Raw genomic sequence first — 56828 nt, 5'->3', positions numbered from 1 at the left:
TGTGCCGGGGGACAGCTGACAGCCCAGGGCTCGTCCGCGCAGAAGAACGCGATGGACGAGTGGATCAAGACCTACCAGGGTCAGTGCGCCGAGGCGAAGATCGGTTACGAGGGCACCGGTTCCGGCGCCGGCATCCAGGCGTTCATCGCCGGCACCGCCGACTTCGCCGGCTCGGACTCCGCCCTCAAGCCGGAGGAGCAGCCGCAGGCCGACGCCAAGTGCCCGGGTGGCCAGGCGCTCAACCTGCCGATGGTGACCGGCCCGATCGCGGTCGTCTACAACGTCGACGGCGTCGAGGGCCTCCAGCTGTCCGCCCCGACCATCGCCAAGATCTTCAGCAACAAGATCACCAAGTGGAACGACCCGGCCATCGCCGCCGAGAACAGCGGCGCCAAGCTGCCGGCCTCCACGATCCAGGCCGTGCACCGCTCGGACGAGTCGGGCACCACCGACAACTTCACCAAGTACCTGAGCAAGACCGCCGAGGCGGACTGGACGTTCGGCAACGCCAAGGCCTGGAAGGCCCCGGGCGGCACCGGCGCCAACAAGTCCGACGGCGTCGCGTCGCTGGTCAAGGGCACCGCGGGCACCATCTCCTACGTCGAGCTCTCCTACGCCGAGAACAGCGACCTGCAGCAGGCGAAGATCAAGAACGGCGCGGGCGAGTACGTCGAGCTGACCGGCGAGAGCGCGGGCAAGACCATCGCGGGCGCCAAGGTCGCGGGCACCGGTGACGACCTGAAGCTCGACATCGACTACGCCACCAAGGAGGCGGGCGCGTACCCGATCGTCCTGGTCACCTACGAGATCGCCTGCAGCAAGGGCAGCCCGAAGGCCGCGGCCATCAAGGGCTTCCTGAGCTACACCTCCAGCACCGGCGGCCAGTCGGCGCTCGGCGACCTGGGCTACGCCCCGCTGCCGGAGTCGGTCCGCAGCAAGGTCGAGGCCTCGGTCGCGAAGATCTCCTGAGCCACCGCACCACAGAGCACGAACCCCCCGACTAGACGACAGCGAGCGAGCGAATGGGTGACTATCCCTCCCGCTCGGCGAACCCCAGCGCCGGCGGACCAGGTGTGACAGCACGTCACGCCGGGTCCGCCGGCACCGGCGTATCGCCGATCCCTCCCGACGACCGCCCGCCGCTGGGCGGCGGGGGCGCACTGCCCAGGAAGGCCCGGTTCTCCATGGAGACCGGCTTCCGGGGCCTCAGCACGGCCGCCGGCGCGATGGTGCTCGTCATCATCATCGCCATCGCGATCTTCCTGGTCAGCAAGGCGGTGCCGGCGCTCGACGCGGACACCGAGAGCTTCCTGTTCTCCAAGGAGTGGTTCCCCAACGAGACGCCGCCCCGCTTCGGCATCGCCGCGTTGGCGTTCGGCACCCTGCTGACGTCCGTCATCGCGCTGCTCATCGCCGTACCGGTCGCACTGGGCATCGCGCTGTTCCTGTCGCACTACGCGCCGAAGCGGCTGGCGACGCCGCTCGGGTTCATCATCGACCTGCTCGCCGCCGTACCCAGCGTGGTCTTCGGCCTCTGGGGCCGCGACGTCTTCTCCCAGCCGGTCGCCGATTTTTCGGTCTGGCTGAACAAGTACTTCGGCTGGCTGCCGATCTTCGGCGGCGACGGCCCCTTCGGCCGCTCGATCCTGCTGGGCTCACTGGTACTGGCGATCATGGTTCTGCCGATCGTCACCTCCCTGTCGAGAGAGGTCTTCCAGCAGACGCCCGCCATGAACGAGGAAGCCGCGCTCGCCCTGGGCGCGACCAAGTGGGAGATGGTCCGCACGGCGGTGCTGCCGTACGGCAAGCCCGGAGTCATCGCTGCGGTGATGCTGGGGCTCGGCCGGGCGCTCGGCGAGACCATCGCCCTCGCGCTCGTCCTCAGCACGAGCTTCTCCATCTCGTTCAACCTGATCCAGAGCGGCGGCAACTCCATCGCCGCGAACATCGCCAACACCTTCGGCGAGGCGACGCCGACCGGCCGCGGCGCGCTGATCGCGTCCGGCCTGGTGCTCTTCGCCATCACCCTGGTGGTCAACATGGCCGCCCGGGCGATCATCTACCGCCGCCGCGAGTTCCGGGACAGTGCCGCATGAGCCTCCTCGAGCGTGAAACCTCCGGCGTCGTCATGACGCCGGACCACATCCGGTCGCGGAAGCTGCCGGTCGCCGCCGACCTCGGCATCGCGGCCGTCGCCCTGCTGCTCTCCGCGGCGGTCGTCCTCGGCCTCGGCATCGGCAACTGGGTGCTCGTCGTCGTCCTCGGCATCGTCCTCTACCTGCTCGGCCTCTACTTCGGGGCGAGCCGGGTCGAGGGCAAGCGCTCCGCGCGCAACCGCATGTGGCGCGCGGCCATCTACGTCGCCTGCGTGCTCGCGATCCTGCCGCTCGCCTCGGTGGTGTGGACGCTCGTCGCCAAGGGCGCCGCCCGGCTCGACGGCGACTTCTTCGGCACGTCGATGAACAACATCGGCGCGCGGGACCCGAACGGCGGCGCGTACCACGCGATCATCGGCACGCTGGAACAGGTCGGCATCGCCACCCTGATGGCCGTACCGCTCGGCGTGCTCGGCGCGATCTACCTGGTCGAGTACGGGCGCGGCAAGTTCGCCCTGACGGTCCGCTTCTTCGTCGACGTCATGACCGGCATCCCCTCGATCGTCGCCGGCCTGTTCGTGCTGGCGTTCTGGGTGCTCATCGTCAGCCCGTGGTTCAACGACGGCACGCCCCGCTTCTCCGGGTTCGCCGCCTCACTGGCGCTGACCGTACTGATGCTGCCCACGATCGTGCGGTCCACCGAGGAGATGCTGCGGCTCGTGCCCGGGCCGCTGCGCGAGGGTGCTTATGCGCTGGGCGTACCGCAGTGGAAGACGATTTTGAAGGTCGTCCTCCCCACCGCCCTGCCCGGCATCGTCACCGGCATCATGCTCGCCGTGGCCCGCGCCGCCGGCGAGACGGCACCGGTGCTCCTCGTCGCGGGCGGGGCCGCGGCGATCAACATGGACCCGTTCGGCGGCAACCAGTCGTCGCTGTCGCTCTTCGTCTACCAGCAGGCCAGCGATGCCTCGAAGTACGCACCGGCCCGCGCCTGGACGGCGGCACTGACGCTCGTCGCCCTGGTCCTGCTTCTGACCATCGCAGCGAAGCTGCTCGCCCGCCGCAACCGGCTGTCCTGAGGTAAAGGTGTCCCCCATGGCCAAGCGCATCGAGGCGAGCAACGTCTCGTCCTACTACGGCTCGTTCAAAGCGATCGACAACATCTCGATGACCGTCGAGCCCAAGACGATCACCGCCCTGATCGGCCCGTCCGGCTGCGGCAAGTCCACGTTCCTGCGGTCCATCAACCGCATGCACGAGGTGCTGCCGGGTGCCCGCATCGAGGGCCGGCTCACCATCGACGACCAGAACATCTACGACGCGGACGTCGACGTCACCGCCGTACGCCGGATGATCGGCATGGTCTTCCAGCGCCCCAACCCGTTCCCGACGATGTCCATCTACGAGAACGTGGTCGCCGGCCTCAAGCTCAACGGCCTCCGGAAGAAGTCGGCGCTGGACGAGGCGGCCGAGAAGTCGCTGCGGTCCGCGAACCTCTGGGACGAGGTCAAGGACCGGCTCAACCGCCCCGGCGCGGGCCTGTCCGGCGGTCAGCAGCAGCGGCTGTGCATCGCCCGTACCATCGCGGTCGAGCCGCAGGTCGTACTGATGGACGAGCCCTGCTCGGCGCTCGACCCGATCTCGACGCTGGCGATCGAGGACCTGATGTTCAAGCTGAAGGACCGCTTCACGATCATCATCGTCACGCACAACATGCAGCAGGCCGCCCGGGTCAGCGACAAGACCGGCTTCTTCTCGATCGACAAGACCGGCGAGCCGGGCCGCCTCATCGAGTACGCCGACACCCAGAAGATCTTCAGCAACCCGAGCGAGAAGAAGACCGAGGACTACATCACGGGCCGCTTCGGCTAGGCAGGCGCACAACCGCGCCGCCGTCGCCGGTCAGCTCCACCTCGGGGATGATCGGCACGGCGGCGTTCCGCTGCGCGCTCGCTGCCACGAGATCTTCCATCTTTCGGTACGGGGACAGCTCGTCCAGTGTCACCCGCGTAGGCGGCAGCATGGCCAGGCCGTCGGCGGCCGCCGGGCTGATCCAGGTGGTCGCGTCAGCCTCCCCGGACACGTCACGCGCCATCTGCCCGTCCGGCAGCAGCGCAACGAAGAACCAGGTGTCGAACCGCTTCGGCTCGAACACCGGCGTGATCCAGCGAGCCCACGGCAGCAGCAGGTCGTCGCGCAGGCGCAGCCCGCGCCGGGCCAGCAGGTCGGTCATGGTGAGCTCCCGACCGGCCACGGCCCGCCGGTCCGCCTCCCAGTCCTCACCGCTCACGTCGCCCACAGTGCGGTCCGGCTGGTCGACGGGACCGGCCAGCAGCACGCCCGCCTCCTCGAAGAGCTCGCGCGCTGCCGCGCCCACCACCGCTCGCGCCTGATCGTCCGGCACACCGAGCTTCTCGGCCCAGTCCTGCCGGATCGTCTCGGGGCGGTCGTCCGGGTCGACCCGGCCACCCGGGAAGGCATGCACCCCGCCGAAGACCATCGTCGTCGCGCGCCTGAGGACGTACACGTCAAGGGTTTCGGGGTCGAGAAGCACGACGGTGGCCGCGGCGCGCGGCGTCGCCGGGACGCCCCGGAACTCGCGGGCTTTCTGGACCATGGCGGGCGGCAACGGCATCACTCGGGTCACCACCCGATCCTCCCCCATCCCCATCCGACCACCCCACCCACCACCCATGACCGGGCTGAAGGCCGCTGTCCTTCCGGCGTTACGGTGGCGACCATGACGACCACGCGCTGGGGCATTCTGGGCACCGGCGGCATCGCCGCCACGTTCGCATCCGATCTCCCTCTCGTGCCCGGCGCCGAGCTGGCCGCGGTCGGCTCCCGCACCCCCGAGGCGGCCGCGGCCTTCGCGCAGCGGCACGGCGCCGCCCGCTCGCACGGCTCGTGGGCGGAGCTGGCGGCCGACCCCGACATCGACGTGATCTACGTGGCGACACCGCACGCCCACCACCACGCCGCGGCGATGGCGTGCCTCGCCGGCGGCAAGCCGGTGCTCTGCGAGAAGCCGCTGACCCTGGACCGGGCCGCGGCGGCCGAGCTCGTCCAGGAGGCGCAGAACCGCGGCCTGTTCCTCATGGAGGCCATGTGGATGCGCTGCAACCCCGCGATCCGCAAGATCCGGGAGCTGACCCGCGACGGCGTCATCGGTGACGTGGCCACGGTCCACGCCGACCTCGGACTCCAGGGCCCGTTCGAGCCGACCCACCGGCTCCGCGACCCCGCCCTCGGCGGCGGCGCCCTGCTCGACCTCGGCGTCTACCCGATCCACCTGGCCCACCTGCTCCTCGGCACCCCGGCCACCGTGCGGAGCTGGGCCCACCTCACCCCGGAAGGGGTCGACGAGACCACCGGCCTGCTGCTCGGCTACGAGTCCGGCGCGGTGGCCGCGCTGACGTGCAGCATCTCGGGGGCGTCGCGCAACGCGGCGTCGATCACCGGCACGCTGGGCCGGATCGACCTGCCGGAGGGCTTCTACGCGCCGCACTCGTTCGTCCTGCGCCGCAAGGACGGTGAGGCGGAGACCTTCGACTTCCCCTTCGAGGGCCACGGCTTCCACTTCGAGGCGGTCGAGGTGCAGCGCTGTCTGGCCGAAGGGTTGCGGGAAAGCCCGCTTGTTCCGCACGCGACGACGCTCGACATCATGGAACTGATGGACGCGATCCGGGCAGAGATCGGCGTTGCCTACGCGTAGCCCTTTCCCCGGCCGCACCGTCGGCCGGGCCGGCGATGCCAGGCGCCTGAGCTCGGCGGCGCCGATTCCTCCGCGTCAGGTCCGCCTCGCCACTCCGGATCGCCGCGTCGAAGATGATGGAATCGAGAGCCGCCTGGAGTATCTCGGCCTCACTGATCGTGAGTCGTGCGGCGCAATGACGGGAGCCAGAAGCCGTCACCAAATCGATCATCACCTGGCGGCCGCCGGCGATCGAATCGCGTGCCAGCGCCACCGTGACCGCGCCTCGCGCATTTTCGGCGCCATCTTCCGGCGAGGCATCGCCGACGGTTACTTGCACGGTCATTGTCTCCTCCGATGACTCTAGCGATGCCGTCGATCGTCACGCGCGGGCAGGCTCCGTGCAAGGTTCCAAAAGGCGATATCTCATGTTGACCATTGACGATGGAGCATTGCCCGCGTAGACCTACCAGAGCGCACTGTGGAGGACTCCAAGATGGAAGGTTTCGGCGGTCAGAACGGAAGGCGGTCGGAGTATGGTGGTCGAAGGCAGTGGCTCGACGGTGCCCCGCCGCACTCTCGGCATCGGCCTTCGTGCCGCCAGGGAGAAGGCGGGTGTCAAGCTCAAGGACGCGGCCGCTCTGCTCGGCGTGAGCGAGCAGACGATCTGGCGGATCGAGCAGGGCACCACCTCGACCAAGCCGCCGTACGTCCAAGCTCTCTGCGACGCATACGGGGTGCATGACGGGATGCGCGAGGTGTTCGTCGGACTCGCCCGCGAGACTCGATCGCGGGGGTGGTGGCACGCCTACGGGGACGTCCTCCCCACCTGGTTCGAGGCATACGTAGGACTGGAGCAGGCAGCCCAGCGCATACGGATCTTCGACCCGGCCATGATCCCGGGCCTTCTGCAGCACCGGGAGTACACCGGGGCCTTCATCAGGGTCGAGCGCCCCGGCTGGTCGGAAGGCGACATCGAAAAGACGATCGAGTTGAAGCAGTCCCGGCAACAGTTGCTGACTCGCTCCTTCCCGGCTCCACCCTCAGTCGACGTGATCATCGGCGAGACGGTGCTCATGGCCGAACCAAAGCCGGAGGGAATCATGCGCAGGCAGGTCTGGCACTTACTGAAGGCGACGGAACTGCCGAACGTGTCGATCCGCGTTCTCGACCGGCGGGTCGGGCCGCATCGAGCCTCCCTCGCCGGTGCATTCAGATTATTGAGCTTCCCGGAGCAGAACGGCAGCGCACCCCCACCCACGGTCTACAGCGAGAACCTGACCGGCGCCCTCTACCTGGACAAGACTTCCGAGATTGCAGAATATGCCGGAGCCTGGGAGGCGATCTCCGATGCCGCCCTACCGAAGCACGACACCATCGAGTTGTTGAAAGAGTGTTTGAAGGAGTTGAACGATCGTGAGCGTTGATCTCACCTCAGCGGTATTCAAGAAATCACGGCTGTCCGGTGACAACGGCTGCGTCGAGGTCGCCACGAATCTCGCCGAGATCGTCGCAGTGCGCGACAGTAAGGATCTGGCTGGACCGGTCCTGGTGTTCAGCCAGGCCGAATGGACCGCGTTCGTCGGCGGCGTGCAGGACGGCGAGTTCGACCTCTAGGCCGAGACATGACGAGCCCCGCCCTCCGGAGGGAGAACGGGGCCCGTGCAAGACCGGTCAGCCGAAAAGCGGCCGTACGCAGAAGTAGACGATGCAGGCGATGCCCGCCGCCGCTGGGAAGGTCGTCAGCCAGGCGATGACGATGTTGCCGGCCACGTTCCAGCGGACGGCGGACAGCCGCTTCGTCGAGCCCACGCCCATGATCGCAGAGGTGATCGTGTGGGTCGTGGAGATCGGGGCCTTCAGCACGAGGGCGTTGAAGAACAGCACCGAGCTGGCCACCATCTCGGCCGCGAAGCCCTCCGCCGGGCCGAGGTCGATGATCTTGCGGCCGAGGGTACGGATGATGCGCCAGCCACCGGCGTACGTGCCGGCCGCGAGCACCGACGCCGAGGTCCAGAACACCCACCACGGGATCTCCGTGGCGCTGTCCTGGAAGCCGCCGGTGTAGAGCGCGAGCACGATGATGCCCATCGTCTTGGCCGCGTCCTGCATGCCGTGCCCGACGGACATGAACGCCGCCGAGATGGTCTGGGCGGTCCGGAAGCCGCGGTTCAGCTTGCCCGGCTGGCCGCGCCGGAAGGACCACATGATCGCCACCATGACGAGGAAGCCCAGCAGGAAGCCGACGAACGGCGAGGCCACCATCGGGATGATGACCTTCTCGAGGATGGTGTCCCACTGGATGGTGCCGTCGTGAGCGAAGAGCGTCGCGCCCACCAGGCCGCCGAACAGCGCGTGCGACGAGGACGACGGCAGGCCGAAGTACCACGTGATCAGGTTCCAGGCGATCGCGCCGGCCACGCCGGCGAAAACCACGCCCAGGCTCGGGATGCCGACCGGGAGCTTGACCAGGCCGTCCCCGACCGTCTTGGCGACGCCGGCGCCGAAGTGGGTGCCGATGAAGTTGCCGACCGCGGCCATCGCCAGGGCCACGCGCGGGGTGAGGGCCCGGGTGCTGACGCTGGTGGCGATGGCGTTCGCCGCGTCGTGGAAGCCGTTGGTGTAGTCGAAGGCCATCGCGGCGATGATCACCGCGAGGACCGCTATCAGCTCAGCGGACAAGGCCTAGGACTCCTTGACCGTGATGGTCTCGACGGTGTTGGCCACGTGCTCGAAGGCGTCGCAGGCGGCCTCGAGCTCGTCGGCGACCTCCTTCATCTTCAGGACCGTCAGGGCGTCGTACTCGCCCGAGAAGAGCCGCACGAGCAGCATCCGGTACGCCCGGTCGCCGTCGTTCTCGAGCCGGTTGATCTCGATCCAGTACTCCTCGAGGCCCTTCATGCTCTTCAGCCTCGGCATCGAGTCGGCCGTGAGCTTGGCCTGCTGGTCGAGTACGTTGACCAGCTCGTGCATCTCGCGCGGCAGCGACGGCAGCTCGGTCAGGCCGTACAGGTAAAGCAGGTTGCCGACCGCCTCCAGGTGGTCCATGACGTCGTCGAGCTGCGAGCCGAGCGAGTAGATGTCCGCGCGGTCGAACGGCGTGATGAAGGTGGAGTTGATCTTCTTGTACAGATCGTGGGTGATCTGGTCGCTGTCGTGCTCGACGTCGGTCAGCCGGTCGCTGACGGACTGCACGTCGACGCCGGGCAGGGCCAGCTCGTTGAGCAGCTCCGTTCCCCGGACGAGGTTCTGAGCGGCTCGGGTGAACAGCTCGTAGAAGGCGCCCTCGGTGGGGCGGAAGGAGAACTTCACGGCGCGAACCTCGTTTGGCGGGTGGACGGGTCTGGCGGATTCCCGGGGAATGCTAAGTAACAGGTCTCCCGTTGCGGAGCCCGCCTACCCCTGCTCAGCAGCAGTTCAGGGTGCGTTCACTTGGCGTTAACCTTGAACGGTCGCTTATGGGATCTTTCAGACCGTCTGCGCCATGTCGGTCCGCCGCGGAGTGGGCGACGGCCGCCGCATGACGGGCGGCGGAAGAACCCGGCGTACCGGATTGCGCCGCAGGTGGCGGGCGAGCCCGGCCTGGTCGGCGTCGGCGATGACGTCCACGCCCGCCTCCCCCAGCTCGGTCCAGACCGCCTGCCGCGCCTTGCGCGTACCGGACGGGAGCCCGCAGATCCGCAGCGTCCGCCCGTCCTCGTGCGCGGAACGCACCAGCGCGTGCAGCAGGTGTCGCTCCTCGGCCGGGATGGGCTCGCAGCCGTCCCAGCCGAAGCGCCGGGTCCAGTGCTCGCTGATCATCGGCACCAGGTCCGGCGGGGCGGTCGCCGAGCCGATGTCGTCGAAGGAGCCGTCGGCGAACGCGTACCGCTCCTGCTGGGCCGCCAGCAGGTCGCGGGCGTCGACGATGCCGGCGATCGACACGGTGACCGCGCCGGCGTGCAGCGTGCCGTCGACGCAGCGGCTCAGCAGCGGCGCGTGGTCGCGCAACTGCTGGTCGAGCATCCGGTACGCCCGCAGCAGCGCCTCGGCGTCGCGTACCGGACCGGTGAACTCCACGACGAGCCGGAACGGCACCCGCTGGTCCCGGCACAACCGGCCGCCCCGGGCGTGGGCCCGGGAGAAGAGCGGGCCGAGCACGAGCCGGCGCAGCGTACGCCCGGGACGCGGCGCACCCGGTCCGAGATAGAGCTCGCCGTGCGGGCCGGGCCGGACCGGGACGGTCAGGCCGGCGAGCCCGCGCCGCAGCACGTCGGGCAGCGGGTCCAGGTCCTCCTCGCCGACCAGCGCATGCGCCGCCGGCAAGTACGGGCGCGGCCTGCGAGCCACCGCGATGCCGAGGGTCGTCACGCCGGTGACTCCGGCGAGCCCGGCCAGGCCACCAAGGAGCGTCGCCATGTCGTCCGCCACCGTCCTACCCCCCGTTTCCCCCCGCCGCGAATCGGGCGAAAAGCCCCTATAGCGTTCACCACTGTGTCACACGTGACACCGAGGACCGGGCAATGTCGCGCAGAATTCCTCCATGCCGTCTTTGGCCGTGGACGAGTTCGAGACCGAGCGCCCGCACCTGCTGTCAGTCGCCTACCGCATGCTCGGCAGCCACGCCGAGGCCGAGGACGCCGTGCAGGAGGCGTGGCTTCGCTACCACCGGGCCCGCGACGCGGGCGACGACATCCAGGACCTGCGCGGCTGGCTGACCACTGTCACCGGACGGATCTGCCTCGACGTGCTCAAGTCCGCCCGGGTACGCCGTGAGGCCTACCCCGGCCAGTGGTTGCCGGAGCCGGTGGTGTCGCGCCTGGACGACCCGGCCGAACGCGTCACGCAGCGCCAGGAGGTGAGCCTCGCCCTGCTGGTGGTGCTCGAGAAGCTGGCCCCCGAACAGCGCGTCGCCGTGGTCCTGCACGACGCCTTCGCGGTGCCGTTCGAGGAGATCGCGGAGGTCCTTCACACCAGCGTGGCGGCGGCCCGCCAGCACGCCTCGCGAGGCCGCAAGGCGATCGCCGACGGGCAGGCCCGCAACACCGCCGACCGCGCCGAACAGAGCCGGGTCCTGGAGGCGTTCCTCACCGCGGCGGCCGACGGGGACCTGCGGGCGCTGGCGGCGGTGCTCGCCCCCGACGTCGTGACCATCGGCGACGGCGGCGGCGTGGTCAGCGCGGGCCGCAACCCGGTCTTCGGCGCCGACAAGGTGGCACGCTTCTGGGTCGGCGTCTTCGGCCGCATCGAACGCGAGGTGGCCGCCATGTCGGTGGAGCCGGTCCTCGTCAACGGCGACGCCGGCGTCCTCGTCAGCGGACGCTACGCCGACGGGCGCGAGCTGCTGTCCGTGCTGTCGGTGGCGGTCGCCGACGGCCGCGTCACGGCCGTCTACAACCAGCTCAACCCGGCGAAGCTCGGCTCAGTCGCGGACCGTTGACAACCATTTCCGGTACGCGGAAGCGAACGGCTCGGTGCCGTCGCCGAGCGCGACCACGAGCCGGCGGGCCGCCGCGCGCGCCTCGCCCACCACGTCGTCCGGGTAGCCGAACGCCACCCGGTGCTCCTCGAACTCGTCCTCGTCCCGCAGCTCGACCAGCCCCGAGTCACGCCGGCGGGACACGTCCAGGTCGAGGTCGACGATGTGGACGGTGTCGCCGTCCCAGCGCGCCGGGGTGGTGATGTCGCAGTAGACCTCGCTCGTGCGCGGCGGAGGGTTGAACATGCCGGTCCACCACGCGTTGTGCGGGATGAGCAGCACGAACGGGATCTGCTCGACCGAGGGCTGGCCGTGGTATACGGACGCCGTGCCGCGCGTCACACCCACCCAGACGCCCAGGTCGTCCTCATTGAGACGGCGGGCGGGATAGTCGCGGTGAGCCGATCCGTCGTACTTGGTGTAGACCACCCGGACCATCTCACTCGGCATGACAAGACCCTAACGGTGCGCCGGTTTCGTCGGTGGTGGCGGGTACGGTCTTCGACGTGACTGCCCCCGCCAAGTCCCGCCGCACCACCGCCGCCGCCAAGGACCTGCTCGCCGCCGCGGTCGGCGCGGTTCCCGGAGGCGCCTCCCGCCCAGGTCAGGAGCAGATGGCGACGGCGATCGAACGGGCCGTACGGCAGAAGGAGCACCTGCTCGTCCAGGCCGGTACGGGCACCGGCAAGAGCCTCGCCTACCTGACGCCGGCCCTGCTGGTCGACGGCCCGGTGGTGGTCTCCACCGCGACGCTCGCCCTGCAGAACCAGCTCGTCGAGCACGACCTGCCGCGGCTGGCCGAGGCCGTCGAGCCGGTGCTGGGCCGCCGCCCCACCTACGCGGTTCTCAAGGGCCGGCACCACTACCTCTGCGTCGCCAAGCTCGAGCACGCCGACGAGGAGGAGCCCGCCGACACGCTCTTCGACGACGCACCGCCCCGGGCCACCCAGTGGCTGGGCGAGGCCGGGCGGCTCGGCAAGCAGATCCTCCGGGTCCAGGAGTGGGCGGAGAAGACGAAGACCGGCGACCGCGACGAGCTCGACCCCGGCGTCGACGACACGGCGTGGCGCCAGGTATCCATGCCGGCCCGCGACTGCGTCGGCGCGGCCCGCTGCCCGTACGGTGCGGAATGCTTCGCCGAGGCGTCCCGGGCCCGCGCCCGCGAGGCGGACATCGTGGTGACCAACCACAGCCTGCTCGCGGTCGACATGCTGGCCGAACGCAACATCGTGCCCCCGCACAAGCTCCTGATCGTCGACGAGGCCCACGAGCTGGCCGACCGGGTCTCCTCGGCCGCGCAGGCGGAGCTCACCCCGGATGCGGTGGAACGCGCTGCGAAACGCGCCCGCCCGCTCATCCCACCGGCCGTGGCGGATTCCCTCGCCGGGGCGGCCGACGCTCTCACGGTGGGCCTGGCCGACCTGCCCGCGGGCCGGCTGACCACCGGCCTGCCCCCGCTGCTGCACCAGGCCGTGCTCCTGACCGACGCGGCGACCCGCGCGGCCCTCGAGGCGATCGGCGACATCAAGGCGGACGACCCCGACCCGGTCCGCAAGCAACAGGCCAAGGCGACCCTCGACGACGTGTCCACGACCGCCCAGCGGCTCCTCGAGGAGTCGGACTTCGACGTGGCCTGGGTGGAGAAGAGCGACCTGGGCACCGGCCGCCGGGCCGTGGTGGTCGCGCCGCTGTCGGTGGCGGGCACGCTCGCCTCCAACCTGTACGACGAGCGCACAGTCGTAGCCACCTCGGCGACGCTGACGCTCGGCGGCCGCTTCGACACCGTGGCGCGGTCGCTCGGCCTGCCCGGCGCGTCCCCGGGCTCTGCTACTCCCGCCGCACCGGTGCCGGCCGCGCGTTCCGGTTCGGGCCTGAGCCCCGATGCGCCGCCGGTGTCCGGGGAGGGCTGGACCTCCCTCGACGTCGGCTCCCCCTTCGACTACCCCAAGCAGGGCATCCTGTACGTGGCAGCGCACCTCCCCCGCCCCGCCGCCTCGGGCCTGCCGGACGCCGCGGGCGAGGAGTTGCTGAAGCTGGTGGAGGCGCTCGGTGGCCGTACCCTCGGCCTGTTCTCGTCGCGCCGCGCGGCGACCCAGGCCGCGGAGCTGCTGCGCGCCAAGACCGACCTGCCGGTCCTGCTCCAGGGCGAGGAGACCCTGCCGATCCTGGTCCGCAAGTTCAAGGAGCAGAAGGAGAGCTGCCTCTTCGGCGTGATGTCCCTGTGGCAGGGCGTCGACGTCCCCGGCGAAGCCTGCCAGCTCGTGGTGATCGACCGCCTGCCCTTCCCCCGCCCCGACGAGCCCCTCGCCGCCGCCCGCGCCGCCGCGGTCGACGCGACGGGTGGTTCCGGTTTCGCCTCGGTCAGCGTGCCCATCGCGGCGATCCGCCTCGCCCAGGGCGTCGGCCGCCTGATCCGCTCCACCGGCGACAAGGGAGTCGTCGCGGTCCTGGATTCACGCCTGGAGACGGCCCGGGGCTACGGCGCCTTCCTCCGCAAGTCCCTGCCGCCGTTCTGGTACACGACCCGCCCGGACGTCGCGCTCGGCGCCCTGCAGCGCCTCGCCAAGCAGTAACGGACCTCCGGGGAGCGCTTACGTCGTCGCGCTGGCCGTGACCACCACCGCGTCCGGGGGGACTTCCGGGCGGCGGCGGGCAAGGCGGCGGATGCCCGTGTTCAGGACCGCGATCAGCGGAACCGCCACCAGCGCCCCGATGATGCCGGCCAGCACCACGCCCGAGGCGATGCCGATGATCACCACGAGCGGGTGGATGGCCACCGCCCGGCCCATGATCAGGGGCTGCAGGACGTGGCCCTCGATCTGCTGGATGAGGATCACCGCGCCCAGCAGGATCAGCGCGACGATCCAGCCCTGGTCGACCAGGGCCACCAGGACGGCCACCGCGCCGGAGACGCTGGCGCCGACGATCGGGATGAAGGCTCCCAGGAAGACCAGTGCGGCCAGCGGGAAAGGGAACGGGATGTGGAGGATCACCAGGGCCAGCCCGATGCCCGCGGCGTCGATGAAGGCCACCAGGACCGTGGCCCGCACGTACGAGCCGAGCGTCGCCCACGAGGCGTCACCGGCGTCGGAGAGGCTCCAGCGGGCGTTGACCGGGAACAGGCGTACCAGGAAACGCCAGATCTTGCGGCCGTCGCGCAGGAAGAAGAACGTCGCGAAGAGCACCAGGAGCAGGCCGGTCAGCACCTCGGCCAGGGTGGCGGCGGTGGCGAAGCCGGTCTCCGTGAGCTGGGAGGTGTTCAGGTTGATCCAGCTCTGTGCCGAGTCGATGGCCTGGTCGACCTGGTCCTGCTTGAGGTGCAGCGGGCCGGTCCGGGCCCAGTCCTGGATCTGGCGGATACCCGCGCTGGCCTTGTCGGTCAGTTGCGGCAGCCCGTCGACGAACTGGTTGACCACCAGGGTCAGCGTCCCGGCCACCGCGCCGATGCCGCAGATCAGCACCAGGAACGTGGCGAGCGACGGCGGCAGGCGCAGCTTCAGCAGCCAGCCGACCGCGGGCGCCAGCAGCGCGGACAGCAGCAGGGCGATCGCCAGCGGGATCACCACGATGCTGACGGTGCCGATGAAACGCAGCAGCACCCAGCCCACGACCCCCACGACGATGAGCCGCCACGACCACGCGGCGGCGATCCGCAGCGAGTGCGGCACCTCGGCGTCGTCCCGGCTGGCGATCGAGTGGTGCTCGAACGACGGTGAGAACTCCGGCGGCTCGAATTCGACCTCGGCGTCGTCGGCCGGGCGCTCGGTCTCGGCCCGAGCCGTCCGCACCGACTCGCGGCCTGACTCGTACGCCCGGCGCAGATTCGCCCGGACACGCTGCAAGCGGCTCAACCGCCAACCCCCTCGCCGTCGACACGCGGTCTTCACCGTAGTGCAGACCGGCACACGTGCACGTCAGGAGTGGGGCGTACCGTCCTAGCGTGAGCACCGACACCCAGACCGAGGCCGGGCTGCCCATCCGCATGCTGCACGACCGAGTCCTCGTCCGGCTCGACGGCGGCGAAGGGGAACGCCGATCGAGCGCCGGCATCGTCATCCCCGCCACCGCCTCGATGGGCCGCCGCCTCTCCTGGGCGAAGGCCGTCGGCGTGGGGCCGAACGTCCGTTCCATCGTGGTCGGCGACCGGGTCCTGTTCGACCCGGAGGAGCGGGCCGAGGTGGAGCTGCACGGCAGGGAGTACGTGCTGCTCCGGGAGCGGGACGTGCACGCGGTCGCGGCGAGCCGGGTCGAGTCCGACGGGACCGGCCTCTACCTCTAGTACCCCGGCGGCGGGCCGTAGTTCGGGGGCGGCTGCTGACCGTAGGCAGGCGGCTGCCCATAGCCCGGCGGCTGTCCGTAGCTCGGAGGCGGGCCGTAGTTCGGGGGCGGGCCGTAGCCGGGGGGCGGGCCGTAGCCGGGGGGCGGGCCGTAGTTCGAGGGCGGGCCGTAGTTCGAGGGCGGGCCGTAGTTCGAGGGCGGACCGTAGCCGGGGGGCGGGCCGTAGGCCGGGGGGCGGCCGTAACCCGCGTACACGGGAATCTGGGGTGCCATGCGCACCGGGACCGGCACCACCGGCTCCTGCGGCGGCGGCACCGTGCGGGTAACGCCGTCCGGGAACGCGATCTGGTAGTTCAAGCCGTCCCAGAACGCGAGCGGCATCTGCGGGTCGCGGCCGATGAAGACCGAGCGGTAGCCCGTGATGTCCGTCAGCAGCTTCTGCTCCTCCTCCTGAGCCCGGTGCAGCTCCTCGGGCCCCCGGTGGAGGCCGCGCTGCATCCCGTCGCGCAGCAGGGCGAGCTGTGTCGCCGCCGCCTGGAAGCCGCGCATCGCCCGCAGGCCCGCGTCGCCCGCGACCCGCTTGGCCCATTGGCGGGCGGAGTGGCGCCGGCCGAGGCTGCCCAGCGTCGCCACTTCCGGCGGGGAGAGCCAGCCCGAGCGGACGTAGTGCGGCAGGGTGCGCTCGCTCAGACGACCCTCGTAGCCGCGCAACGCGATGGCGAAGCCCAGCGCCGCGAAGAAGAACGGGACCATGAAGCCGAGGTAGCCGTACAGCATGATCAGGGTCTCGCCGGTGGCCACGGAGAGCGTCGGCAGCAGGTTGAAGGTGCCGTGCAGGATCATCGCGAGCAGCAGGCCGGCGATCGGGGCGAGCCAGCGCACCCGGCGGTCCGCCGAACGCGCCGCGATGCCGAGGCCGATGCCCGTCATCGAGGTGAACAGCGGGTGCGCGAAGCCGGTGAAGAGGATGCGCACGATGAAGATGAGGAAGAGGTTCTGGATGCCGGTCGCCGGGCCGTACTGGTCGGCGCCCGCCGCGTAGCCGTGCCCGCCCAGGTAGAGCACGTTCTCCACCATGGCGAAGCCGAGCGCGGAGAGGCCACAGTAGACGATGCCGTCGGTGATGCCGGACCACTCGCGGCGCCGGCGCCAGAACAGCAGGATCGGGCCGAGGGCCTTCATCGACTCCTCGATGAAGGGCGCCACGAGCACCGCGACGAGCGCGTCCGGCAGCCCGAGCTTGTCGAAGCCCCAGGCGGCGAGGCTGTTCACGCCGATCGCCACGAGGGTGGCTACGGCCGAGCCCCAGGCGAAGCAGAACACCAGGTAGCGACTCGGCTCGGGCTCGTAGCGGTCGAGCCAGAGGAAGCAGCTGACCAGCACGGGGACCGGCAGGATGGCGGCGGTGAGACCGACCACCAGGCCGACCGGGCCGTTGCTGACGCCGAGGATGATCAGCATCGCGACCGCGCAGGCCGCGATGAACCCGATGATGCCTACGAGCGGTAACCAGCGGCGCCAGCCTGCGCGGCGGCCCGGCATCGGCGGCAGCTTCGAGGGCGGCTGGGCGGCCTCGTCGAACGGCACCGCGTGGTCGGACGGGGGCGCCACGACCGCCGGGCCCGAGGCCTCCGGCAGGGGGCCCGGGAACGCCGCCGGGGCGGCGTAAGCCGGCTCGGGAGCCGAGAAAGCGGCCGGGGCGGCGGAGACCGGGCCCGGGGGCGGGAACGCGGCCGGCGCCGGAGGCGGGAACGCGGCCTCCGCCGGGGTGGCGGGGGCGGGCGGCCCGGATCCCGGGTGCGGTGCCGGGGCGGGCGGTCCGCCCGGAGCTTCGTCGGCCATGCCGCCAGCGTAGCCACCCGGCCGAGCCCCGGCGTCCGCGCGGCGAGGCAAACGATCAAAGCGCAGCGAGGCAAGCGATCAGAGCCCGGTGATGACGAGGATCAGGATGCCTCGCGCGCCGGGGGGCCCGGGCCGCGGCGACGGGGCATACGCCCCCGCCCGTGCCACCCGACGGCCCGCCGCACCAGCCGGGGCGCCTCGGCGTACTCGATGCCGGTGGCCCGCAGCAGATCCGTGACCGTCGTCCGGACCTGGGCCACCACCACCCCGCCGGAGAACCCGACCCCGTCGTCGTAGGCCTTCCCGGACTCCGCCGCCGCCCGCAGCGCCCGCTCCCGGGTCGCCTCCGGCTCGGCGCCGCGGGCCCATTCGTGCCGCAGCAGGTCGACGGCGTCGCCGAGGAGGGCGACGGAGGTCGGCAGGCACCGCGGGATGCGCTCCTCGTCGTCGATCGCCGTGATCACCCGCCGGGTCAGTACGCGGACATTGCGCAGGGCGTACGTGAGGTGGGGCGCGCCCTCGACGTACTGGCTCAGCGCACCGCGGGAGCGCCACCGGGCCGGCGCGAAGGCGACGTTCTCGCTGGCCGCCGCGGCCGCCTGGACGAACGCGGCGAAGTTCCCCTCGGCGGCGCGCAGGCGGGCGAGCGCGGCCCGGACCTCGTCGGCGTCGGCCTGCTCCATGCCCTGAGCCACGGCGTGCAGCCCTTCCGCCATCGCCTCGAGCGCCGGGTCCGCGGAGCGGCGTACGACGGTCAGCGGGTTGAGCGGGAGCAGCAGGGTCATCACCACCAGGCCGACCGCGCCGCCGACCAGGGCGTCGAAGAAGCGGGTGTACGGCAGCCCGGTGGCCGACGTGAGCGTAGCGACCAGCACCGCCGAGGAGGCCGACTGGACAACCAGCGGCGTTCCGCCCCCGACGGCGGCGGCGACCAGGATGGCGAGGACCACGACCAGCCCGATCTGCCACGGGCCGGAGCCGATGAGCTCGATGATCGCGTCGCCGACGCCGATGCCGATGGCCACGCCCAGGACCAGTTCGGCCGTGCGCCGGGCCCGCTGCCCGACCGACGAGGCGAGGGTGATCACGGCCGAGATGGGTGCGAAGAACGGACTCTGCCGCCCGATGACGTCGTGGGCGAGGTACCAGGCGATGCCCGCGCCGGCACCGGCCTGCATCGCGAGCCCGAAGCCGCCGCGTACCCGGGCCCAGCCCGCGCGGGCCCCGGAGCGGGACCGGCCGCGGAGCTCGGCCAGGACGGCGGCCAGCCCGCGCTGGGACCCGGCATCTGTCATGGTTTCCGACCCTAACCGGCCGGCATGCCAGGATGGCGGCCGTGACCTCTCTTGTCGACCGTTGGGTCGCCGCGGCGCGGGGCGCCGGGGCGACCGCCGCCGAGCCGGACCTCGAGGCGGCCGGCGCCTACCTGCTCGGGCGCTGGTCGGAGCCGCAGCGGCAGTACCACGACGTGAGCCATCTGACCGCGGTGCTGGACGTGGTGGACGACCATGCCGCGCTGGCGGCACACGCCGACCGGGTACGCCTCGCCGCCTGGATGCACGACGCGATCTACGACCCCCGGGCGCTGGGTGACGCCAACGAGCGGGACAGCGCCGCGTTCGCCGAGGGGCTGCTCACCACCCTCGGCGCCCCGCCCGGGATCGCGGCCGAGGTGGCCCGGCTGGTGGGGCTGACCGCGGGGCACGCCACCGAGGAGACCGACCCGGACGGCGAGCTGCTGTGCGACGCCGACCTCGCGATCCTGGCCGCCGAGCCGGAGCGCTACACCCTTTACACCGAGGCGATCCGCCGGGAGTACGCGCACGTACCGGAGGACACGTTCCGGGCGGCCCGGGCCCAGGTCCTCGTGTCGCTGCTGGAGCTGCCGGCGATCTACCGCCACGCGCCGCTGCACGAGGCGTGGGAAGAGAAGGCCAGGAAGAACCTCGAGAAGGAGCTCAGGACGCTCGCCGGTTGAGGTGCTTGGGGCGGCGGAGCCCGGCCGCCCGCAGCCGCACCGGCAGGTCCCGGGAGGGGACCAGGGCCGCCCCGAGCCACAGCGCCATCGCGAAGCGGGACTCCGGGATGTCGTAGTGGTCGCGGTCGAACCCCCGCCGGGGTACGCCGAGCATCTCCGCGAACACGTGCAGTTCCTCGTACGCCACGTCGCTGACGAGGTGGGACCAGAGGCGTCCCCGGGCCGGCCAGCGCGGCTCGTCGACGAGGATCAAAGGTCGACGTGGAGCAGGTCCGTCCCGCGGTCGGCCGCGTATCCTCGCACGTCCGCGACGCCGAGGCGGGCCGCGTCCGCGGTGAGGTCGTCCGGCATCTTCTGCGACTGCCGCTCGGCCTCGACCCGCGCGAGGTAGTGCTCGACCTCGCGGGCCCGCACGGCGTCGTCCCAGCCCAGCGCGTCACCCATGACGGCGGCTGCGTGCCGCGCGGTCTCCGCGCCCCGGTGCGCGGTCTCGATCGAGATACGGGTACGCCGGGTGAGCACGTCGTCGAGGTGCAGGGCGCCTTCGGCGGTGGCCGCGTACGCGATCTCGGCGGCGAGGTATTCGGGGGCGCCGGCCAGCGGCGTGGCCAGCTCCGGCTCCGCCGCGATCATGGCGAGCAGGTGCACCGAGAGGGTGCCGTACCGCTCCAGCAGGTGCTCGATCACGCCGGCCGTGACGCCGTGCCGGCGGGCGATGTCCTGCCGGTCGCGCCAGGCCGCCGCGAACCCGTCCGCGCCCAGCAGCGGCAGCTGATCGGTGCGCGAGGGCCGGTCCACGCCGAGCCGCCGGACGGCCCGGTCGATGACGTCGGCGGCCATGACCCGGTACGTCGTGTACTTGCCGCCGGCCACGAGCAGGAGCCCGAGCATCGGCTCGATCACGGCGTGCTCGCGGGACAGCTTCGAGGTCGAGTCGGCCTCGCCGGAGAGCAGGGGGCGCAGGCCCGCGTACACGCCTTCGATGTCGTCGGTGGTGAGCGGCCGTTCCAGCACCGTGTTGACCTGGTCGAGCAGGTAGCTGATGTCGCGCGCCGACGCGGCCGGATGGGAGCGGTCGAGCCGCCAGTCGGTGTCGGTGGTGCCGATGATCCAGTGCCCGCCCCACGGGATGACGAACAGCACCGAGGTCGGGGTCCGCAGGATCAGGCCGGCGTCGCCGGTGATCGCCGAGCGGGGCACCACGAGGTGGACGCCCTTGGAGGCCCGCACCCGGAAGCCGGGGCGGACGCCGACGTCGTTGAGCATCTGGGACATGTCGTCGCTCCACACGCCGGTGGCGGCGACGACGGTGCGGGCGCGCACCTCGAACTCGGGCGAGTCGGGTGCCTCGAGGTCGCGCACCTTGACGCCGACGACCTCGCGGGCCTCCCGGATGAAGCCGGTCACCCGGGCGCTGGTCACCACGGCCGCGCCCAGGCTGGCGGCGGTGCGGGCGAGGTTGACCACGAGCCGGGCGTCGTCGACCTGCCCGTCGTAGTAGCGGATGGCGCCGGTGATCCGGTCGGCCCGCAGGCTGGGGAACATGTGGCGGGCGCCGTCGCGGGTCAGGTGCCGGTGCAGTGGCATGCCGCGGCCCTGGCCGAACACCCCGGCGAACACGTCGTACGCGGCCACGCCGAGACCGAAGTAGAGGCGGTGCCACACGCGGGCGGGCGGCGACGCGGACTCCAGCGGCACGAGGATCGGCACCGGCCGGACCAGGTGCGGCGCGAGGCGGCTGGTCAGCAGGCCGCGCTCGGTGAGGGCCTCGTGCACCAGGTGCAGCTCGAGCTGCTCCAGGTAGCGCAGGCCGCCGTGGATGAGCTTGCTGGACCGGCTGGACGTGCCCGCGGCGAAGTCGCGCGCCTCCACGAGGGCGACGCTCAGGCCGCGGGAGGCGGCGTCCAGGGCGGCGCCGGCGCCGGTGACCCCGCCGCCGATGACGAGCACGTCGAACTGCTCGTCGCGGAGCCGTCTGAGATCGGCGACGCGGCGGACCGGGGAGAGCCGCCCGGCCGAATACCGGGACACGGTGGGAGAGCGCACGCTCCCACCGTAGCGCCGTCGGGGGTCACTCCGGAGAGGGATGTTTCTCAGGCCACGCCCTTGACGAGCTCCAGCATCTCGCTCACGGAGCCCGCCGGGTCGGTGACGGGGAACTGGACCGCCCGGATCGTGGCGGTCGCGTCGACCAGCAGCGTGAGCCGCTTGAAGCGGTCCGTGCCGCCGGCCCGGAAGGTCGGCAGCCGCAGGCTCGCCGCCAGCTTGCCGTCCTGGTCCGACACCAGGGGGAACGGCAGTTTCGCGTACGCGGCGAAGGCGTCGAGCTGGTCGGGGCGCTGGGTGCTGACGCCCGTGATGCGTACGCCATGAGCAGCGAAATCCCCGGCCCGCGCGGCATAGGTGGCCGATTCCAGGGTGCAACCGCCGGCGCCGGGGATGTCTGCCCAGCCGGGCGGATGGCCCTGGGTCCCAGGGGCGAAAGCGCCGGGAAAGAAGTACAGGACCGTGGGGGTTTCGACCGTGAAGCGCGGAATACGGTGGCCGACCAGACCGTGCACCCGGTGCGCCTCGGCGGAGGTGGCGGCCGAGGTCGCGGTCAGCGAGCCGTCGCCCATCACGTGGCGGGTGCCCCAGTCCTGCAGCGCGATGAGCACCGGCAGCAGGCCCTCGCCCTTGGCGGTCAGCAGGTAGTCGTAGCGGGGCGGGCGCTGCGAATAAGCCTCCCGCCGGAGCACGCCGTGCTCGACGAGGCTGCCGAGGCGCTCAGTGAGGGCGCGGCGGCTCATGCCCAGCTCCCGCTGCAGCGCGTCGAAGCGGGTCAGGCCGCCGGCGATGTCGCGCACGAGCAGGAAGGTCCACCAGTCGGCGAGCACGCCGAGCGCCTGCGCGATGCCGCAGTCGGCATCAACCAGTTCGACGCGTCGCACGCTCTTCACTATAGTCCGTTTCAGATTGGAACTGACTCGAACGGGGGCGAGGACCATGAGCGTCTTCTGGCGGTGGTGGTCGGCCGGCACGACCAGCGGCCTCGGTTCGGCCGTCGGTGGCGTGGCCCTGCCGCTGACGGCGCTCGCGGTCCTCGATGCGACCCCGTTCGAGATGGGCCTGATCGCCGCCGCCCGCTACGCCGCGTGGATCGTCATCGGGCTCCCGGCCGGGGTGATCGTCCAGCGCCTGCCGTTGCGGGGCACGCAGGTCGGCGCGGATCTGGCCCGGGCGGCCGCGGTGGCCTCGATCCCGCTGGCCTGGTGGGCCGGGCGGCTCACGGTCGCCCACCTGGTGGTCACCGCGCTCGTGATCAGCTTCGCCAACGTGCTCTTCGACGTGGCCAACGCGACCTTCCTGCCGGAGATCGTGGGCCGCGACCAGCTCCAGTCCCGCAACAGCCTGACCTCCGGTACGCACGCCGCCACCGAGCTGGGCGGCCCGTCCGTCGGCGGCGTCATCGTGCAGGTGCTCGGCGCCGTACCGACGTTGCTCGTCGACGCCGTCAGCTACCTGCTCTCCGCCGCCCTGCTGAGGACGCTCCCGGCCCGCCGGGCGGCCGAACCGGCCCGGGGAGCGCCGATGGGCGAGATGATCCGCGAGGGCTTCGCGTACGTCGTCCGCCACCCCGCGATGGGACCCGGCATGTGGGCGGCCACCGCGGTCAACTTCGTCTGCGGCGCCCAGCTCGCCCTGTACCCGCTCTACCTCGTCCGGGACCTGCACGCGGCTCCGGGACTCGTCGGCGTGCTGCTCGCCGCGGACGGTGTCGGCACGCTCATCGGCGCCGCGCTGACCACCCGTTTCACGGACGCCGTCGGCACCGCACGCGGCCTGATCGTCAGCGGCTTCGTCGCGGCGGCCGGCGCCCTCGTGGTGCCGTGGGGTGCCGGGCACACGGCGTACGCGACCTTCGTGCTCGGGAATCTGGCCTTCGCGGCGGGGGTGGTGGTGCTGAGCGTGACCACCCGCACGTACCGCCAGACTGCCAGCCCGCCGGAGTTGCTGAGCCGCGTCATGGCCACGGTCCGGTTCGTCTCCTGGGGCGCGATCCCGGTCGGCGGCCTGGTGGCGGGCACGCTGGCCGGCCCCTTCGGGGCACGGGCGACCCTGGTGGTGCTCGGCGCGGTGACCGTCTGCGCGCCGTTGGCCTGGCTGCTTTCACCGGTGCGCGGACAGCGCGACCTCGTCGATGTGGCCGTACCGGAACGGGAGGCGGCGGTTCGGTAGCACCCCGCCCATGAGAAAGCGGGCCGCCCCCGAGGGGACCGGCCCGCTTACCTGTGCAGCTGTGGACTCAGAAGTCCATGTCTCCGCCGCCCGGGCCACCGGCCGGGGCCGGGGACTTCTCGGGCTTGTCCGCCACGACCGCCTCGGTCGTGAGGAACAGCGCGGCGATCGACGCGGCGTTCTGCAGCGCCGAGCGGGTGACCTTGGCCGGGTCGATGATGCCCGCGGCCAGCAGGTCGACGTACTCGCCGTTCGCGGCGTTGAGGCCCCAACCGGACTCGAGGTTGCGGACCTTCTCCACCACGACGCCGCCCTCGAGGCCGGCGTTCACGGCGATCTGACGCAGCGGGGCGTCGAGCGCGACCTTGACGATGTTGGCACCGGTGGCCTCGTCGCCGGCCAGGTCGAGCTTGTCGAACGCGGTCTTGCCGGCCTGCACGAGCGCCACGCCACCGCCGGGCACGATGCCCTCCTCGACGGCCGCCTTCGCGTTGCGAACGGCGTCCTCGATGCGGTGCTTGCGCTCCTTGAGCTCGACCTCGGTGGCCGCGCCGACCTTGATGACCGCCACGCCGCCGGCCAGCTTGGCCAGGCGCTCCTGCAGCTTCTCGCGGTCGTAGTCGGAGTCCGACTTCTCGATCTCGGCGCGGATCTGGTTGACCCGGCCCTGGATCTGCTCGGCGTCGCCGGCACCGTCGACGATCGTCGTCTCGTCCTTGGTGATGACGACCTTGCGGGCCTGGCCCAGCAGGCTCAGGTCGGCGGCGTCGAGCTTGAGGCCGACCTCCTCGCTGATGACCGTGCCGCCGGTGAGGATGGCGATGTCGTCCAGCATGGCCTTGCGGCGGTCACCGAAGCCCGGGGCCTTGACGGCGACGGACTTGAAGGTGCCACGGACCTTGTTGACGACCAGGGTCGCCAGGGCCTCGCCCTCGACGTCCTCGGCGATGATGATGAGCGGCTTGCCGCCCTGCATGACCTTCTCGAGGACCGGCAGCAGGTCCTTGACCGCGGAGATCTTGCTGTTCGCGATGAGGATGTAGGGGTCGTCGAAGACGGCCTCCATGCGCTCGGCGTCGGTCATGAAGTACGCCGAGATGTAGCCCTTGTCGAAGCGCATACCCTCGGTGAGCTCCAGCTCGAGACCGAAGGTGTTGCTCTCCTCGACGGTGATGACGCCTTCCTTGCCGACCTTGTCCATGGCCTCGGCGATGATCTCGCCGACCGTGGAGTCACCGGCCGAGATGGAGGCGGTGGAGGCGATCTGCTCCTTGGTCTCCACGTCCTTGGCGAGCTGCGAGAGGCCCTCGGAGACGCTCGCGACGGCGGCCTCGATGCCCCGCTTCAGGGCCATCGGGTTCGCACCGGCCGCGACGTTGCGCAGACCCTCACGGACCAGCGCCTGGGCGAGGACGGTCGCCGTCGTCGTGCCGTCACCGGCGACGTCGTCGGTCTTCTTGGCGACCTCCTTGACCAGCTCGGCGCCGATCTTCTCGTAGGGGTCCTCGAGCTCGATCTCCTTGGCGATCGACACACCATCGTTGGTGATGGTGGGAGCGCCCCACTTCTTCTCGAGCACGACGTTGCGGCCCTTGGGGCCGAGCGTCACCTTGACGGCGTCGGCGAGCTGGTTCATGCCCCGCTCGAGGCCGCGACGAGCTTCCTCGTCGAATGCGATGATCTTGGCCATACGGCTGTGTCCTCCTGGACATTCGCGGTGCCGGGCCTCCTCGGCCCCGCCCTCCGCACGGTGCGGAACACTGCGGACGTCACCACCTGGCGATGTGACGTCCTCAGGTCGAGCCGGATAGCCCGCGACGACCGGTCCCGTGCCCCGGCGCCGATGGCGGCACCGTGGCCGCGACCCCACCGTCCCGACCTGTTTGTAGCTGGCACTCACGCCTCGCGAGTGCCAATGACTTGTTTAGCACTCTGGTGGGTCGAGTGCAAGGACAACGGTCATGTCCCGGGGGCGTGCGCAAACGCCTCGTTGATCACGATGGGTGAACCATTCCCGGTCTCAGCAGGAAGGCGTTCCGCGCTCCGGCCGCGATCACCTCGCCCCGTGCTGAACCGATGGGGCCGGGAGCCACGTAGTACGCATGGTCAAGGTTCGGTGAACACGTCCGCGATGCGTTCTTTGACCTGATCCATCCGGACAGATCGATGCTGGATTTCGCATTGCAGCAGGTTGGCGCCGCCTGAGATATGCGGGAGCGGCTCGCGCCGCACGACTACAGGCGATCCGGTGCTGACCGGATGGAGGAGTGAGCGCAGTGAACAACCGTATCGTCGTAGCGCCCGAGCGCGCACAGGTGCGGGAGCCGGACTGCCAGCAGATACCGGCGCAACGATCACCCAGCGTCACCGTTCCCGCAACGGACTCCCCGAGGCGCCCGGCTGCCGGCACCAAGCCCCTGATCAGCGTCATCGTCCCGGCCCACGACGTCGAGGCGTACCTCGGAGAGTGCCTCGCGTCACTCGCCGGGCAGACGTACCCCGCCATCGAGGTCGTCGTCGTGAACGACGGATCGCAGGACGCCACCGGGGCGATCGCCGACGACTGGGCTCGCAAGGACTCCCGCTTCCGGGTCCTCCACCAGAGCGAGGGCGGCCCCGGCCAGGCTCGCAACGCCGGCATCGCGATCGCCCGCGGCACCTTCCTGGCGTTCGCCGACGGCGACGACGTCGTCCCGCCGTACGCGTACGAGATGTTGCTGACCACCCTGGAGCAGACCGGCTCCGACTTCGCCTGCGGCGCGGTACGGGCGCTGACCTCCAAGGGCGCGAAGGCCTCGCGGCTGCACGCGTCGGTCTTCACCAAGACCGTGCTGCGCACCCACGTCAGCAAGCAGCACACCCTGCTCAAGGACCGTACGGTCTGGAACAAGATCTACCGTCGCCGGTTCTGGGACCAGCACGGCCTGACCTTCCCCGAGGGCGTCGTCTTCGAGGACGTCCCGGTCGCGCTGATCGCCCACGCGATGGCCAAGTCGGTCGACGTGGTGGACGTACCGGTCTACTACTGGCGCAAGCGGGAGGGCGGCCAGAAGTCGATCACCCAGCGGAGGACCGACTGGAAGACCACGGCCGACCGGCTCAGCGCGGTCAACCGGGTCAGCCGGTTCCTCGCCGAGCACCAGCAGGGCGAGGTCAAGCGGTCGTACGACGAGAACGTGCTGGTCGACGACTTCGCCCTCGTGCTCCGTGCGCTGCCCGACGCCGACCCCGAGTTCCAGGCGTCGTTCCTGCGTGAGGTCAACCTCTTCCTCGCCGGCGTCCGGCCCGGCACGGTCGAGAGCCTGCCCCCCAAGTACGCGGTCGTGTGGCACCTCGTCCGCCAGAACAAGCTTCCCGAGGCCATCGAAGTGCTGCTCGCCAGCCGGCCCGGCATGCCGATCGCCAGCCGGAACGAGGGCAGCAAGCGGTACGCCGAACTGCCCTTCCTCGACGACCCGGCGGTGGGCGTCCCGCGCGGGCTGTACGCCATGGGCAAGCCGGCGGTCCGCAGCCAGATCACCGAGCTCGGCTGGCGCGACGGCAAGCTCGTGATCCGCGGGTACGCGTACATCGACGGCACCGCCGCCAAGTCCCGCTGGACCTCCGCCCGCATCGTCCGGCTCCGCGAGCTCACGACGGGCCGCACCATCACCATGCCCGCCGTCCCGCGCCGCGAGCCGGAGGCGACCGCCACGTCCAGCCACGGCGACAAGTCGTACGACTGGTCCGGCTTCGAGGTCACGATCGACCCGGCGACGCTGCGGTCCGGCGGCCGGTGGGAGAAGAGCCGCTGGCAGATCGCCGTCGGCATCATCGCGGGCACCAAGCTGCGCAAGGGCCGGCTCAAGGTAGGCCCGGACCCCACCCGGTTGCGCCTCGCACCGCAGCACCTCGACGCCACCACGCAGCTCACTCCCGTGGCCGAGGGGCTGTACATCCTTCTGCGCGTCGACAAGGTGACCGCCAGGACGACGGCCATCGCGTTCGAGGACGACAAGCTGGTCATCGACGGTGTCGTCACCGGCCCGGAGCCCAGCGCCGGCCGGCTGCGCCTGTGCCGGGTCCCCGACGTGGCGGAGGCGTCCACGGCCGTCGAGTTCGGCGAGACCCGCAACGACACGACGCCCTTCCGCGCGACGGTGTCGTTGAAGCCCCTGTTCGAGCACGCCGGCCCGGCCGTCATGCCGCCGCCCGGCGGCACGATGGACCGCTGGCGCATCCAGCTGGGGTTCCACAGCGGCGGCCGGCAGTCGGTGCACCTGATCAGCGACGACCTGCCCGCGGCCCGGTCCGGCATGTTCGGGCGGCACGTCTTCGTCCGGCGTACGGCGGCCGGTTTCCTGTGGCTGTGCTCCCGCGCCCCCGGACCGGTGGCCGACTCCGCGGAGTGGCGCCCGGACGGCACCCTCGTGCTCACCGGCGACTTCGACCCGGCCGAGGGCGTACCGGAGATCACGCTGCGGATGCAGACCGCCGCCGAGGAGCAGGCGCTCGCGGTGACCACCGACGGCGACCGCTGGACCGCGCGGCTCAACCCCAGCAGGGTCGACTCCTGGGGCGGCTTCGTCGAGCTGCGCCCGGGCCTGTGGGACATCCTGGCCGGCCACCGCGCGAGTGGCCGGGTGACCAACCTCGTCGTGGCCGACGACGTCCGCGCGATCTGCCCGGCGCAGTCCCCCGACCAGCGCCGCGAGTACGCGCTGGAGCTGGCCGAGGGCGACTTCGTCGCGCTGCGGGCGGGACCGGTGCTGCAGGTGGACGAGCGCGGCGCGTACGCCCGCACCCACCTGCGAGTAAAGCGCACCGCCGCGCTGCGCCGCTCCCCGCTGCGAGAGGCCGTGCTCTTCGAGAGCTTCGGCGGCCGGCAGTTCTCGGACAGCCCCCGGGCGATCCACGAGGAACTGATCCGCCGCGGCCTGCCGTTCGAGGCGCAGTACCTGACGGTCCGCGACGGCCAGGCGGCCACGCCGGAGACGCTGACCACCGCCCGCCTCGGCGGCACCGAGTGGTACGACGCGCTCGCGACCTGCCGCTACATCGTCACCAACTCGCACCTGCCGGACTGGTTCGAGCGCCGCCCGGGCCAGGTCGTGGTGCAGACCTGGCACGGCACCCCGCTCAAGCGCATCGGATTCGACGCGACCGACATCCGGCACGCGGACCGCAAGTATCTGCGGCGGATCGAGAAGGAGGCACCCCACTGGTCGTTCCTGGTGTCGCCCAACCGCTTCAGCACGCCGATCCTCCAGCGGGCCTTCCGGTACGAGGGCGAAATGCTGGAGTCCGGTTACCCCCGCAACGACGTCCTGTTCCGCTCCGACCCTGCAGCCACCGCGGCCATCCGGCGGCGCCTGGGCCTGCCCGACGGCAAGCGGGTCGTCCTGTACGCCCCCACGTGGCGCGACGACGAGTTCTACGGTCAGGGCCGCTACAAGATGTCGATGCAGCTCGACGTGGCGGCCGCCCGGCGCCTGCTCGGCGACGACCACGTGCTGCTGGTACGCCGCCACCCCACCGTCGTCGACCCCGTTCCGGACGACGGCTCGGGCTTCGTCCGGGACGTGTCGACGTACCCGGACATGGCCGACCTGCTCTCGGTCGCCGACGTGCTGGTCACGGACTACTCCTCGGCGATGGTCGACTTCGCCAACACCGGGCGCCCGATCCTGCTGTTCACGTACGACCTGGAGCACTACCGCGACAAGCTCCGCGGCTTCTACTTCGACTTCGAGAAGGAGGGCCCGAGCCCGCTGCTGATGACGTCGGAGGAGTTGATCAAGTCGCTGGCCGAGCTCGCGGCGGACCCGAACCTGTATGCCGACCAGCGCCGGGCATTCCAGGCGCGCTTCTGCGACCTGGACGACGGCACCGCGACGAAGCGGGTCGTCGACCGGATGCTGGAGCTCGGCGCCCGGAGCTGACCGGCCTCCGGGCCTGACCGGTTCCCCCGGGCGGGGCCGCCGGTCCCAAAAGCGGCATCCGGGTTGCCTCGCCCGCCACCAGCGGGTAGGCAGGCAGCATGACCAGCACGTTGGCGCCCACCCTCACCGTGCATCGGGTGACGCCGGAGGACGCCGCGAGGATGCGCGCGTTGCGGCTCGAGATGCTGGCCGACAGCCCCCTCGCCTTCCTGGAGACGCTGGCGCAGGCCGCGGCTCGCCCGCACGCGGACTACCGGCGCCGGATCGTGCAGGCATCGGCGGGCGGCCAGCTCGCCCAGTTCGTGGCCGACCCGGGAGGCGGACCGGGCGGACCGGGCCGGGGCGGTCGGCTGATCGGTCATGCGGGCGGCACGGTGCTGCCCGAGGAGTCCGCCGCCACCGTGGTCTTCGCGGTCTACATCACGCCGGCGCACCGCGGCCGGGGCGTTCTCGCGTCGCTGATGGACGCCGTCGCCGAGTGGTCGCTGTCGCTGAGCCGACGCGAGCTGATGCTGGAGGTCGTCGTCGGCAACGATCGGGCGGTCCGCGCCTACGAGCGGCTGGGTTTCGAGGACACCGGGGTGCGGGTCCCCCACCCGGTCCTGCCGGGACTCCAAGAGCTCCAGATGCGCCGCCGCGCATGACGACCGATCCGGGGGAGACGAGGCCGCCGTTGCGGCGGTGGCCGCTGGCCCGGTCCGTGCTGACCGCGGCCAACGGCACGACGCTGGTCGGCCTGGGGGTCGCCGTCCTCACCGGCGCGAAGCTCCGCCGCGGCCGGCACGGCATCCTCGTCGCGGAGGGCTACCGCCGGAAGGTGCCGCCGGCGACCTGCTTCACGGTCGGTTCCGTCATCATCACCCGGCGATCGGCTGAGTGGCTGCTCCACGAGTCGCGCGCGGACCTGCTGGCGCACGAGAGCCGGCACGCGGGCCAGTACGCCGTCCTCGGCCCGCTGTTCTGGCCGGCCTACTGGGCGGCCTCCGGCTATTCGTGGCTGATGACCGGCTCGTTCGGCAGCCGCAACGTCTTCGAGCGGCACGCGGGCCTCGACAAGGGCGGCTACGCCGTGGCACCGCTGCGCCGCTGGGCGCGCAGGTTCCGACGCGGCCCGGGCGACGGGACGCAAACCGGCGAGAACTGAGCCGGGCCCGGCGCGGACCGGCGAACCGGCCCGGACCAGGCCCGGGAAGTTGGTCGGGAGGACACGCGCACAGCGCCTCCGGCACTGGGTCGTTGGGCCCCGGAGAGATTGTCGCCAAGCTCGAAGGTGGGGCCATGCTCCAAAATTAGGAACTCGTACGGCGTCGCGTCCTCCCGCGTAGAGCATCCTGCCGATCCCGAGATCCTCGCGCAAGTCCTCAGGCGGAGGAATTCTCGACGTTGGGCAGGAGGTCGACCACGGAGAGTTATCCCAGCAGGCCCGCTTCGCGAGCGCCCTTCAGGGACGGCTTGATGTGGTGGGTCGGGCCGACGAGGCCGGCGACCGCGTCGATCGTCTTCAGGCCCTCGCCCGTGTTGAGGACGACGGTCTCTTTGTCGGGGTCGAGCTTGCCGCTCGCCACGAGCTTCTTCAGTACGGCCACCGTCGTGCCGCCGGCCGTCTCGGCGAAGATGCCGGTGGTCCTGGCGAGCAGGCGGATGCCCTCGCGGATCTCGTCGTCGTCGGCGTAGTCCATCCAGCCTCCGGTCCGCTGGACGGCCTCGATCGCGTACGCGCCCGCTGCCGGGTCGCCGATGTTCAGCGACTTGGCGATGCCGGTCGGCTTGACCGGGACGATCTGGTCGGTGCCGTTGTGCAGGGCCACCGCGATGGGGTTGCACCCGGCCGACTGGGCGCCGAAGACGGTCCAGCCGCCCTCGGGGGCCCCGACCAGGCCGATCTCGACCAGCTCGCTGAACGCCTTGTCGACCTTGGTGAGCAGCTCGCCGGACGCCATCGGGATGACGACCTGGGCGGGGATGCGCCAGCCGAGCTGCTCGGCCACCTCGTAGCCCAGGGTCTTGGAGCCCTCGGCGTAGAACGGGCGCACGTTGACGTTGACGAACGCGGTGTCCTCGAACTCGTCGGTCTCCACAAGCTCGCCGCAGAGCCGGTTCACGTCGTCGTACGAGCCCTCGATGGCGACCAGGCCGCCGCCGTACACCGCGGAGGTAATGATCTTGCCGGCCTCGAGGTCGCTGGGGATGAAGACGATGCTGGGAACCCCGGCGCGGGCGGCGTGTGCGGCCACGGAGTTGGCCAGGTTGCCGGTGGAGGCGCAGGCGAAGCGGGTGAAGCCCAGCTCCCGGGCGGCGGTCAGGGCGACGGAGACGACCCGGTCCTTGAAGGAGTGGGTCGGGTTCGCGGAGTCGTCCTTGACCCAGAGCGGCGCGCGCAGGCCGAGCTCGGCGGCCAGGGCAGCGGCGCTGACCAGCGGGGTGAGGCCGGGGTCGAGGGTGACCCGGGTGGCCGGGTCCTGGCCGGCGGGGAGCAGCGCGGCGTAGCGCCAGATGTTCTGCGGGCCGGCTTCGATCTGCTCGCGGGTGACCGTGGCGAGGGCGGCGGTGTCGTACGCGACTTCCAGCGGGCCGAAACACTCGTAGCACGCGTGCTGCGCGGCGAGGGGGAACTCGGTGCCGCAGCCGCGACAGACGAGGGCGCGGGCGGGGCTGGTGGACTGGCTGGGGGCGTCGACCGTCGACGTCATACGAGGCTCCTTCTCATCTTCCCCGGGCGCGGACAGCCGCGAATCCGGGACGGAATTAGCACCTGCCGCGCGCTGGCCTCGTCATCGAGTCAAGCGCGGTGGTTGCCGGGGCGTCGTCGGGCCGTATCCCTCAGCCCCTCTGGATGAGGTATTCAGTTGTGTTACCAACACCTTACGTGGTCATCCGCGGATGCCAAGTCCACTGTCCCGAGGTATGAGTCACCCGGGGTGGCGGCGGGTGCATAGGGTGACGCTCGTCATATCCACTACGCCGGGAGGTGCGGCGTGAGCGCCGTCCTTGAAATCCAGGGTCTGCAGAAGACCTACCGCAGCCGGAAGGGGGTACGCAGGGCGCTCGACGGCTTCGACATGGTCGTGGAGGCCGGCCAGGTGCATGGCTTCCTAGGCCCCAACGGCTCCGGGAAGACGACCACGCTGCGTACCCTGCTCGGCCTGATCCGGCCCAACGCCGGCCGGATGGCGATCCTCGGCCGCGAGGTGCCCGACGCCCTGCCCGAGGTTGCCGGTCTGGTCGGCGCGATCGTCGAGAGTCCCCAGTTCTTCGGCAACTTCTCCGCCCAGGACACGCTCCTGCTGCTCGCCGACGCGGGCGGTGTCGCGCGGGCGCGGGTGTTCGAGGTGCTCGAGCTGGTCGGGCTCCGGGACCGGGCGACGGACCGGGTCAAGACGTACTCGCTCGGCATGAAGCAGCGGCTGGCGGTCGCGTCCGCGCTGCTCAAGAACCCGAGGCTGCTGATTCTCGACGAGCCCGCCAACGGCCTCGACCCCGGCGGCATCCGCGAGATGCGCACGCTCATGCGCAACCTCGCCGAGTCCGGCATGACCGTGGTCCTCTCCAGCCACATCCTCGGCGAGATCCAGCTGATCTGCGACTCGGTGACGATCATCGCGGCCGGACGACGGGTCGCCGCGGGCGGCGTGGCCGAGGTCCTGGCCCAGCACGCCAGCTCCTCGGTGCGGGTACGCCTCGAATCGGTCGCCGACCTCACCGGCTCGGCCGCCGCGCTGCGGGAGGTCGGCGCCCAGGTGGTCGTCGAGAGCGACCACCTGATGGTCAGCGGGATGGCCCAGCCCAGCGTGATCACCCGAACCCTCGCCGGACGGGGCGTCTTCGTCTCCGAGCTGGCCCCGGTCTCGGTGGACCTGGAGAGCGTCTTCCTGGAGCTCACCGGCACCGCGCCGGTCGAGGGCGAGCACCGGCAGGTGGACCAGACCGTCATGGCCCAGGCGGGCCCGGCGCAGGGTGGGTGGGGACAGTGAGCCTGTACACAGCGGAGACCCGGCGGCTCACGAAGCGCCGCTTCACCCGATTCTTCGTCATCGGGGTGGTCGTCGTGCTGGCCGCGATCGCGGTCGGCATGTTCCTCACCCACGAGAAGAACACCCCCGAGGTGGTCGCGGCCGCGCAGGCGAAGGCCGACAGCGAGTTCCAGCAGGCGACGGTGCAGGCGGAGGCCGAGCGCAAGGCGTGCGCGACGCAGCCGGGCGCCGACTGCACGCAGATGTGGACGCCGACCCGCGAGGACTTCCAGGCCGAGTGGTACATGCCGCCGACCTTCAACTTCCGCAAGCAGTTCGGCGAGATGGAGACGACGCTCGCCGCGATCCTGGCATTGGCGGCATTCGTGATCGGCGCGTCCTACGTGGGCGCCGAGTGGAGCAGCGGCGGCATGATGAATCTGCTGCTCTGGCGGCCGCAGCGGCTCAAGGTGCTGAACACCAAGCTGAGCGCGTTGCTGGTGGTGCTCACCGGCGTTACGGTGGTGCTGTCGGCGGTGTGGACGGGCATCTTCGCGCTCACCGCGAACCTGCGCGGCACGCTCGGCGGCATGACCTCGGGCGCGTGGCAGTCCATCCTGCTCATGGAGCTGCGCGGCCTGGTGCTGGTGCTCTTCGCCGGGGCGCTCGGCTTCGCGCTGGCGTCATTGGGCCGGCACACCGCCGTGGCGATGGGTGTCGCGATCGGCGTGATCGTGCTGTTCCAGTTCGGCCTCGGAACGGTGCTGTCCATGGCCCAGGTCAAGTACATGGAGGCGTACCTGATCCCGGTCTGGGGCATCGCCTGGATGGACAAGTCGGTCGAGCTGGTGGACTACAACGCCCCCTGCATCGGCGCCGGGAACTCCTGCGAGCAACCGACCCTGACGCTCACCTGGCCGATGGCCGGCGGCGTTCTGACCGCCGTGCTGATCCTCGTGGTCGGATTGGCAATGTGGACTATGCGTAAGCGCGACATCACCTGAGGTAACTTCGGCGGAAGGCGCGCGGCGGGGATCGCCGGCTGCCACTATGGTGGCCGTCCCCTTCGCGCGGCCCTCCCACCACCCCGAGGTAACCATGCAACCCGATGCCGCCCTCAACGAGCAGCAGCAGATCCCGGCACCCCGCGACGCCGGCGCGGCCGAGACCGGCCCCGAGAGTACCGAGCAGACCGTGCTCACCGACCGCGAGCAGCAGATCCTCGCCTTCGAGCAGAAGTGGTGGAAGCACGCCGGCTCCAAGGAACAGGCGATCCGCGACGCCTTCGAGCTCTCCTCGACGCGCTACTACCAGCTCCTCAACGGGCTGCTGGACAACCCGGCCGCGCTCGCCCACGACCCGGTGCTGATCGGCCGCCTACGCCGGCTCCGGTCGACCCGCGCGCGCACCCGCCGCCGCTAGCCGGGCGCGTGGCTGGACGCATACGCCTCCAGCCACGCCACCTGGACCGGGTCGAGCGACGCCCGAACCCTCTTGCGGGCGGTCGCCACGTGCTCGGCGGTCACCGTCGTCGCGTCCAGGGACTCGCGCATCGCCGCCAGCGCCGCCTCCCGGATCAGCGCCGCGCAGTCGGCCGCCGAGAAGCCCTCGAGCTCCGCGCCGAGCGCGTCCAGGTCCACCGCCTCGTCCAGTGGCACCGACTTCGACGAGGCGCGCAGGATCGCCACCCGGGCCTCGGCGTCCGGCGGCGGCACGAAGACCAGCCGCTCCAGCCGGCCCGGTCGCAGCAGCGCCGGGTCGATCAGGTCCGGCCGGTTCGTTGCGCCGATCACCACGACGTTGCGCAGGGACTCGACGCCGTCCAGCTCGGTCAGCAGGGCGGCGACGACGCGGTCGGTCGTACCGCCGTCGGTGGCCTGGCCGCGGGTCGGGGCGAGCGCGTCCACCTCGTCCAGGAACACGAGCGTGGGAGCGGCCTCGCGGGCGCGGCGGAACAGCTCCCGGACGGCGCGTTCACTGTCGCCGACCCACTTGCTCAGCAGCTCGGCGCCCTTGACCGACAGGACGTTGGCTTTGCCCGTACCCGCGATGGCCTTGACCAGATAGGTCTTGCCGCACCCGGGCGGCCCGTAGAGCAGGACGCCGCGCGGGGGTTGCACGCCCAGCCGCGCGAAGGTGTCCGGGTAGGTCAGCGGCCACAGCACCGACTCGGTGAGCACCTGCTTGACCTCGGCCATGTCGCCGACGTCGTCGAGGGTCACCTGGGCGACCTCCAGCGTCGAGTCGGCCATCGAGGTCGGGCGGACCACGTCGAGGGCCGCCTCGAAGTCGGCCATGGTGACGGTCGGCGATTCCGCCTCCTTCTGTCGCAGTGCGGCCCGGACGCCGGCCTCCCGGGCCAGCGCGCCGAGGTCGGCGGCGACGAACCCGGGGGTACGCCCGGCGACGTCGTCCAGGCGCACGTCCTCGGCCAGCGGCATCCCGCGGGTCAGCACGCGCAGCTGGTCACGACGCATGGCCGCATCCGGCAACGGCACTGCCAGCTGCACCGCGAGCAGGTCCGGCGAGCGCAGCGCCGGGTCGACGGACTCCGGCCGGCTGGTCGTGCAGATCACCGCCGCCCCGGAGGCGACCAGGTCAGCCAGCACCTGCCGGAACACCGTGGCGAGCGGGCCCGGCTCGTCGCGCGGCGCCAGGGCCTCGACGTCGGCGACCAGCAGCACGGCGGGCCCGCCGGCGCGGACGTCCCGGGCCAGGGCGCGCAGCCGGGTCGCGGCGGCGTCGTTGGTCAGCGCCGCCAGCTCCGGCGCCCAGACCGGCAGCACGGTGGCCCCGAGGCTCGCGGCGACCGCGCGGACCAGCGCCGACTTGCCGGAGCCGGCCGGCCCGGACACCAGCAGACCGAGCGACACGGTGGTGCCCAGGCGGCCCAGCACCTCCCGGTGGTGGAAGCCGAGGTCGAGCAGCTCGGTGAGCTCCTGGGCCTGGGCGCGCAGCCCCGGCAGGTCGTCCACGCTGGGCGGTGGGGTGTCCGGGTCGGTGGACGCCGGGTCGGCGCGGGACGGCACGGGCTCGACCGCCGGGCGTACGGACGAGAACTGACCGTCCTGCCACCCCACCACGGTGTCCATCGTGACCAGCGCGGCGTCGGCCTCCTCGACCTCGACCACCTGGAGCAGGGTGCTGGTCCAGGCGTAGCCCACCCGGTTGGCGAGGCTGCGCCGTGCCGCCTCCACGAGCGGCTTGTGGCCGGCCTCCGGCAGGACGTCCTGGGGCAGCAGGGAGACGTCGTCGCCCGTGCTGACCACCTTGCCCAGCAATGCCAGGCGCAGCATCTCCGGCGAGACCACCGCGACGATCTCCGCCGGCCCGGTCAGCGTCACCCGGCGCGCCGCGACCACCGGCACCGGCGTCACGGTCACCTGACCACCGTCGCGCAGGCCGAGGTTGCCGATGGTCAGATCGTCGGCGTAGAGCAGGGCCCGGCTGGCGCCCGGCTCGGCCCGCGCGGCGATGCCCGCGGTGGCGCGGCGGCCGGTCAGCCGCAGCGGATCGCCCGGGTTGACGGCCAGCGCCGCCATCACCTCCGGGTGCAACCGCACGATGCCGCGGCGCGCGTCGAGGGCCGCCGGCCGCTGGGTAACGGTCAGCGTGAGATCGTCTGGCACCGCGGGGCCTTCCGTTTGGACGAGGGGACTAGGTTGACACGCTATCGCCGTCAGTCGCCCTGGGGAGGCACAGCACCATGAGGCACCGCCGCGTCGCAGTCGCCGTTGCCGCGTTCGCTCTGCTCGGCGTCGCCGCCTGTGGTGACGACTCCGACGACAAGGGCACGCCGGCCGCCGTGCCGCCCGGCGCCTCCGCTCCGGCGGCTTCCGGCGGTTCGCCGGCCGCACCCGGTGGCGAGTCGGTCGCACCCGGTGGCACGCCGGCCGCACCCGGCGCGGTCCCGACCGAGGGTACGGCGTCCCAGCAGCCCCCGAAGAAGGGCGGCGGGGCCAACCAGCGCCCGGCCGGCAAGGGCGCCGTGGAGCCGGACGTGCTGTCGGCGGCGGGGCTGGGGCCGTACGCGATCGGCGTGGCGCAGCCCGATCTGAAGTCGGCCCAGCTGATCGGCGCCGTCTCCACCAAGCACGACTGTGCCACCGCCAAGGGGCTGAGCGACTACGCGAGCCCGGGCCTGGCGTTCAGCGACGGCAAGCTGGAGCGGATCTCCGTCACCAGCCGGGACATCAGCACCGCCACCGGCGCCGAGGTCGGTACGACCTACGCCAAGGTGAAGGCGATGTACCCGAGCGGCAAGCAGCTGGACGACTGGGTGGGCGCGAAGGCCTGGTTCACCCTCGACGGCGGCAACGCACTGCTCTTCGTGATCAAGGACGACCGGGTCGCCTCGATGCAGGCCGGCCCGGCCCAGGCGCTGCAGTTCCACCACACCGACAACCAGGGCTGCTGAGCCGGTTCACAGCTCGGGCTCAGCGGCCCGCCGATAGCGTTGGCCGCATGCCTGCCCTGAAGCTGCGCCGCGCCCTGCCCCGCCCGACGCGGCGCCGGGTCGTGGCGGGCGCCGCGGTGCTCGTGCTCGTGGCCGCCCTGGTGACCTGGGCGGTCCTGCCCGAGCGTCACTCCTGGACGGCCACCGACCAGCGCCTCACCGTGCTGTCCGGCCCCTCCGGGACCGAGCCCGTCGCCCTCGACACCCGGTTCTACCTGCCGAAGGACGCCGGCGGCAGGGTGCCGGCGGTGCTGCTGGCGCACGGCTTCGGGGGTACGAAGAACTCCGTCAGCGACGACGCGGAGTCGCTCGCCGACCGGGGCTACGCCGTGCTGACCTGGACCGCCCGCGGCTTCGGGGCCAGCGGCGGCGAGATCCACCTGGACAGCCCCGACTACGAGGTCCGGGACGCCCAGCGGCTGCTCGACTGGCTCGCCCGGCGGCCCGAGGTGCGCACCGACGCGGCGGGCGACCCCCGGGTCGGTGTGGTCGGCGGCTCGTACGGCGGCGCGCTCGCCCTGCTGCTGGCCGGCACCGATCCGCGCGTCGACGCGATCGTGCCGCTGATCACCTGGAACGACCTGGGCACGGCCTTCTTCCCCCAATCGGCGGCCGGCGTGACGGTTCCCGGCGTCTTCAAGAAGAGCTGGGCGGGGCTGTTCTTCGGCAGCGGGTCCACCTCGCCCCTGGAGCGGGCCGCACCGGGCGCATCGGGTGATCCAGCCTGCGGGCGGTTCGCGGCGGACGTCTGCGCCGCGTACCTGAAGATGGCCACCACCGGTACGCCGGACGCGGCCACCACCGCACTGCTGCGGCGCTCCAGCCCGGCCACCGTGCTCGACCGGATCAAGGCGCCGACGCTGCTCGTGCAGGGCGCGGTGGACACGCTGTTCCCGCTCTCCGAGGCCGACGCCAACGCCCGTGGCATCGCGGGGACCGGCACCCCGGTACGCGTCGCCTGGTTCACCGGCGGCCACGACGGCGGCTCGGGCCCGCAGACCGACCAGGACCGGACGAAGTTCCTCACCGCGCAGTGGCTCGACCACTACGTCAAGGGCGAGGGCAAGGCGCCGGAGAACAGCTTCACCTTCTCGCGGGTCGCCGGCTTCAGCGCCCTGGACCGGGGGCTGGTCACCAACGGCTACTCGGATCCGGCGTACCCGGGCCTGGGCGGGACCGGCCGCGCCGAGGTAACCGTCAGCGGCCCGGCGCAGCCGATCGCCAACCCGCCGAACGGCAACCCCGGTGCCCTGTCGTCCCTGCCCGGCGTCGGCGGCCGGCTCAGCTCCCTGCTCGGCGGCGTCGCCGGCGACCTGGAGGGCCAGCACGCCACCTTCGAGTCGGCACCGCTCGGCAGCGGCGTCGACGTCGCCGGCGCCCCCACGGTCACGCTGCGCGTCGCCTCGCCGACCGGCTCGGCGACGGTCTTCGTGAAGCTCTACGACGTCGACCCGAACGGCACGGCGACCCTGAGCGGCGGCCTGATCGCCCCGGTCCGGCTCACCGGCCTGGCCCGGGACATCACCGCGGCCCGGCCGGTCACCGTCACGCTGCCGGGTGTGGTGCGGCGCATCGACCCCGGCCATACGGTACGGGTGGTCGTCGCGTCCTCGGACCAGGCGTTCCTCACCCCGGCCGACCCGGCGGTCTACACCGTGGCCGTGGAACCGGCGGTGACCCTGCCGACGCTGGCCGGCACGCCGATCGCCAACCCGCAGGTCGTCTGGCGCTGGGTCCTGCTCGGCGTGCTGGCCGCGATCCTCCTGGGTCTCGCCGCGGTGCTGGTGCTGCGGCGTCGCCGCCACGACCGGCCGGTTGCCGAGTTCGAGGACACGCCGCTGGTGGTCCGGGGCCTGCGCAAGGCGTACGACGACGGGTTCGTGGCCGTGGAGCAGGTCGACTTCCGGGTCGAGCGGGGCCAGGTCGTGGGCCTGCTCGGGCCGAACGGCGCGGGCAAGACGACGACGCTGCGGGTGCTCATGGGCCTGACCATGCCGACCTCGGGGGACGCCCTGGTGTTCGGGCGCCCGCTGGTGCCGGGCGCCCCGATCCTGTCGCGGGTCGGTGCGCTCGTCGAGGGTCCGGGCTTCCTGCCGCACCTCAGCGGCTACGAGAACCTGCGGGCGTACTGGCAGGCGACCGGGCGGCCGCTGGAGGACGCGCACTTCGAGGAGGCACTGGAGATCGCCGGCCTGGGCGACTCGGTGCACCGGCGTACGAAGAACTACAGCCACGGCATGCGTCAGCGGCTCGCGATCGCCCAGGCGATGCTGGGCCTGCCCGACCTGCTCGTACTGGACGAACCCACGGACGGCCTCGACCCACCGCAGATCGCCGAGATGCGCCGGGTCCTGCGCCGCTACGCCACCGACGGGCGCGCGGTCCTCGTCTCCAGCCACCTGCTGGCCGAGGTCGAGCAGACCTGCACCCACGCCGTGGTGGTCAACAAGGGCCGGATCGTGGCGGCCGGGCCGGTCGACGACATCGTGGGCGAGTCGCCGTCGGTGCAGCTGTCCGTCACCGACGTCGCCACCGCGTCGACCGTGCTGGAGGGGCTCAACGTGCGCTCGGTGCAGCAGGACGGCGCCTCCGGGCTCATCGTCGACATGAACGGCACGCCACGCGAGGAGGTGGTGGCCTCCCTGGTCCGCGCCGGCGTCGGCGTCGACCGGGTGGTGCCGCGGCGCCGCCTCGAGGACGCCTTCCTCGCCCTGGTGGGCGACAACTCCCGGGGAAGTGGGGACCGATGAGCAGCGCAGCCACCGGCTACCGGCCGTCCGCCACCCTGCCGCTGCGTGCCGAGATCCGGCGGCAAGCGTCAAGGCGGCGTACCCAATTGGCCCTGGGCTTCATGGTCCTGCTGCCGTTGATCATCCTGCTGGCCTTCGAGTTCGGCGGTGGCGACGACGACGACAACGGCGGCGGCGCCTTCTCCTCGCTGGTCGACCTGGCCACCTCGGGCGGGCTGAACTTCGCGCTCTTCGCCATCTTCGTCTCGGCGGGCTTCCTGCTGGTCGTGGTCGTGGCCCTGTTCTGCGGCGACACGGTGGCCTCCGAAGCGAGCTGGGGCAGCCTGCGCTACCTGCTGGCCATCCCGGTCCCGCGCGCCCGCCTGCTGGGCGTCAAGCTCGTGGTGGCCCTCGCCTACTCGCTGACCGCGCTGCTCACGCTGGCCGGCACGGCCCTGCTGGTCGGCACCCTCCGGTACGGCTGGCATCCGTTGGGCAGCACCGTGGCCGCCGAGATCCCGGCCGGCGAGGGCGTGCTGCGGCTGCTGGCGATCCTGGGCTACCTCGCGGTGACCCTGCTCGGCGTGGCCGGCCTGGCGTTCCTGCTCTCGGTGCTGACGGACGCGGCGCTGGGTGCGGTCGGCGGGGCGGTGCTGCTGTGGATCCTGTCCAGCATCCTGGACCAGATCACCGCCCTTGGCTCGCTGCGCAACTTCCTGCCGACCCATTTCAGCGACGCCTGGCTCGGTCTACTGTCGACACCGATGCAGACCGACGATGTGGTCAAAGGCTCGATCTCAGCGATCTGTTACGCGACGCTGTTCTGGTCGTTCGCGTTCTACCGGTTCACCCGCAAGGACGTCACGTCATGACGGTCGCCCACAACGGGGACGTTGCGATCGCGTACGAGGTGTTCGGTCCGCCGGAGGGCCGGCCGCTGCTGTTGGTCAGCGCCACCGACGCGCAGATGGTGATGTATCCGCGGGAGCTGTGTGAGGCGCTGGTCGGCGCGGGCATTCAGGTCGTCCGTTTCGACAACCGCGACTCCGGGTTGTCCACGCACCTCGAAGGCCGGCCCGCGCCCGCCCCATTCGTGGCGGCGCTGCGCCCGTCGACGGCGCCGTACCTGCTGACCGACATGGCCGCCGATGCGGTGGCGGTGCTGGACGCGCTGGGCTGGGAGTCCGCGCATGTCGTGGGCTCGTCGATGGGCGGGATGATCGCACAGGCCGTCGCGGTCGCGTACCCGGCGCGGGTGCGCAGCCTCACCTCGATCTCCTCGACGCCGTCGATCCGCATCGGCACCCGGCCGCCGCTGAAGGTTCTTCGGGCGATGTCGAAGCTGCTGGCGAAGCCGCTGCATTCGGCGGAGGAGGCTGCCGAGCGCGAGGTGGCGATCTACCGGCTCATGGGGTCGCCGGGTTACCCGTTGGACGAGGCCATGGTCCGCGAGATCGGGCGGGAGTCGTACGAACGCCACTCGACGGACCCGCTGAGCGGCCGACGTCAGCGGGCCGCGGTCGCCGCCTCGGGGGACCGGCGCAAGGCCCTGGCGGCGCTGCGGATGCCGGCCCTCGTGATCCACGGGGACGAGGACGTGATGATGCGGCCCAAGGCCGGGCGCGCGACGGCCGCCGCGATTCCGGGCGCGCGGCTGGTCACGTACCCGGGAATGGGTCATGATCTGCCACGCGCCCTCTGGCCTGCGGTGATCGAGGAACTCCGCGTATTGACCGCCTAGTCACTATTCCCAGAAGTGCGCCACGTCGATGGTGATCCGGCCGTGCCCGTCGCTGCCCGTCGCGACCGTGACCCGGAACGGCAACTTGGCGCGTACGCCCTGGTCGAACTGGGTGTATCCCTCGAAGCTCCCGGCATAGAGGATGTCGCGCAGCGTCTGGTAGCGCACGACGTTGACGGCGTGGTCGCCGAGCTTGCGGTTGTAGGTCACCGTGCCGTCGGTCTTGTAGACGGGCGCGAGCAACACCACGTCGAGGTGCGCGCCGCCGGCCGTGTACGGCGTGACGTCGAGCCCTTCGCCGTCGGTGATGACATGGTCGGTGTATTCGACGCGGTAGCCGGACACCGCGCCCGTGAATTCGAAGACGGTGCGGTCGTAGCAGGACTGCCTGCTCGTGGTGACCTTGAGCAGGGAATTGGTGCTGAGGTTGCCGCCCGCCTTCGGCAGGCTTCCCCACGTGATGCCGCAGTAGGGCGCCGCGGCCGCTTTCTGGGCGGCCGTCGCGCTCGCTGAACCGGCCCCGGCGAGGGCCAGCAGCATGATGAAAACGCTGAGAATACGAAGTCGCCGCATGACTGCCTCCAAGGACTATTGCGGCTGGTGGACAGCAGTATGAGCGCCGCTCTGTTCGCGTGATGCAGGAAAGCCGACAGTTGCGTCTTCGGACAAGCCGATCAGGCGCAGACGACCTGGACGCCCGCCTCCCGGAACGCCTCGAGCACCGCCGGCGGGGCGCCCGAGTCGGTCACCAGGGTCTCCACCTTGCCGATCGGGCAGATCCGGGCGAAAGCGTGACCGCCGAGCTTCGACGAGTCGGCGATCACCACGACCCGTTTGGCCCGGGCCACCATGAGGCTGTTCATCGCCGCCTCGCCCTCGTGGTGGGCCGCCGCGCCCAGTTCGACGTCGAGGGCGTCCACCCCGAGCAGCACGATGTCGAGCGTGACCTCCTTGAGCAGCGCGCCGCCGAGCGGGCCGACGAGCTCGAAGGACTGCGGGCGGACCACGCCGCCCGCCACCACGATCTTCATGCGGGAGCGGACCAGCAGCTCGTTGGCGATGTTGAGGGCGTTGGTCACGATCGTCAGCTGGGCGCCGTCGCCGCTGGCGTTGAGGTCGGGGCGGACCGCCAGGGCCCGGGCCACCTCGGTCATCGTGGTGCCGCCGTTGAGGCCCACCACCGTGCCCGGGACGACGAGGTTCGCCGCCGCCTCGCCGATGCGCTGCTTCTCGGCCGAGTGCTTGGCGCTCTTGTAGCGCAGCGGCAGGTCGTAGGAGACGCCGTTGGCCACCGCGCCGCCACGGGTACGGGTGATCATCTGCTGCTGGGCCAGCTGGTCGAAGTCGCGGCGGATCGTGGCCTGGGACACGTCCAGGCGCTCGGCCGCGTCCTCCACCGTGACGCGGCCGCTCTCCGCCAGTAACTCCAGCAGGGCATTCCAGCGCGCGTACCGGTCCACCCGATCTCCCTGCTGCTCGTTTCGTGATAAGAGTGTGCACATTAGTGCGCGAAACGTCCCCCAGCAAAGAGAGTACCTGCGCGATCACGGTCCGGAGGTTGCGTCCCCGCCGATGTTCCACGCAGAATGACGCTCGAAAGAGCGGAGAACCGAGCGCTTATGCGCAGCACAACGGCCTGATAGGGAACTGCCCATGAGTCACGTCAAGGTGGAGATCGCCAGCCAGCCCGACTGCTGGCGGCAAGCCGCCAAGATGGCGGACTCGCCCGGGCTGCCCCTGCCCGGCGAGCGGGTCGCCGTCACCGGGTGCGGCACGTCCTGGTTCATGGCCAAGGCGTACGCGGCGCTGCGGGAGGCCGAGGGCCACGGCGACACGGACGCGTTCCAGGCCTCCGAGTTCCCGCTCGGCCGCCGCTACGACCGGGTCATCGCGATCACCCGCTCCGGCACCACCACCGAGGTCGTCGCCCTGCTGGAGGCGCTGCGGGGCCGTACCCGTACCACCGTGATCACCGCGGACGGGGCGACGCCGGCCGCCGCGGTCGCCGGCGAGACCGTGGTCCTGGACTTCGCCGACGAGCTGTCGGTCGTGCAGACCCGCTTCGCCACCAGCTCGCTCGCGCTGCTGCGGGCGCACCTGAACTACGACATCGAGCCGGTGGCGGCGGACGCCGAGGTCGCGGTCCGGCTCCCGCTCCCGGTGCACCCGGCACTCGCCGAGCAGATCACCTTCCTGGGCCGGGGCTGGACCGTGGGCCTGGCCGAGGAGGCCGCGCTCAAGTGCCGGGAGGCGGCCGGCTGGTGGACCGAGGCGTACCCGGCAATGGACTACCGGCACGGCCCGATCTCGATCGCCAAGCCCGGCCGCGTGGTCTGGGCGTTCGGCGAGATCCCGGACGGCCTCTGCGAGGAGGTCGAGCACACCGGCGCCGCCTTCGTGCACAGCCGCTACAACGGCGGGTACGCGGCCCTCGGCAGCTGGCGCGGCGGCGGGCGGACCGGCCTCGACCCGATGGCGGACCTCGTCGTGGCGCAGCGCGTCGCGGTGCTGCTCGCCACCAGCCAGGGCCTGGACCCGGATCATCCCCGCAACCTCACCCGCTCCGTCGTCCTCCCCTGACCCGGCCGTGAGTGGAGCGGTGAGGCTACGGCCCGAACCAGGACGGCGGACGAGCGCCGATCCGCGGAGCGGCGGCGGCCCCGACGACGTCGTGGTGGCGCTGGATGTCGGCGGCACCGGCATGAAGTGCGCCCTGGTCCGCCCGGACGGCACGGTGCACCACGCCGAACGGCACCCGACCCTGGCCCAGCGCGGCCCCGAGGCCGTCACCGCGAACATCCTCGACATCGCCGCCGACCTGGCCGACCGGGGGCGGGCGGACGGGCTGAACCCGGTGGCCGCCGGCGTGGCCGTGCCGGGCGTCGTCGACGAGGAGACCGGCACCGCCGTGTGGTCCAGCAACGTCGGCTTCCGGGACGTACCGCTGCGGGACCTGGTGGCGCGCCGGCTGGAGCTGCCCGCGGCGCTGGGCCACGACGTGCGCGTGGGCGGGATGGCCGAGGCCCGAGTCGGCGCCGGCCGGGACCAGCGGCACGTGCTCTTCATTGCGATCGGCACCGGGATCGCGGCCGCCCACGTCGTCGACGGCAACGCCCTCTCGGGCGCCCACGGCGCGGCCGGCGAGGTGGGACACATCATCGTGCGGCCGGGCGGTCCGTCCTGCGGCTGCGGGGCCCGCGGCTGCCTGGAGTCGATCGCCTCGGCCTCCGCGGTCGGCCGCCGGTACGTCGAGCTCTCCGGCGACGAGGGGGTCACCGCGTACGACGTGGCGACCCGGGCGGCGGCCGGGGAGGAGCTGGCCAACCGGGTATGGACCGAGGCGGTCGAGGCGTTCGCGGACGGGCTGCTCACCGCCCAGGCGCTCTACGACGCGGGCATCGTCGTGCTGGGCGGCGGGCTCGCCGAGGCCGGGGAGGCGCTGCTCGCCCCGCTGCGGGTCGCGCTCGACGCCCGGATCACGTTCCACCGGATGCCGCGGATCGTCCGGGCGGCGCTCGGTGACACCGCCGGCTGCCTCGGCGCCGCCCTGCTCGCCCTCGACTCCCTGGAGACCGACAAGTGACGGAGAAGATCCGCGGCCGGGTGGTCCGGCCGGGCGCCGTGGTGCCCGGCGTCGTGGACGTGGACGGCCCCACGATCCTGTCCGTCGCGGAGGACTCCCGGGCCGGCGACGACATCATCGTGCCCGGCTTCGTGGACCTGCACTGCCACGGCGGCGGGGGTCACACGTTCACCCGGGGCGATGCGCAGGACGCGGCGCAGGCCGCCGCTTTCCACCTGCGGCACGGCACCACCACGATGCTGGCCAGCCTGGTCAGCTCGCCGTACGAGCTGATGCGCGACGCGACCGCCGCGTACCTGCCGCTGGTGGCCGAGGGCGCGATCGCCGGTATTCACTTCGAGGGGCCGTACCTGAGCGCGGTCCGGTGCGGCGCGCAGAACCCCGAGTTCCTGCGCGACCCCGCACTGGAGGAGCTCAGCGCCCTGGTGAAGCTGGGCGCGGGCGCGATCCGGATGGTGACGATCGCCCCCGAGCTGCCCGGCGCCCTGGACGCGGTCCGCTATCTCGTCGAGCACGGCGTGGTGGCGGCGCTGGGGCACAGCGATGCGACGTACGAGCAGACCGTGGCCGGGGTGGCGGCCGGCGCGACCGTCGGCACTCACGTCTTCAACGGCATGCGCCCGCCGCACCACCGCGAGCCGGGCCCGGTCGTGGCCCTGCTCGACTCCCCCTCGATCGTCTGCGAGCTGGTCGCGGACGGCATCCACCTGCACGACGGGATGCTGCGCTTCGCGGCGCACGCGACGCCGTACCGGTCCGCGCTGGTCACCGACGCCATGGACGCCGCGGGCATGCCCGACGGCACCTACGAGCTGGGCGGTCAGGAGGTCACGGTGGCCGGCCGCGTGGCCCGCCTGACCCGCGACGGCTCGATCGCGGGCAGCACGCTGACCATGGACGCGGCGTTCCGGCAGGCGGTGGGCGCGGGCCTGGACCTGCCGACGGCCACGGAGATGGCCTCCACCACCCCGGCCCGCGCGCTGGGCCTCGGCGACCAGGTCGGGGCGCTGGAGGCGGGCCTCCGCGCGGATCTCGTGGTGCTTTCCGCCGACCTGCGGGTCAAGCGGGTGATGCGGTCCGGGGCGTGGATCTAGATTCGAGATTCCACGGTACGCGGGCCAGCAGGCGCGCCAGGATCAGCCCGAGCAGCAGCCCGGCCACCGAATCGGTGATCCAGTGGAACGCCAGGTAGGTCGTCGTGATGAACACGATCACCGGCGGGGCGACACGCAGGGCGAGGTGGGCGCGCTTCGACAGCGGCCTCGCCAGCAGCACGCCGAGCAGCACGGCGATGACGAAATACCAGGCCAGCGCGTTGGCGACGTGCCCGGAGGGATAGCTCATCGCGTCTTTGCCGGAGGCGGCCGGGTTGAACAGGATCTCGCGATCGGGCCCCTTGAAGGCCGGCGCCGCCCGGTCGAGCCAGATCTTCAGCGGGCCGATCGTCACGTACGTCAGCACGAAGGCCCCGGCGAAGAGCAGCAGCGGCCGCACGGACCGCAGGCGCCAGGCCGCCAGGCCGGCCAGCAGGATCGCCACCGGCATGAGCACCTGCCCGCCCTGGCCGAGGTAGTTGAGCACCCGCAGCGTCCAGTACAGCGGTGTCGGCCGGTGCTCCGACACCCAGTCGGCCACCTGGACGTCCAGGGCGAGCAGGTGGCCGCGGGCGAGCGCGAAGGTCAGCAGGACGAACCCGGCGAGCAGCACGACGTCCGGCCACCAGCTGCGCACCCGCTGGTCGGGAAGGGAGTCGACGGCCGTTTCCTGCATGCCGACCACGCTACCCAGTCGCGCCAACCAGCCCCTGCCGACCTGAAATCGCTATTAAGTGTTGATCCACCATGGGAGCGCTCCCGTAGTGCCGTGCGACACGGTTCTCTCCCGCGGAGGTGCAGATTCTCATGGTCGGATCCCGATTCACCAGACCCGGCAGCCGCGCGCGCCGGTGGCAGGCCGGCATCGTCGCCGGGGTCGCGGTGGTCGGCGTCGGCGTCGGGCTGGGCGTCGCGGCGGCCGACGAGAGGAAGCCCGCCGGGCCCGCCGTTCCCACCGTCACCTGCCCGAAGGTCACAATCGGCGTGGCGGTGCCCGCGCAGCAGCAGGCCGACGTCCAGCGGAACCTGGCGCTGCTCGACGAGCAGGCCGCCGAGGCGAACGAGCGCCTGCGCACCACGGTCGGCCAGGGCGGCCCGAACTTCATCCAGAACGCCGTCCTCGGCCCGCTGAGGGACAAGCGGTTCGCCACGATCAACCGGATCGAGACGGCGATCGGGCGCAACGCGGCGAAACCCGACCTGAATGCCGACGGACTGTCGGCGTGCAAGCTCAACCAGGCCGGCGGGGGTGCACCACCGGCCCGGCCCACTGCCGCTCCCACCACCACCGCGCCGGCCAAGCCGACCGCCGCTCCCACCACGACAGCACCGGCCAAGCCGACCACCGCGCCCGCGACCAGCACCGTTCCGGCGGCACCCCCGGCTCCGAGCGGGACGCCGGTGGCGATCAACGGCCGGTTGAAGGTGTGCGGCACGCACCTGTGCAACAAGAACAACACGCCGGTGCAGCTTCGCGGCATGAGCAGCCATGGCCTGCAGTTCTTCCCGAACTGCGTCAACGCCGGCTCGCTGGCCGCGCTGCGCAACGACTGGAACGCCGACTTCATCCGGCTGTCCATGTACGTCCAGGAGGGCGGCCTCGAGACCGACCCGGCGCGCTTCACGGCGAAGGTGAACGGCCTCGTCGATCAGGCGACCAAGCTCGGGTTGTACGCGATCGTGGACTTCCACATCCTCACCCCGGGCGACCCCAACGCGAACCTGAACCTGGCCAAGACCTTCTTCCAGAACGTCTCCGCCGCCCACGCCGCGCAGGACAACGTGATCTACGAAATCGCGAACGAACCGAACGGCGTGAGCTGGGACGGCATCAGGACCTACGCCGAGAAGGTCGTTCCGGTCATCCGCAGGAACAAGCCCGACAGCGTGGTCATCGTCGGCACCAGGGGCTTCTCTTCCCTGGGGCTCTCCGACGGCAGCGACGAGAACGAGATCGTCAACGACCCGGTGAAGCTCGACAACATCATGTACACGTTCCACTTCTACGCGGCGTCGCACCGGGAGGACCGGCGGGCGGTCGTGGCGCGGGCCGCGAAGAAGCTGCCGCTGTTCGTCACCGAGTTCGGCAGCCAGACCTTCACCGGTGACGGCACCAACGACTTCGCCGGCACGACGGCGTGGCTCGACCTCCTGAAGAGCCTGAAGATCGGGTACGGGATGTGGAGCCTCTCGGACGGCCGGGAGAGCAACTCGGTGTTCAAACAGGGCACCTGTGCCGGCACCCGGTTCGCGGGCACGGGCGTCCTGACCGAGGCGGGCCGCTACATCCGCAGCCGGATCCTCACCGGCGTCGGCTCACCGAACTGAGCCGCGAAGCTCCGTGCGATGTGAGGCCGCACCCTGCCGAGCAGGGTGCGGCTTCTCAGAGGTTGTTCTTGATCCTGGCGTAGAGCAGGTCGGCGCGGACGCCGGAGTTCGGGCAGCCGCCGAAGTGGTGCAGCGCGACGACCTTGTCGGTCTTGCGGGACAGCACCGGGCTGCCGCTGGAGCCGCCCTCGGTGTCGCAGTAGTACGACACGTCCGAGTCCCGGGCGTAGCCGTCGAACGCGTTGTCGGCGACCGCGCAGGTGCCCGCCTTCTCCCCCAGCCGCCCGGCGATGCGGGTGGGCTCGCCGGCCGGGTGCTGCGGCACGTACAGCTCCTGGCCGCGGACCGGGCGCGCGGTGTCCAGCGTCAGGTAGCCGAATTTCTGCACTGCGCCGAAGTTCTCGACGGTGAAGAGGGTGTAGTCGTACACGTGGTTGGTGGCGACGACCTTGCCACCCCAGACCTTGGTGGGCCGGAAGACGTCGTAGCCGCCGCACTTCGCGCACTGATAGTTGAACCACACCTCGGTCTCGTACGCGTCGTCCGAGTTGTCGAAGCAGTGGTTGTTCGTCAGCATCCGGTTCTTCGCGCCGATCCGCCATCCGGTGCAGAGCTCGGTGCCGTTGATCAGCAGCCGCGCGATGGACTTGGACCGGGTGTACGCGACCGGATCCACCGACCGGTAGCAGACCGCGTCCCGGCTCTCGTCGTTGCCGCAGACGGACTCCTCGCGGCCCGTACGGTTCGGGTTGCGCAGCTGCTCCTCGGGGGCCGCCTCCTGCTCCTTCCTGGTGAAGCCCTTGGCGACCTGGTCGACCCGTACGCCCAGGCTGCCGAGCACCGAGCTCACCAGGTTGCCGCCGCCGCGGTGCACCTCCAGGACCGCGGTGTCACCGGTGATCGACATCGCCCACCGGGCGGTCGGCGCGGCGGTGTCCAGCAGCTTCGGCGCGTCGTAGCGGTACGACTCCTTGCCGGCGGCGTCCGCGACGGTCACGTAGTCGCCCGGCAGCATCGTCAGGCGGCTGAAGTGCACTTTCACGTACGAGGCGCCCGGGTAGCGGAGGACCTCACGCTTCGGGGCGCCGTACCCGAGGAGCTTGTCGACGTTCAGCAGCGTGCCGACCTTCTGCCGGCCGTCCTCGGCCGGCTGCGTGGCGGACTCGTGCACACCACTCTCGCCCTTGGCGGAGGCCGCCGGCGCTGCCTTCCGGGGGCCTGCTTCCGCCGTGCCGGTGCCTGCGGCGGTTCCGGACGCGGCGGCGGGCTGCTGCACCGCGACGGGCGTAGGAGCGGCGATCGCGGGCTCGTGCCAGGTGCCGACCTTCCGGCCCTCTTCCATCAGCTGTGTCCAGGCCACCGCACCGGCCGAACCGACCAGTGCCAGGGCGGAACACGCCCCGGCGACGATGCTCACCGCGCGTCGCACATTCACTCCCGTCCCCAAAGTCACATCGCCGACATAGGTAACAATCAGGCGATCTCGCTTCTGTGTAACGAGCCACGTGCGGCGGCGACGCGCCGGGCCGAGCGTGCACACTGGGTTCGTGCGCATCACCTCAGCCCTCGTCGACCCGGCACTGCTGGATCTGCCGTGGCACGTACCGCTGGAGGAATGGCCGGCGGACCACCTGGTCGCGCTGCCGCAGGGCATCTCCCGGCACATCGTCCGGTTCGTCAAGCTCAACGACACGGTGTACGCCTTGAAGGAGACCCGGGAGCGGATCGCCGAAAAGGAGTACGACCTGCTGCGCGCCCTCGAGCGGATCGACTTCCCGGCGGTCGAGGCCGTCGCGATCGTCACGGACCGCGTGGACGAGCACGGCGAACCGCTGGAGACCGTGCTGATCACCCGGCACCTGCAGTTCTCCCTGCCGTACCGGGCGCTGTTCTCGCACGTGCTGCGCCCGGAGACGATGAACCGGTTGCTCGACGCGCTCGCCGCGCTGATCGTCCGGATGCACCTCACCGGCTTCTCGTGGGGCGACTGCTCGCTGTCCAACACACTGTTCCGCCGCGACGCGGGAGCCTTCGCGGCGTACCTCGTCGACGCCGAGACCGGCAACCTCTACCCCAAGCTCTCGGAGGGGCAGCGCAGCGAGGACATCGAGATCCTGCGGCTCAACATCTTCGGCGAGTGCCTCGACCTGGAGGCCGCCGAGCTCCTGCACGAGGCGATCGACCCCGAGACCGTCGTCGACGACATCGTGGCGCGCTACGAGCGGCTGTGGCACGAGGTCACGTACGAGCAGGAGGTTGCCCGGGACGCCCGCCACGACATCGAGGGCCGCATCCGCCGCCTCAACGACATGGGCTTCGACGTCGCCGAGGTGGCCATGTCCACGGTGGACGGCGGCTACCGGGTGCGCCCCAAGGTCGTGGACGCCGGCTACCACACCCGGCGGCTGCTGCGCCTGACCGGGCTCGACGCCGAGGAGAACCAGGCCCGGCAGTTGCTCAACGACCTGGACGCGTACCGCGCCGAGAGCGACCTGATCGACGAGCAGCAGGCCGCCCACCGCTGGCTGACCGAGGTCTTCGAGCCGGTCGTCCGCGCGGTGCCCGCCCACTTGCGCCGCAAGCTCGAGGCCCAGGAGATCTTCTCGCAGATCATCCAGCACAAGTGGCTGCTGTCCGAGCGCTCCGGCCGGGACGTCGGCATGGGACCGGCCGTGCAGTCGTACCTGACCGACGTGCTCGCCCACAAGCCCGACGAGCAGGCCGTGCTGGGCCCTACGCCTGCTCCAGCATAAGCGGCTCGGGGGGCGGGGTCGCCTGCTCGACGAGCGCGCGCAGGCCCGCGCGCCGGGCGACCACGAAGACGCGGTCCCCGGCGGCCAGCACCCGCCGTGGATCCGGCGCCCAGTCCACCCATTCCGAGCCGGCGGCGGAGAGCCCGATCACCCGTACGCTCAGCTCCCGGTCGGCCTGGCTCAGCGGCGCACCGTCCAGCGGGGACCCGGCGAGCACCTGGACGGCGGCGACCAGCAGCGCGTGCCGGTCGACGGGAATCGTCGCGAGGACCTCGCGCTCCAGCATCGCCGCCGCGAAGGCCGGCGCGGCCAGCCGGGAGACGCTGCGCGAGATGTCGATGCTGAAGGCGGTCTGCACGCGGCGGGCGAAGTCGTCGTCGAAGAGCCGCAGCACCACCCGCAAGTCGGGGCGGGCGGCCCGTGCGTTCAGCGCGGCCTGCAGGTTGGTGACGTCGTCGGTCGAGACCACGACCAGCGCCTTGCTGGTGGCCACGGACGCCGAGCGCAGGGTCTCCTCGAGCGCCGCGTCGCCGACGATCAGGGGCACGCCGAGCTGCTCGGCCACCTTCGCGCCGCGGGCGTCCGGCCGGCGGTCGATCGCGACGACCTCCAGCCCCAGATCGACCAGTTGCCGCAGAACGCGGGTGCCGACGTTGCCGAGCCCGACCACCACGATGTGGCCCTCGCGGTCGTTCGTGACCGTGCCGCGGGCCAGCGCCAGCCGCGCGTTGACCATGCCCTCGACCACCGCCGCGGTGATCAGCGGCAGCAGCGCCAGCCCCGCGAGGGTGAGGATCAGCTGGGCCGCCTGAGCCAGGGCATTGCGCTTCTCCTCCACATCGGACGAGCCGACCGCGGTGAGCAGCGTGACGTAGACGGACTTCCAGAGACCGTCCACATTGTCGGCCTGGGCCAGCACGGTCCCGGAGATCACGGTCACGGCCAGCGTGATCACGACCGCCATGCCGAGCTTGCGGCTCACCGCCGCCCGCAGCGCCCGGCCGAACGTGGCGAGCGGGTGCCGGCGCCGCTTGCGGGCCCGTACCAGCCGCTGGGCGGCGAGCGTCTGCCCGGCCGGGCGCCCGGTGGCTTCCGCGAGGACGAGATCCGTCGGCCGCTCGCCCTCCGGCGCGGGCGTCGCGGGCAGGACGTCGACCCGGCCGGCGCCGTCCGCGGCGGTGAGGGCACAGATGACGTGCTCCGGGCGTACGTCCGCACGCCGCGCGACGAAGACCGTGCGACCCGGGAGGCGTACGTGCGTCGGCGCAACCTCGCCCAGCGACGCCGCCACGAACGCGGGCGCCGCCATCGCCGCGTCGGAGAGGACGGCGCAGTCGGCGAAGAGGCGGCGGACGCCGTAGCCGAGGCCGGAGTTGAACATCCGGATCACCAGCCGCAGGTCCGGCTCGACCGCCTGGGCGCAGAGGGCGGCGTGCAGGTTCACCACGTCGTCCGGCATGACCAGGGCCAGCGCCGCGGCGCCCGCCAGCCCGGCCGAGCGGAACGTGCGCTCGTCGAGACGGCCGGCGCGCACGATCCGTACGCCGCGCAGCTCGCTCAGATCGGGCACGTCGGACCGCAACTTCGGCGGCACGATCACGGTCAGCCGGATCCGGTGACCGGCGTTCGCCAGCTCCTCGGCGACCGTGTAGACGAGCGCGTCCGCACCGCAGACGACGAAGTGCGGCCGGGTGTCCCCGTTGCGCGGGAGTCCCTCGCGCAGCCGGGAGACCAGCGATCGCCGGATCGGTTCACGAAGGGGATCGACGGCCATGGGCGCATGGTAGTCAGCCGGAACCCTCCCCCGGGGCCACTCGTTGCCCCTTCCGAGTCTTTTGTCCCCTTCTCGCAGGAGGAAGATCGAATGCGCAAGTGGTTCTACGCCGGGGCGGTGGTCGGCGGCTTCCTGCTGTTCGGCGCGGCACCCGCGCACGCCGACGACGTGATCCCGGCCCCGGCGGGCGGCCTCACCGGCCTGCTGCCGGCGCAGGGTGCCGGCCTCGACCCCGCGGGCGGCCTGAGCCTGCCCAACCCGCTCGGCGACGGCCCGCTGGTCGACGTCAAGCCGGGTACTAACAACGCGGACCTGAACGGCGTGGACGTACCGCGAAGCGCCGTGGCGCCCGCCGCCGAACCCACCGACCGGACCGCGGCGACCGCGCTGCCGGCCGAGGACCTGCCGGCGGCCGACGTGGTCGGCGGCGCCCTCCCGCAGGCCTCCGGCGTCCTCCCGTCCAACCTGCTCGGCGGTCAGGCGCTCGGCCAGCTGCCACTGCTCGGCGGGCTCGGCGGACTCACCCCCGACGGCCGCATCCCGACCGGCACGCCGCAGGAGTCCGGGCTCTTCACCGGCGGCCTGCCGCTACTCGGCGGGCTCGGCGGACTGCTGCCGGCGAACGAGATCCCCGCCGGCGCCGGAGCCCTCCCGGCGGTGAGCGGCCTGCCGGCCGGCGGCACCGACGTGACGCCGTCCGCCCTCACCCACACCGCCGGCGACGACCCCGCCGACGACCCGCGGGCCCACGAGGAGCCGGCCGACGACGAGGCCACGCCGCAGCGCACCTTCTCCGCGGGCGGTCGCCCGGTCGCCGGCCGGGATCGCGACTTCTAGCATCATTGCCCCGTGCAGACCTTTTTGCCGTACCCGGACTTCATAGCCAGCGCGCACGCGCTGGACCAGAAGCGGCTCGGCAAACAGCGGGTGGAGACGATCCAGGTGCTGCGCGGGCTCGTGCAGCCCGGGTACGGCTGGCGCCACCACCCGGCGGTCAAGATGTGGACGGGTTACGAGGAGGCCCTGGTCCGGTACGGGCTCGACATGTGCGGCGTGTGGGTGGCCACGGGCCGGGCGGACACCACGGCGGACACCATGCGCGCCGACGCCGCCGCGGCCCGGGGCCTCACCGTGATCCGTACGCAGGACGACCTCGACGCCGCCGGCGAGCTGCCCCCATGGCTCGGCGACGACGCCCTGCACCTGAGCCACCGCTCGGCGCTGGTCCGCAAGGCCCCCGACTTCTACCGGCCGCTGTTCGGCGACATCCCGGAGGACCTGCCCTACGTTTGGCCGGGTTCCGACCGGTCCTGAGTCACGTCCCACGACAACAGGAGGAACGGCTCCTCCTCGTTCGCGCCGGCCCGGCGGTACGTCTTCTGCGCGGCCTCGTTGTCCTGCTCGGTACCGACCCACATCCCGTAGCAGCCCCGCTCCCGGGCGATCCTGGCCAGCGCCTCCACGAGGGCGGTGCCGACGCCCCTGAGCCGGGCGTGGGGCGCGACGCCGAGCTCGTAGAGGAACATCTCCGTACCCTTGTCGGGATGGGTCATCTCCACCCCGGTGACCATGCCGACCGCCCGCTCCCCATCGAAGGCCATCAGCAGATGATGCCCGGGAGAGTCGAGGAACTTCTCGGTCGCGTCCGACAGCGGCGGCCCATCGAACAATTCGGCGGCGCGGTGCACGACGGCGGCATCAGTGATCCGCTCGATACGCATGGCGACACCTTAGTGGTGCAATCACCCCATGGCCCGCATCGCGTACGACGACAGGGACGCGGCCGCCTTCGCCGCCACCCGCCACCTCCAGGCTGCCGGCCTGACCGAGTGGCGCACGGCGGTCGCCCGGCACGTCCCGCCCCACGGAACCCTGCTGGACGTCGGCGCCGGTACGGGCATGTGGTCAGGCTTGTTCGCGTCATGGTTCCCGACTCTGCGGATCGTGGCCGTCGAACCGTCGGCAAGCATGCGCGCCCGGTCCGGCTTCTCCCCGATGATCGCGGGGGACGCGCTGGCCCTGCCGCTACAGGCGCGGTCGGTGGACGCCATCTGGCTCTCCACGGTGATCCACCACATTCCGGACCTGGCCGGTCTCGCCCGCTCCCTGCGCCGGGTGCTCCGGCCGGGCGGCAAGGTGCTGATCCGCTCGGCGTTCGCGGGCCGCCACCACGGCATCTCCCTGTTCCGCTGGTGGCCCGAGGCCATCCGGGTGCTCGACACCTTCCCCGGTGTCGCGGACGTCCAGGAGGCGTTCGCCGGTTTCCACGCCGAGCCGGTCGAAGCGGTGCCGCAACTGTCGGCGCCGTCGTTGCGCGCCGCGGCCGACGGGTTTCGGCGAGAGGCTCACACGCCGCTGCAGCTCATCGCCGACGGGGAATACGCCGCGGGGCTGGCCCGGCTGCGGGCGGCGGCTCGCACCGATCCCGGCGGGCCGCTCATCGACCACCTGGACTTGCTGGTCCTGCACCTGACGGATCTCTAGCCCCCCGGTCTTCGCCCCTTCTGGCCCCTCTAAATGTTGGGCTGGCTTAGCGCCGTGGTGATGCTGATCCTCGGCGCGGCCGCCATGGCGGTCGTCGTGGTGCGCCGGCATCGCGGAAACCGGCGGTGAGCCCCGAGCGGCCAGAGTCGCCGGTGTCGCCGCCGGGTCCCGTCCGCACCGCCATGTCGAAGTAATGGCGTGCGCATTCTGATCGAGCTGCCTCAATCGATGCGGTAATTGGTCCAGGCGTGCGCGATTTGCGGACGCCGTCGTGGATATTAATGTGACGAGGTCGCCCGCTGGCGGCCGATTGAGGTGCTCGGGTTTCGGAGGCAGCGGTGGATCTGCAGTTGTCGGCCCGGGCCGGTCGGGCCTGCACTGTGGTGCGGGTCGGCGGTGAGCTGGACATGGAGACCAGTCCTCAGCTGCATGCCTTCCTTCAGAAGGTCGC

Annotated in this window: 49 protein-coding genes, 1 pseudogene and 1 riboswitch (1 of these 51 running past the window's edge); of the genes and pseudogenes, 30 read left to right on the top strand and 20 right to left on the bottom strand. The window is 71.6% G+C overall.

Features of this window, described 5'->3' with window-relative positions:
• The 4 genes in view from pstS to pstB are tightly spaced (at most 53 nt apart) and all read left to right on the top strand, a layout consistent with a single transcriptional unit that may run on beyond the window.
• On the top strand, positions 1-969 hold the 3' portion of the coding sequence (pstS, locus tag AB0368_RS21030; protein WP_366155598.1) for a phosphate ABC transporter substrate-binding protein PstS. The gene continues 120 nt to the left of window position 1, outside the view; only the last 969 of its 1089 coding nucleotides appear in the window; the start codon falls outside the window, past its left edge; it ends in the stop codon at positions 967-969.
• A 53-nt stretch (positions 970-1022) separates the two neighbouring features.
• The gene (pstC, locus tag AB0368_RS21025) at positions 1023-2096 is read left to right on the top strand and encodes a phosphate ABC transporter permease subunit PstC (protein ID WP_366155597.1); all 1074 of its coding nucleotides are present in this window, start codon (positions 1023-1025) and stop codon (positions 2094-2096) included.
• Positions 2093-3175 (top strand): phosphate ABC transporter permease PstA, encoded by a 1083-nt coding sequence (gene pstA, locus AB0368_RS21020; protein WP_366155596.1) that lies wholly within the window; start codon positions 2093-2095, stop codon positions 3173-3175. The genes pstC and pstA overlap by 4 nt, the downstream gene beginning before the upstream one ends.
• 16 nt (positions 3176-3191) lie before the next feature.
• Positions 3192-3968, top strand: coding sequence for a phosphate ABC transporter ATP-binding protein PstB (pstB, locus tag AB0368_RS21015; protein ID WP_366155594.1), 777 nt, complete (start codon positions 3192-3194; stop codon positions 3966-3968).
• On the opposite strand, the gene AB0368_RS21010 is transcribed toward pstB, so the two are convergent.
• The gene (locus AB0368_RS21010; protein ID WP_366155844.1) at positions 3949-4731 is read right to left on the bottom strand and encodes an NUDIX domain-containing protein; all 783 of its coding nucleotides are present in this window, start codon (positions 4729-4731) and stop codon (positions 3949-3951) included. The genes pstB and AB0368_RS21010 overlap by 20 nt on opposite strands.
• Before the next feature lie 105 nt (positions 4732-4836).
• Between AB0368_RS21010 and AB0368_RS21005 the strand changes: the two genes are divergently transcribed.
• The 3 genes from AB0368_RS21005 to AB0368_RS20995 all read left to right on the top strand — a co-directional run bounded on the left by AB0368_RS21005 (position 4837) and on the right by AB0368_RS20995 (position 7407).
• A complete protein-coding gene (locus AB0368_RS21005; RefSeq protein ID WP_366155593.1) occupies positions 4837-5811 on the top strand; it encodes a Gfo/Idh/MocA family oxidoreductase in 975 nt (324 codons plus the stop codon).
• A gap of 515 nt (positions 5812-6326) precedes the next feature.
• Positions 6327-7217 carry a helix-turn-helix transcriptional regulator gene (locus AB0368_RS21000; protein ID WP_366155592.1) on the top strand — a complete coding sequence of 297 codons (891 nt, stop codon included), beginning with the start codon at positions 6327-6329 and terminating at the stop codon, positions 7215-7217.
• Positions 7204-7407 carry a DUF397 domain-containing protein gene (locus tag AB0368_RS20995; protein WP_366155843.1) on the top strand — a complete coding sequence of 68 codons (204 nt, stop codon included), beginning with the start codon at positions 7204-7206 and terminating at the stop codon, positions 7405-7407. Before AB0368_RS21000 ends, AB0368_RS20995 begins: the two co-directional genes overlap by 14 nt.
• A gap of 57 nt (positions 7408-7464) precedes the next feature.
• On the opposite strand, the gene AB0368_RS20990 is transcribed toward AB0368_RS20995, so the two are convergent.
• From AB0368_RS20990 to AB0368_RS20980, 3 genes are all read right to left on the bottom strand, one after another.
• Complete coding sequence (locus AB0368_RS20990) at positions 7465-8472, bottom strand: inorganic phosphate transporter (protein WP_366155591.1); 1008 nt, start codon at positions 8470-8472, stop codon at positions 7465-7467.
• Between the two features lie 3 nt (positions 8473-8475).
• The gene (locus AB0368_RS20985; protein ID WP_366155590.1) at positions 8476-9102 is read right to left on the bottom strand and encodes a DUF47 family protein; all 627 of its coding nucleotides are present in this window, start codon (positions 9100-9102) and stop codon (positions 8476-8478) included.
• A gap of 156 nt (positions 9103-9258) precedes the next feature.
• Positions 9259-10188: a hypothetical protein gene (locus tag AB0368_RS20980; protein ID WP_366155589.1), complete on the bottom strand. Its 930-nt coding sequence runs from the start codon at positions 10186-10188 to the stop codon at positions 9259-9261.
• Between the two features lie 124 nt (positions 10189-10312).
• Here AB0368_RS20980 and sigJ point away from each other — a divergent pair, with 124 nt between their 5' ends.
• Positions 10313-11209 (top strand): RNA polymerase sigma factor SigJ, encoded by an 897-nt coding sequence (gene sigJ / locus AB0368_RS20975; RefSeq protein ID WP_366155588.1) that lies wholly within the window; start codon positions 10313-10315, stop codon positions 11207-11209.
• Here sigJ and AB0368_RS20970 read toward each other — a convergent pair.
• The gene (locus tag AB0368_RS20970; RefSeq protein WP_366155587.1) at positions 11192-11698 is read right to left on the bottom strand and encodes a DUF402 domain-containing protein; all 507 of its coding nucleotides are present in this window, start codon (positions 11696-11698) and stop codon (positions 11192-11194) included. The two genes, sigJ and AB0368_RS20970, sit on opposite strands and share 18 nt — an antisense overlap.
• 164 nt (positions 11699-11862) lie before the next feature.
• Between AB0368_RS20970 and AB0368_RS20965 the strand changes: the two genes are divergently transcribed.
• Positions 11863-13821 (top strand): ATP-dependent DNA helicase, encoded by a 1959-nt coding sequence (locus tag AB0368_RS20965; RefSeq protein WP_366155842.1) that lies wholly within the window; start codon positions 11863-11865, stop codon positions 13819-13821.
• Between the two features lie 18 nt (positions 13822-13839).
• Here AB0368_RS20965 and AB0368_RS20960 read toward each other — a convergent pair whose 3' ends face one another.
• Positions 13840-15099 (bottom strand): AI-2E family transporter, encoded by a 1260-nt coding sequence (locus AB0368_RS20960; RefSeq protein WP_366155586.1) that lies wholly within the window; start codon positions 15097-15099, stop codon positions 13840-13842.
• 131 nt (positions 15100-15230) lie between these two features.
• Here AB0368_RS20960 and AB0368_RS20955 point away from each other — a divergent pair, with 131 nt between their 5' ends.
• Positions 15231-15527 (top strand): co-chaperone GroES, encoded by a 297-nt coding sequence (locus AB0368_RS20955; RefSeq protein ID WP_366155841.1) that lies wholly within the window; start codon positions 15231-15233, stop codon positions 15525-15527.
• On the opposite strand, the gene AB0368_RS20950 is transcribed toward AB0368_RS20955, so the two are convergent.
• Together AB0368_RS20950 and AB0368_RS20945 are read right to left on the bottom strand one after the other, a co-directional pair.
• Positions 15524-17368 (bottom strand): PrsW family intramembrane metalloprotease, encoded by a 1845-nt coding sequence (locus tag AB0368_RS20950; RefSeq protein ID WP_366155585.1) that lies wholly within the window; start codon positions 17366-17368, stop codon positions 15524-15526. The two genes, AB0368_RS20955 and AB0368_RS20950, sit on opposite strands and share 4 nt — an antisense overlap.
• A gap of 101 nt (positions 17369-17469) precedes the next feature.
• Positions 17470-18663, bottom strand: coding sequence for an FUSC family protein (locus AB0368_RS20945; RefSeq protein WP_366155584.1), 1194 nt, complete (start codon positions 18661-18663; stop codon positions 17470-17472).
• 32 nt (positions 18664-18695) lie between these two features.
• On the opposite strand from AB0368_RS20945, the gene AB0368_RS20940 reads away from it, so the two are divergent.
• Positions 18696-19346 carry a metal-dependent phosphohydrolase gene (locus tag AB0368_RS20940; RefSeq protein WP_366155583.1) on the top strand — a complete coding sequence of 217 codons (651 nt, stop codon included), beginning with the start codon at positions 18696-18698 and terminating at the stop codon, positions 19344-19346.
• On the opposite strand, the gene AB0368_RS20935 is transcribed toward AB0368_RS20940, so the two are convergent.
• From AB0368_RS20935 to AB0368_RS20925, 3 genes are all read right to left on the bottom strand, one after another.
• Positions 19327-19599 carry a DUF4031 domain-containing protein gene (locus AB0368_RS20935; RefSeq protein WP_366155582.1) on the bottom strand — a complete coding sequence of 91 codons (273 nt, stop codon included), beginning with the start codon at positions 19597-19599 and terminating at the stop codon, positions 19327-19329. The two genes, AB0368_RS20940 and AB0368_RS20935, sit on opposite strands and share 20 nt — an antisense overlap.
• Positions 19596-21377, bottom strand: coding sequence for a glycerol-3-phosphate dehydrogenase/oxidase (locus tag AB0368_RS20930; RefSeq protein ID WP_366155840.1), 1782 nt, complete (start codon positions 21375-21377; stop codon positions 19596-19598). Before AB0368_RS20930 ends, AB0368_RS20935 begins: the two co-directional genes overlap by 4 nt.
• A gap of 62 nt (positions 21378-21439) precedes the next feature.
• Entirely contained in the window at positions 21440-22276 is an 837-nt protein-coding gene (locus AB0368_RS20925; RefSeq protein WP_366155581.1) for a winged helix-turn-helix transcriptional regulator, read from the bottom strand.
• A 55-nt stretch (positions 22277-22331) separates the two neighbouring features.
• On the opposite strand from AB0368_RS20925, the gene AB0368_RS20920 reads away from it, so the two are divergent.
• Positions 22332-23564: an MFS transporter gene (locus AB0368_RS20920; protein WP_366155580.1), complete on the top strand. Its 1233-nt coding sequence runs from the start codon at positions 22332-22334 to the stop codon at positions 23562-23564.
• A 67-nt stretch (positions 23565-23631) separates the two neighbouring features.
• Here the strand turns inward: AB0368_RS20920 and groL are convergent, their stop codons facing one another.
• A complete protein-coding gene (gene groL, locus AB0368_RS20915) occupies positions 23632-25254 on the bottom strand; it encodes a chaperonin GroEL (RefSeq protein ID WP_366155579.1) in 1623 nt (540 codons plus the stop codon).
• A gap of 586 nt (positions 25255-25840) precedes the next feature.
• On the opposite strand from groL, the gene AB0368_RS20910 reads away from it, so the two are divergent.
• The 3 genes from AB0368_RS20910 (at position 25841) to AB0368_RS20900 (ending at position 30629) form a co-directional block, all read left to right on the top strand.
• Entirely contained in the window at positions 25841-29485 is a 3645-nt protein-coding gene (locus tag AB0368_RS20910) for a bifunctional glycosyltransferase family 2 protein/CDP-glycerol:glycerophosphate glycerophosphotransferase (protein ID WP_366155578.1), read from the top strand.
• Between the two features lie 98 nt (positions 29486-29583).
• Positions 29584-30129, top strand: a complete 546-nt coding sequence (locus AB0368_RS20905; RefSeq protein ID WP_366155577.1) for a GNAT family N-acetyltransferase — start codon at positions 29584-29586, stop codon at positions 30127-30129.
• Positions 30126-30629 (top strand): hypothetical protein, encoded by a 504-nt coding sequence (locus AB0368_RS20900; RefSeq protein WP_366155576.1) that lies wholly within the window; start codon positions 30126-30128, stop codon positions 30627-30629. The genes AB0368_RS20905 and AB0368_RS20900 overlap by 4 nt, the downstream gene beginning before the upstream one ends.
• Positions 30630-30894: 265 nt before the next feature.
• Here the strand turns inward: AB0368_RS20900 and thrC are convergent, their stop codons facing one another.
• A complete protein-coding gene (gene thrC / locus AB0368_RS20895) occupies positions 30895-32175 on the bottom strand; it encodes a threonine synthase (protein WP_366155575.1) in 1281 nt (426 codons plus the stop codon).
• A 10-nt stretch (positions 32176-32185) separates the two neighbouring features.
• A riboswitch (SAM riboswitch) is annotated at positions 32186-32325 on the bottom strand.
• A 135-nt stretch (positions 32326-32460) separates the two neighbouring features.
• Here thrC and AB0368_RS20890 point away from each other — a divergent pair.
• From AB0368_RS20890 to AB0368_RS20880, 3 genes and pseudogenes are all read left to right on the top strand, one after another.
• Positions 32461-33456, top strand: coding sequence for an ATP-binding cassette domain-containing protein (locus tag AB0368_RS20890; protein WP_366155574.1), 996 nt, complete (start codon positions 32461-32463; stop codon positions 33454-33456).
• A complete protein-coding gene (locus AB0368_RS20885; protein WP_366155573.1) occupies positions 33453-34439 on the top strand; it encodes an ABC transporter permease subunit in 987 nt (328 codons plus the stop codon). The genes AB0368_RS20890 and AB0368_RS20885 overlap by 4 nt, the downstream gene beginning before the upstream one ends.
• A 193-nt stretch (positions 34440-34632) precedes the next feature.
• A pseudogene (locus AB0368_RS20880) lies at positions 34633-34857 on the top strand (DUF3263 domain-containing protein); the annotation flags it as partial.
• Here AB0368_RS20880 and AB0368_RS20875 read toward each other — a convergent pair.
• Complete coding sequence (locus AB0368_RS20875; protein WP_366155572.1) at positions 34854-37064, bottom strand: AAA family ATPase; 2211 nt, start codon at positions 37062-37064, stop codon at positions 34854-34856. The pseudogene AB0368_RS20880 and the gene AB0368_RS20875 overlap by 4 nt on opposite strands.
• A gap of 77 nt (positions 37065-37141) precedes the next feature.
• Here AB0368_RS20875 and AB0368_RS20870 point away from each other — a divergent pair, with 77 nt between their 5' ends.
• From AB0368_RS20870 to AB0368_RS20855, 4 genes are read left to right on the top strand one after another with little or no spacing between them, the layout of a single operon-like run.
• Positions 37142-37852, top strand: coding sequence for a hypothetical protein (locus tag AB0368_RS20870; protein ID WP_366155571.1), 711 nt, complete (start codon positions 37142-37144; stop codon positions 37850-37852).
• A 47-nt stretch (positions 37853-37899) separates the two neighbouring features.
• Positions 37900-40641: an alpha/beta fold hydrolase gene (locus tag AB0368_RS20865; protein WP_366155570.1), complete on the top strand. Its 2742-nt coding sequence runs from the start codon at positions 37900-37902 to the stop codon at positions 40639-40641.
• Entirely contained in the window at positions 40638-41492 is an 855-nt protein-coding gene (locus AB0368_RS20860; protein WP_366155569.1) for an ABC transporter permease subunit, read from the top strand. The genes AB0368_RS20865 and AB0368_RS20860 overlap by 4 nt, the downstream gene beginning before the upstream one ends.
• The gene (locus tag AB0368_RS20855) at positions 41489-42361 is read left to right on the top strand and encodes an alpha/beta hydrolase (protein ID WP_366155568.1); all 873 of its coding nucleotides are present in this window, start codon (positions 41489-41491) and stop codon (positions 42359-42361) included. The genes AB0368_RS20860 and AB0368_RS20855 overlap by 4 nt, the downstream gene beginning before the upstream one ends.
• 3 nt (positions 42362-42364) lie before the next feature.
• Here the strand turns inward: AB0368_RS20855 and AB0368_RS20850 are convergent, their stop codons facing one another.
• On the bottom strand, positions 42365-42934 hold the full coding sequence (locus AB0368_RS20850; protein WP_366155567.1) for a hypothetical protein: 570 nt from the start codon (positions 42932-42934) through the stop codon (positions 42365-42367).
• A gap of 101 nt (positions 42935-43035) precedes the next feature.
• Positions 43036-43821, bottom strand: coding sequence for a DeoR/GlpR family DNA-binding transcription regulator (locus tag AB0368_RS20845; protein WP_366155566.1), 786 nt, complete (start codon positions 43819-43821; stop codon positions 43036-43038).
• Between the two features lie 193 nt (positions 43822-44014).
• Here AB0368_RS20845 and AB0368_RS20840 point away from each other — a divergent pair, with 193 nt between their 5' ends.
• The 3 genes from AB0368_RS20840 (at position 44015) to nagA (ending at position 47038) form a co-directional block, all read left to right on the top strand.
• Positions 44015-44941: a sugar isomerase gene (locus AB0368_RS20840; protein WP_366155565.1), complete on the top strand. Its 927-nt coding sequence runs from the start codon at positions 44015-44017 to the stop codon at positions 44939-44941.
• A gap of 91 nt (positions 44942-45032) precedes the next feature.
• Entirely contained in the window at positions 45033-45944 is a 912-nt protein-coding gene (locus tag AB0368_RS20835; RefSeq protein ID WP_366155839.1) for an ROK family protein, read from the top strand.
• The gene (nagA, locus tag AB0368_RS20830; protein WP_366155564.1) at positions 45941-47038 is read left to right on the top strand and encodes an N-acetylglucosamine-6-phosphate deacetylase; all 1098 of its coding nucleotides are present in this window, start codon (positions 45941-45943) and stop codon (positions 47036-47038) included. The genes AB0368_RS20835 and nagA overlap by 4 nt, the downstream gene beginning before the upstream one ends.
• On the opposite strand, the gene AB0368_RS20825 is transcribed toward nagA, so the two are convergent.
• Complete coding sequence (locus AB0368_RS20825; RefSeq protein ID WP_366155563.1) at positions 47004-47714, bottom strand: phosphatase PAP2 family protein; 711 nt, start codon at positions 47712-47714, stop codon at positions 47004-47006. The two genes, nagA and AB0368_RS20825, sit on opposite strands and share 35 nt — an antisense overlap.
• Before the next feature lie 131 nt (positions 47715-47845).
• On the opposite strand from AB0368_RS20825, the gene AB0368_RS20820 reads away from it, so the two are divergent.
• Positions 47846-49366 carry a glycoside hydrolase family 5 protein gene (locus AB0368_RS20820; RefSeq protein ID WP_366155562.1) on the top strand — a complete coding sequence of 507 codons (1521 nt, stop codon included), beginning with the start codon at positions 47846-47848 and terminating at the stop codon, positions 49364-49366.
• Between the two features lie 55 nt (positions 49367-49421).
• Here AB0368_RS20820 and AB0368_RS20815 read toward each other — a convergent pair whose 3' ends face one another.
• Positions 49422-50795 carry a serine protease gene (locus AB0368_RS20815; protein WP_366155561.1) on the bottom strand — a complete coding sequence of 458 codons (1374 nt, stop codon included), beginning with the start codon at positions 50793-50795 and terminating at the stop codon, positions 49422-49424.
• Positions 50796-50913: 118 nt separating this feature from the next.
• Between AB0368_RS20815 and AB0368_RS20810 the strand changes: the two genes are divergently transcribed.
• Positions 50914-52119 carry a DUF4032 domain-containing protein gene (locus tag AB0368_RS20810; RefSeq protein ID WP_366155559.1) on the top strand — a complete coding sequence of 402 codons (1206 nt, stop codon included), beginning with the start codon at positions 50914-50916 and terminating at the stop codon, positions 52117-52119.
• On the opposite strand, the gene AB0368_RS20805 is transcribed toward AB0368_RS20810, so the two are convergent.
• Positions 52100-53893, bottom strand: coding sequence for an NAD-binding protein (locus AB0368_RS20805; protein ID WP_366155558.1), 1794 nt, complete (start codon positions 53891-53893; stop codon positions 52100-52102). The genes AB0368_RS20810 and AB0368_RS20805 overlap by 20 nt on opposite strands.
• 90 nt (positions 53894-53983) lie before the next feature.
• Between AB0368_RS20805 and AB0368_RS20800 the strand changes: the two genes are divergently transcribed.
• Positions 53984-54730, top strand: a complete 747-nt coding sequence (locus AB0368_RS20800) for a hypothetical protein (protein WP_366155557.1) — start codon at positions 53984-53986, stop codon at positions 54728-54730.
• Positions 54731-54742: 12 nt separating this feature from the next.
• The gene (locus tag AB0368_RS20795) at positions 54743-55207 is read left to right on the top strand and encodes an MSMEG_6728 family protein (RefSeq protein WP_366155556.1); all 465 of its coding nucleotides are present in this window, start codon (positions 54743-54745) and stop codon (positions 55205-55207) included.
• On the opposite strand, the gene AB0368_RS20790 is transcribed toward AB0368_RS20795, so the two are convergent.
• On the bottom strand, positions 55177-55614 hold the full coding sequence (locus AB0368_RS20790) for a GNAT family N-acetyltransferase (protein ID WP_366155555.1): 438 nt from the start codon (positions 55612-55614) through the stop codon (positions 55177-55179). The two genes, AB0368_RS20795 and AB0368_RS20790, sit on opposite strands and share 31 nt — an antisense overlap.
• A gap of 28 nt (positions 55615-55642) precedes the next feature.
• Here AB0368_RS20790 and AB0368_RS20785 point away from each other — a divergent pair, with 28 nt between their 5' ends.
• Positions 55643-56377, top strand: coding sequence for a methyltransferase domain-containing protein (locus AB0368_RS20785; RefSeq protein ID WP_366155554.1), 735 nt, complete (start codon positions 55643-55645; stop codon positions 56375-56377).
• Positions 56378-56828: the final 451 nt, after the last annotated feature.

The sequence above is a fragment of the Actinoplanes sp. NPDC051475 genome (assembly GCF_040689425.1).
GTDB lineage: Bacteria > Actinomycetota > Actinomycetes > Mycobacteriales > Micromonosporaceae > Actinoplanes.
This window is presented reverse-complemented; position numbering and strand designations above follow the sequence as displayed.

Bases quoted from the DNA above. Each gene is read 5' to 3' on its own strand.
- AB0368_RS20800 (WP_366155557.1), top strand. From the start codon at position 53,984: ATGCGCAAGTGGTTCTACGCCGGGGCGGTGGTCGGCGGCTTCCTGCTG.
- AB0368_RS20865 (WP_366155570.1), top strand. From the start codon at position 37,900: ATGCCTGCCCTGAAGCTGCGCCGCGCCCTGCCCCGCCCGACGCGGCGC.
- AB0368_RS20790 (WP_366155555.1), bottom strand. From the start codon at position 55,614: ATGCGTATCGAGCGGATCACTGATGCCGCCGTCGTGCACCGCGCCGCC.
- AB0368_RS20945 (WP_366155584.1), bottom strand. From the start codon at position 18,663: ATGACAGATGCCGGGTCCCAGCGCGGGCTGGCCGCCGTCCTGGCCGAG.
- thrC (WP_366155575.1), bottom strand. From the start codon at position 32,175: ATGACGTCGACGGTCGACGCCCCCAGCCAGTCCACCAGCCCCGCCCGC.
- AB0368_RS20870 (WP_366155571.1), top strand. From the start codon at position 37,142: ATGAGGCACCGCCGCGTCGCAGTCGCCGTTGCCGCGTTCGCTCTGCTC.
- AB0368_RS21010 (WP_366155844.1), bottom strand. From the start codon at position 4,731: ATGCCGTTGCCGCCCGCCATGGTCCAGAAAGCCCGCGAGTTCCGGGGC.
- AB0368_RS20920 (WP_366155580.1), top strand. From the start codon at position 22,332: ATGAGCGTCTTCTGGCGGTGGTGGTCGGCCGGCACGACCAGCGGCCTC.
- AB0368_RS20820 (WP_366155562.1), top strand. From the start codon at position 47,846: ATGGTCGGATCCCGATTCACCAGACCCGGCAGCCGCGCGCGCCGGTGG.
- AB0368_RS20955 (WP_366155841.1), top strand. From the start codon at position 15,231: ATGCTGCACGACCGAGTCCTCGTCCGGCTCGACGGCGGCGAAGGGGAA.
- AB0368_RS20860 (WP_366155569.1), top strand. From the start codon at position 40,638: ATGAGCAGCGCAGCCACCGGCTACCGGCCGTCCGCCACCCTGCCGCTG.
- AB0368_RS20805 (WP_366155558.1), bottom strand. From the start codon at position 53,893: ATGGCCGTCGATCCCCTTCGTGAACCGATCCGGCGATCGCTGGTCTCC.
- AB0368_RS20950 (WP_366155585.1), bottom strand. From the start codon at position 17,368: ATGGCCGACGAAGCTCCGGGCGGACCGCCCGCCCCGGCACCGCACCCG.
- pstB (WP_366155594.1), top strand. From the start codon at position 3,192: ATGGCCAAGCGCATCGAGGCGAGCAACGTCTCGTCCTACTACGGCTCG.
- AB0368_RS21000 (WP_366155592.1), top strand. From the start codon at position 6,327: ATGGTGGTCGAAGGCAGTGGCTCGACGGTGCCCCGCCGCACTCTCGGC.
- AB0368_RS20825 (WP_366155563.1), bottom strand. From the start codon at position 47,714: ATGCAGGAAACGGCCGTCGACTCCCTTCCCGACCAGCGGGTGCGCAGC.
- AB0368_RS20900 (WP_366155576.1), top strand. From the start codon at position 30,126: ATGACGACCGATCCGGGGGAGACGAGGCCGCCGTTGCGGCGGTGGCCG.
- AB0368_RS20850 (WP_366155567.1), bottom strand. From the start codon at position 42,934: ATGCGGCGACTTCGTATTCTCAGCGTTTTCATCATGCTGCTGGCCCTC.
- AB0368_RS20940 (WP_366155583.1), top strand. From the start codon at position 18,696: ATGGCGGCCGTGACCTCTCTTGTCGACCGTTGGGTCGCCGCGGCGCGG.
- AB0368_RS20980 (WP_366155589.1), bottom strand. From the start codon at position 10,188: ATGGCGACGCTCCTTGGTGGCCTGGCCGGGCTCGCCGGAGTCACCGGC.
- AB0368_RS20840 (WP_366155565.1), top strand. From the start codon at position 44,015: ATGAGTCACGTCAAGGTGGAGATCGCCAGCCAGCCCGACTGCTGGCGG.
- groL (WP_366155579.1), bottom strand. From the start codon at position 25,254: ATGGCCAAGATCATCGCATTCGACGAGGAAGCTCGTCGCGGCCTCGAG.
- AB0368_RS20905 (WP_366155577.1), top strand. From the start codon at position 29,584: ATGACCAGCACGTTGGCGCCCACCCTCACCGTGCATCGGGTGACGCCG.
- AB0368_RS20970 (WP_366155587.1), bottom strand. From the start codon at position 11,698: ATGCCGAGTGAGATGGTCCGGGTGGTCTACACCAAGTACGACGGATCG.
- pstC (WP_366155597.1), top strand. From the start codon at position 1,023: ATGGGTGACTATCCCTCCCGCTCGGCGAACCCCAGCGCCGGCGGACCA.
- AB0368_RS20785 (WP_366155554.1), top strand. From the start codon at position 55,643: ATGGCCCGCATCGCGTACGACGACAGGGACGCGGCCGCCTTCGCCGCC.
- pstA (WP_366155596.1), top strand. From the start codon at position 2,093: ATGAGCCTCCTCGAGCGTGAAACCTCCGGCGTCGTCATGACGCCGGAC.
- AB0368_RS20965 (WP_366155842.1), top strand. From the start codon at position 11,863: ATGGCGACGGCGATCGAACGGGCCGTACGGCAGAAGGAGCACCTGCTC.
- sigJ (WP_366155588.1), top strand. From the start codon at position 10,313: ATGCCGTCTTTGGCCGTGGACGAGTTCGAGACCGAGCGCCCGCACCTG.
- AB0368_RS21005 (WP_366155593.1), top strand. From the start codon at position 4,837: ATGACGACCACGCGCTGGGGCATTCTGGGCACCGGCGGCATCGCCGCC.
- AB0368_RS20855 (WP_366155568.1), top strand. From the start codon at position 41,489: ATGACGGTCGCCCACAACGGGGACGTTGCGATCGCGTACGAGGTGTTC.